The 55,941-nt window shown below is 69.8% G+C and carries 53 protein-coding genes, 2 tRNA genes and 1 pseudogene (1 of these 56 only partly in view); 32 read left to right on the top strand and 24 right to left on the bottom strand.

Annotated elements, in window-relative coordinates; translation table 11 throughout:
- The 5 genes from uvrA to trmFO all read left to right on the top strand — a co-directional run.
- Positions 1-569: the 3' portion of an excinuclease ABC subunit UvrA gene (uvrA, locus tag MPPM_RS20845; RefSeq protein ID WP_096486689.1), read on the top strand. It extends 2,563 nt beyond the left edge of the window; the window shows 569 of its 3,132 coding nt (coding positions 2,564-3,132); its start codon lies beyond the left edge, outside the window; the stop codon is at positions 567-569.
- Positions 570-1,107: 538 nt separating this feature from the next.
- The gene (locus MPPM_RS20840) at positions 1,108-2,049 is read left to right on the top strand and encodes a transporter family protein (RefSeq protein ID WP_096486688.1); all 942 of its coding nucleotides are present in this window, start codon (positions 1,108-1,110) and stop codon (positions 2,047-2,049) included.
- Between the two features lie 280 nt (positions 2,050-2,329).
- A complete protein-coding gene (locus MPPM_RS20835) occupies positions 2,330-3,304 on the top strand; it encodes a S1C family serine protease (protein ID WP_096486687.1) in 975 nt (324 codons plus the stop codon).
- Between the two features lie 469 nt (positions 3,305-3,773).
- Positions 3,774-5,924, top strand: coding sequence for a methyl-accepting chemotaxis protein (locus MPPM_RS20830; RefSeq protein ID WP_096486686.1), 2,151 nt, complete (start codon positions 3,774-3,776; stop codon positions 5,922-5,924).
- 137 nt (positions 5,925-6,061) lie between these two features.
- On the top strand, positions 6,062-7,486 hold the full coding sequence (gene trmFO / locus MPPM_RS20825; RefSeq protein WP_096486685.1) for a methylenetetrahydrofolate--tRNA-(uracil(54)-C(5))-methyltransferase (FADH(2)-oxidizing) TrmFO: 1,425 nt from the start codon (positions 6,062-6,064) through the stop codon (positions 7,484-7,486).
- Between the two features lie 366 nt (positions 7,487-7,852).
- On the opposite strand, the gene MPPM_RS28135 is transcribed toward trmFO, so the two are convergent.
- Entirely contained in the window at positions 7,853-8,044 is a 192-nt protein-coding gene (locus MPPM_RS28135; protein ID WP_157914227.1) for a hypothetical protein, read from the bottom strand.
- A 454-nt stretch (positions 8,045-8,498) separates the two neighbouring features.
- Positions 8,499-8,783 carry a hypothetical protein gene (locus MPPM_RS20815; protein ID WP_096487950.1) on the bottom strand — a complete coding sequence of 95 codons (285 nt, stop codon included), beginning with the start codon at positions 8,781-8,783 and terminating at the stop codon, positions 8,499-8,501.
- A 117-nt stretch (positions 8,784-8,900) separates the two neighbouring features.
- Between MPPM_RS20815 and MPPM_RS28420 the strand changes: the two genes are divergently transcribed.
- On the top strand, positions 8,901-9,143 hold the full coding sequence (locus tag MPPM_RS28420; RefSeq protein ID WP_162296237.1) for a hypothetical protein: 243 nt from the start codon (positions 8,901-8,903) through the stop codon (positions 9,141-9,143).
- Here the strand turns inward: MPPM_RS28420 and MPPM_RS20810 are convergent.
- From MPPM_RS20810 to MPPM_RS20795, 4 genes and pseudogenes are all read right to left on the bottom strand, one after another.
- A pseudogene (locus MPPM_RS20810) lies at positions 9,091-9,209 on the bottom strand (ATP-binding protein); the annotation flags it as partial. The gene MPPM_RS28420 and the pseudogene MPPM_RS20810 sit on opposite strands and share 53 nt — an antisense overlap.
- Positions 9,206-9,619: a site-specific integrase gene (locus MPPM_RS20805; protein WP_162296275.1), complete on the bottom strand. Its 414-nt coding sequence runs from the start codon at positions 9,617-9,619 to the stop codon at positions 9,206-9,208. The pseudogene MPPM_RS20810 and the gene MPPM_RS20805, both read right to left, overlap by 4 nt.
- 352 nt (positions 9,620-9,971) lie before the next feature.
- A tRNA-Arg gene (locus MPPM_RS20800) sits at positions 9,972-10,048 on the bottom strand.
- Between the two features lie 45 nt (positions 10,049-10,093).
- Positions 10,094-10,170, bottom strand: a tRNA-Pro gene (locus MPPM_RS20795).
- 569 nt (positions 10,171-10,739) lie between these two features.
- Between MPPM_RS20795 and MPPM_RS20790 the strand changes: the two genes are divergently transcribed.
- On the top strand, positions 10,740-11,753 hold the full coding sequence (locus MPPM_RS20790; RefSeq protein ID WP_244573374.1) for a LysR family transcriptional regulator: 1,014 nt from the start codon (positions 10,740-10,742) through the stop codon (positions 11,751-11,753).
- Between the two features lie 85 nt (positions 11,754-11,838).
- On the opposite strand, the gene MPPM_RS20785 is transcribed toward MPPM_RS20790, so the two are convergent.
- The 3 genes from MPPM_RS20785 to fdxA all read right to left on the bottom strand — a co-directional run bounded on the left by MPPM_RS20785 (position 11,839) and on the right by fdxA (position 14,426).
- Positions 11,839-12,711, bottom strand: coding sequence for an RNA polymerase factor sigma-32 (locus MPPM_RS20785; protein ID WP_096486682.1), 873 nt, complete (start codon positions 12,709-12,711; stop codon positions 11,839-11,841).
- Between the two features lie 283 nt (positions 12,712-12,994).
- Positions 12,995-13,585: a CarD family transcriptional regulator gene (locus MPPM_RS20780; RefSeq protein WP_096486681.1), complete on the bottom strand. Its 591-nt coding sequence runs from the start codon at positions 13,583-13,585 to the stop codon at positions 12,995-12,997.
- Between the two features lie 502 nt (positions 13,586-14,087).
- A complete protein-coding gene (fdxA, locus tag MPPM_RS20775) occupies positions 14,088-14,426 on the bottom strand; it encodes a ferredoxin FdxA (protein WP_017484287.1) in 339 nt (112 codons plus the stop codon).
- A 510-nt stretch (positions 14,427-14,936) separates the two neighbouring features.
- On the opposite strand from fdxA, the gene MPPM_RS20770 reads away from it, so the two are divergent.
- From MPPM_RS20770 to greA, 3 genes are all read left to right on the top strand, one after another.
- On the top strand, positions 14,937-15,560 hold the full coding sequence (locus tag MPPM_RS20770) for a hypothetical protein (RefSeq protein ID WP_096486680.1): 624 nt from the start codon (positions 14,937-14,939) through the stop codon (positions 15,558-15,560).
- A gap of 90 nt (positions 15,561-15,650) precedes the next feature.
- A complete protein-coding gene (gene acuI, locus MPPM_RS20765) occupies positions 15,651-16,637 on the top strand; it encodes an acrylyl-CoA reductase (NADPH) (protein ID WP_096487949.1) in 987 nt (328 codons plus the stop codon).
- A gap of 54 nt (positions 16,638-16,691) precedes the next feature.
- The gene (gene greA / locus MPPM_RS20760; protein WP_096486679.1) at positions 16,692-17,156 is read left to right on the top strand and encodes a transcription elongation factor GreA; all 465 of its coding nucleotides are present in this window, start codon (positions 16,692-16,694) and stop codon (positions 17,154-17,156) included.
- Positions 17,157-17,282: 126 nt separating this feature from the next.
- Here greA and MPPM_RS20755 read toward each other — a convergent pair whose 3' ends face one another.
- From MPPM_RS20755 to MPPM_RS20735, 5 genes are all read right to left on the bottom strand, one after another.
- Positions 17,283-18,227: a ribose-phosphate pyrophosphokinase gene (locus MPPM_RS20755; protein ID WP_096486678.1), complete on the bottom strand. Its 945-nt coding sequence runs from the start codon at positions 18,225-18,227 to the stop codon at positions 17,283-17,285.
- 153 nt (positions 18,228-18,380) lie between these two features.
- Positions 18,381-18,608 (bottom strand): DUF4170 domain-containing protein, encoded by a 228-nt coding sequence (locus tag MPPM_RS20750; RefSeq protein WP_063987092.1) that lies wholly within the window; start codon positions 18,606-18,608, stop codon positions 18,381-18,383.
- 150 nt (positions 18,609-18,758) lie between these two features.
- Entirely contained in the window at positions 18,759-20,327 is a 1,569-nt protein-coding gene (xseA, locus tag MPPM_RS20745; RefSeq protein ID WP_096486677.1) for an exodeoxyribonuclease VII large subunit, read from the bottom strand.
- A gap of 168 nt (positions 20,328-20,495) precedes the next feature.
- On the bottom strand, positions 20,496-20,720 hold the full coding sequence (locus MPPM_RS20740; protein WP_173807933.1) for a hypothetical protein: 225 nt from the start codon (positions 20,718-20,720) through the stop codon (positions 20,496-20,498).
- A gap of 88 nt (positions 20,721-20,808) precedes the next feature.
- Positions 20,809-21,507 carry a hypothetical protein gene (locus MPPM_RS20735; protein WP_244573373.1) on the bottom strand — a complete coding sequence of 233 codons (699 nt, stop codon included), beginning with the start codon at positions 21,505-21,507 and terminating at the stop codon, positions 20,809-20,811.
- A 166-nt stretch (positions 21,508-21,673) separates the two neighbouring features.
- Between MPPM_RS20735 and purD the strand changes: the two genes are divergently transcribed.
- The 3 genes from purD to MPPM_RS20720 all read left to right on the top strand — a co-directional run bounded on the left by purD (position 21,674) and on the right by MPPM_RS20720 (position 24,233).
- Positions 21,674-22,981: a phosphoribosylamine--glycine ligase gene (gene purD / locus MPPM_RS20730; RefSeq protein WP_096486675.1), complete on the top strand. Its 1,308-nt coding sequence runs from the start codon at positions 21,674-21,676 to the stop codon at positions 22,979-22,981.
- On the top strand, positions 22,981-23,424 hold the full coding sequence (locus MPPM_RS20725) for a nucleoside deaminase (protein WP_096486674.1): 444 nt from the start codon (positions 22,981-22,983) through the stop codon (positions 23,422-23,424). The genes purD and MPPM_RS20725 overlap by 1 nt, the downstream gene beginning before the upstream one ends.
- A gap of 107 nt (positions 23,425-23,531) precedes the next feature.
- A complete protein-coding gene (locus MPPM_RS20720; RefSeq protein WP_096486673.1) occupies positions 23,532-24,233 on the top strand; it encodes an SDR family NAD(P)-dependent oxidoreductase in 702 nt (233 codons plus the stop codon).
- A 192-nt stretch (positions 24,234-24,425) separates the two neighbouring features.
- Here MPPM_RS20720 and MPPM_RS20715 read toward each other — a convergent pair whose 3' ends face one another.
- Positions 24,426-25,343, bottom strand: a complete 918-nt coding sequence (locus MPPM_RS20715; RefSeq protein ID WP_096486672.1) for an alpha/beta fold hydrolase — start codon at positions 25,341-25,343, stop codon at positions 24,426-24,428.
- 334 nt (positions 25,344-25,677) lie between these two features.
- On the opposite strand from MPPM_RS20715, the gene MPPM_RS20710 reads away from it, so the two are divergent.
- From MPPM_RS20710 to MPPM_RS20665, 10 genes are all read left to right on the top strand, one after another.
- Positions 25,678-27,783 (top strand): putative bifunctional diguanylate cyclase/phosphodiesterase, encoded by a 2,106-nt coding sequence (locus tag MPPM_RS20710; protein WP_096486671.1) that lies wholly within the window; start codon positions 25,678-25,680, stop codon positions 27,781-27,783.
- A gap of 333 nt (positions 27,784-28,116) precedes the next feature.
- Positions 28,117-28,293, top strand: a complete 177-nt coding sequence (locus MPPM_RS20705) for a DUF1328 domain-containing protein (RefSeq protein WP_012456035.1) — start codon at positions 28,117-28,119, stop codon at positions 28,291-28,293.
- Positions 28,294-28,388: 95 nt separating this feature from the next.
- Entirely contained in the window at positions 28,389-30,269 is a 1,881-nt protein-coding gene (locus MPPM_RS20700; RefSeq protein WP_096486670.1) for a pseudouridine synthase, read from the top strand.
- A 10-nt stretch (positions 30,270-30,279) separates the two neighbouring features.
- Positions 30,280-30,834 carry a 16S rRNA (guanine(966)-N(2))-methyltransferase RsmD gene (gene rsmD / locus MPPM_RS20695; protein WP_096486669.1) on the top strand — a complete coding sequence of 185 codons (555 nt, stop codon included), beginning with the start codon at positions 30,280-30,282 and terminating at the stop codon, positions 30,832-30,834.
- Between the two features lie 72 nt (positions 30,835-30,906).
- Positions 30,907-31,839, top strand: a complete 933-nt coding sequence (locus MPPM_RS20690; RefSeq protein ID WP_244573372.1) for an aldo/keto reductase — start codon at positions 30,907-30,909, stop codon at positions 31,837-31,839.
- Positions 31,829-32,566, top strand: a complete 738-nt coding sequence (locus MPPM_RS20685; protein ID WP_096486668.1) for an NADPH-dependent F420 reductase — start codon at positions 31,829-31,831, stop codon at positions 32,564-32,566. The genes MPPM_RS20690 and MPPM_RS20685 overlap by 11 nt, the downstream gene beginning before the upstream one ends.
- Positions 32,563-33,945 (top strand): NTP/NDP exchange transporter, encoded by a 1,383-nt coding sequence (locus MPPM_RS20680; RefSeq protein WP_096486667.1) that lies wholly within the window; start codon positions 32,563-32,565, stop codon positions 33,943-33,945. The genes MPPM_RS20685 and MPPM_RS20680 overlap by 4 nt, the downstream gene beginning before the upstream one ends.
- Positions 33,946-34,241: 296 nt before the next feature.
- Positions 34,242-37,472 (top strand): efflux RND transporter permease subunit, encoded by a 3,231-nt coding sequence (locus tag MPPM_RS20675; RefSeq protein WP_096486666.1) that lies wholly within the window; start codon positions 34,242-34,244, stop codon positions 37,470-37,472.
- Between the two features lie 153 nt (positions 37,473-37,625).
- Entirely contained in the window at positions 37,626-38,909 is a 1,284-nt protein-coding gene (locus MPPM_RS20670; RefSeq protein WP_096486665.1) for an efflux RND transporter periplasmic adaptor subunit, read from the top strand.
- 257 nt (positions 38,910-39,166) lie between these two features.
- A complete protein-coding gene (locus MPPM_RS20665) occupies positions 39,167-39,766 on the top strand; it encodes a cysteine hydrolase family protein (protein WP_096486664.1) in 600 nt (199 codons plus the stop codon).
- A 5-nt stretch (positions 39,767-39,771) separates the two neighbouring features.
- On the opposite strand, the gene MPPM_RS20660 is transcribed toward MPPM_RS20665, so the two are convergent.
- Positions 39,772-40,002 (bottom strand): hypothetical protein, encoded by a 231-nt coding sequence (locus tag MPPM_RS20660; protein WP_096486663.1) that lies wholly within the window; start codon positions 40,000-40,002, stop codon positions 39,772-39,774.
- A 314-nt stretch (positions 40,003-40,316) separates the two neighbouring features.
- Here MPPM_RS20660 and MPPM_RS20655 point away from each other — a divergent pair, with 314 nt between their 5' ends.
- Positions 40,317-41,351, top strand: a complete 1,035-nt coding sequence (locus tag MPPM_RS20655; protein WP_096486662.1) for an aldo/keto reductase — start codon at positions 40,317-40,319, stop codon at positions 41,349-41,351.
- A 12-nt stretch (positions 41,352-41,363) separates the two neighbouring features.
- Here the strand turns inward: MPPM_RS20655 and MPPM_RS20650 are convergent, their stop codons facing one another.
- From MPPM_RS20650 to MPPM_RS20640, 3 genes are read right to left on the bottom strand one after another with little or no spacing between them, the layout of a single operon-like run.
- Entirely contained in the window at positions 41,364-41,582 is a 219-nt protein-coding gene (locus MPPM_RS20650) for a hypothetical protein (protein ID WP_096486661.1), read from the bottom strand.
- Complete coding sequence (locus MPPM_RS20645; protein WP_096486660.1) at positions 41,583-41,831, bottom strand: hypothetical protein; 249 nt, start codon at positions 41,829-41,831, stop codon at positions 41,583-41,585. It abuts the gene before it with no gap.
- Positions 41,832-41,849: 18 nt separating this feature from the next.
- Positions 41,850-42,137: a hypothetical protein gene (locus MPPM_RS20640; RefSeq protein WP_096486659.1), complete on the bottom strand. Its 288-nt coding sequence runs from the start codon at positions 42,135-42,137 to the stop codon at positions 41,850-41,852.
- Between the two features lie 318 nt (positions 42,138-42,455).
- Between MPPM_RS20640 and MPPM_RS20635 the strand changes: the two genes are divergently transcribed.
- The 4 genes from MPPM_RS20635 to MPPM_RS20620 are packed head-to-tail and all read left to right on the top strand — an operon-like array spanning position 42,456 to position 45,653.
- The gene (locus MPPM_RS20635; protein WP_096486658.1) at positions 42,456-43,595 is read left to right on the top strand and encodes an acyl-CoA dehydrogenase family protein; all 1,140 of its coding nucleotides are present in this window, start codon (positions 42,456-42,458) and stop codon (positions 43,593-43,595) included.
- Complete coding sequence (locus tag MPPM_RS20630) at positions 43,592-44,188, top strand: SAM-dependent methyltransferase (RefSeq protein ID WP_096486657.1); 597 nt, start codon at positions 43,592-43,594, stop codon at positions 44,186-44,188. Before MPPM_RS20635 ends, MPPM_RS20630 begins: the two co-directional genes overlap by 4 nt.
- Positions 44,185-44,901, top strand: a complete 717-nt coding sequence (locus tag MPPM_RS20625; protein ID WP_096486656.1) for a cytochrome b/b6 domain-containing protein — start codon at positions 44,185-44,187, stop codon at positions 44,899-44,901. The genes MPPM_RS20630 and MPPM_RS20625 overlap by 4 nt, the downstream gene beginning before the upstream one ends.
- Entirely contained in the window at positions 44,898-45,653 is a 756-nt protein-coding gene (locus MPPM_RS20620) for a molybdopterin-dependent oxidoreductase (protein ID WP_096486655.1), read from the top strand. Before MPPM_RS20625 ends, MPPM_RS20620 begins: the two co-directional genes overlap by 4 nt.
- Before the next feature lie 6 nt (positions 45,654-45,659).
- Here the strand turns inward: MPPM_RS20620 and MPPM_RS20615 are convergent, their stop codons facing one another.
- The 3 genes from MPPM_RS20615 to MPPM_RS20605 are packed head-to-tail and all read right to left on the bottom strand — an operon-like array spanning position 45,660 to position 48,525.
- Entirely contained in the window at positions 45,660-46,433 is a 774-nt protein-coding gene (locus MPPM_RS20615) for an ABC transporter ATP-binding protein (protein ID WP_096486654.1), read from the bottom strand.
- Positions 46,430-47,479: a FecCD family ABC transporter permease gene (locus MPPM_RS20610; protein ID WP_096486653.1), complete on the bottom strand. Its 1,050-nt coding sequence runs from the start codon at positions 47,477-47,479 to the stop codon at positions 46,430-46,432. Before MPPM_RS20610 ends, MPPM_RS20615 begins: the two co-directional genes overlap by 4 nt.
- Positions 47,476-48,525, bottom strand: coding sequence for an iron ABC transporter substrate-binding protein (locus MPPM_RS20605; protein WP_096486652.1), 1,050 nt, complete (start codon positions 48,523-48,525; stop codon positions 47,476-47,478). The genes MPPM_RS20610 and MPPM_RS20605 overlap by 4 nt, the downstream gene beginning before the upstream one ends.
- 184 nt (positions 48,526-48,709) lie before the next feature.
- Between MPPM_RS20605 and MPPM_RS20600 the strand changes: the two genes are divergently transcribed.
- A complete protein-coding gene (locus MPPM_RS20600; protein ID WP_096486651.1) occupies positions 48,710-49,576 on the top strand; it encodes an alpha/beta fold hydrolase in 867 nt (288 codons plus the stop codon).
- A gap of 88 nt (positions 49,577-49,664) precedes the next feature.
- On the opposite strand, the gene MPPM_RS20595 is transcribed toward MPPM_RS20600, so the two are convergent.
- Positions 49,665-50,801 carry a hypothetical protein gene (locus MPPM_RS20595; protein ID WP_096486650.1) on the bottom strand — a complete coding sequence of 379 codons (1,137 nt, stop codon included), beginning with the start codon at positions 50,799-50,801 and terminating at the stop codon, positions 49,665-49,667.
- A 784-nt stretch (positions 50,802-51,585) separates the two neighbouring features.
- Here MPPM_RS20595 and MPPM_RS20590 point away from each other — a divergent pair.
- The 3 genes from MPPM_RS20590 (at position 51,586) to MPPM_RS20580 (ending at position 54,690) form a co-directional block, all read left to right on the top strand.
- Entirely contained in the window at positions 51,586-52,776 is a 1,191-nt protein-coding gene (locus MPPM_RS20590; protein WP_096486649.1) for an acyltransferase family protein, read from the top strand.
- Positions 52,777-53,110: 334 nt separating this feature from the next.
- Positions 53,111-53,752 carry a response regulator transcription factor gene (locus MPPM_RS20585; RefSeq protein WP_096486648.1) on the top strand — a complete coding sequence of 214 codons (642 nt, stop codon included), beginning with the start codon at positions 53,111-53,113 and terminating at the stop codon, positions 53,750-53,752.
- A 176-nt stretch (positions 53,753-53,928) separates the two neighbouring features.
- A complete protein-coding gene (locus tag MPPM_RS20580; protein ID WP_096486647.1) occupies positions 53,929-54,690 on the top strand; it encodes a LuxR C-terminal-related transcriptional regulator in 762 nt (253 codons plus the stop codon).
- Between the two features lie 412 nt (positions 54,691-55,102).
- On the opposite strand, the gene MPPM_RS28130 is transcribed toward MPPM_RS20580, so the two are convergent.
- Entirely contained in the window at positions 55,103-55,324 is a 222-nt protein-coding gene (locus tag MPPM_RS28130; RefSeq protein ID WP_157914225.1) for a hypothetical protein, read from the bottom strand.
- Between the last annotated feature and the right edge of the window lie 617 nt (positions 55,325-55,941).

Raw genomic sequence — 55,941 nt, 5'->3', positions numbered from 1 at the left:
ACATGACGGTGGAGGAGGCGGCGGACCTGTTCAAGGCGGTGCCGTCCATCCGCGAAAAGATGGAGACGCTGGCCCGCGTCGGCCTGCACTACGTCCGCGTCGGCCAGCAGGCGACCACGCTCTCGGGCGGCGAGGCGCAACGGGTGAAGCTCTCGAAGGAGCTGTCGAAGCGGGCCACGGGGCGCACCCTCTACATCCTCGACGAGCCCACCACCGGCCTGCACTTCCACGACGTCGCCAAGCTGATGGAGGTGCTCCACGAGCTGGTCGAGCAGGGCAACACGGTCGTGGTGATCGAGCACAACCTGGAGGTGATCAAGACCGCCGACTGGGTGATCGACATGGGCCCCGAGGGCGGCGACGGCGGCGGGCGCGTCGTGGCGCAGGGCACGCCCGAAGAGATCGCCGCGAGCACGGCGAGCCATACCGGCCGCTTCCTGCGCGAGGTGCTGGCCCGGCGCCCCGCCGGAAAGCCGAAGGAGGCGGCCAAGGCGGTTGACGGCAAACCGAAAGCCGTGGGGGCCGCGCGCCGCCGCGGCGCGGCCGCGGGCCGGCAGGCGGCGGAGTAGACGGACGTCACAGCCCGATGACGGCCGGTTCCGGGGCGACCGTGGCCCCGGGGGCCGAGACGGCGATTCGGACCGCATCACCGGTCCGTTCATCGCGCCGCGAACGGCTGCGACCGCCCCGGCTGAGTGCCGATCCCGCATTCGCACTTGCGCAATCGCCCGGCCCGTCCTGCCGAAGCCTCCTAGCCGTGTTAGGCTGCCAATTGCTTGAGGAAAATGTACTATTTTACCTGAATCCATCTCGCGGCACTGCGTTGGCCGAAGATGGACAGCATTAAGGGATCGTTAAGGGCTTCGTTGCTCCGCAGCAAAAATGCGACTTTTGCGCAACGGTGAGATCCGAACTGCCGAGATTGAAGGCAATCCCCTGTCTTTCGCGGCCGGTCTGTAGAATAGTTCCCGACGTCGAGACTTGAGGTGCGGCCGTAGGGGGCACCGGCACTGGCCCGGCCATCCCGCTCTGGGGAGCGAGGGGCGCGTAAGGGGGTGCGGGCGCTACGGGGCGGACGCCTGAAATCCTTGGGAAGGAACGAGAAAAATGATGAAGAACTGGCTCGCCGCGGGCGCGATCGCGCTCACGGCCGGAATGACGGCGACCGTCGCCCAGGCGCAGACGACCACGGTTCCCGGTGAGCAGGTCGGTCTGGCCGTCGGCGCGCCGCTCCCCGAGGGCATCTACGCGATCAACACCTTCACCTATCGCAGCCCGGATGGCCCGAACGCGACCGCGGTCGACACCGCCGTCAACATTCCGATCCTGGTGTGGTCGACCCCCTACGTGCCGTTCGGCGGCCGGCTCGAGTTCGTCGTGGCCCCCCCGACCGTGTTCACCTTCAGCCGCGCCGCGGGCGGCCGTGACACCTCGATCAACGTCGGCACCTTCGTCGGCGCGATCTGGGCGTTCGACCTCGGCGGCAACATCGGCGTCAGCCTGCTCGGCGGTTCGTACCTCAACGAGCTCAACGCCGGTCGCGGCGGCGGCCTGAACATCCTGGCCTCCAACACCTACCGCGTCGGCGGCGCCATCAGCTACACCGGCGACGGCTGGAACCTGACCGCCAACCTGACCTACAACTTCTACGACTCCCCGAGCCGCTTCAACGGCCCGAACGGCATCCCGGCCTTCTTCGGCCCGGTGCAGATCTCGGACGCGTTCAACCTCGACCTGACCGCGACCAAGAAGTTCGGCAAGTTCGAGATCGGCGCGATCGGCTACGGCACGGTCAACCTCGACCCGAACCTGCTCGCCTTTGTGAACGACCCGACCAGCCGCATCGGTCGCGGTGGCCGGTTCGCCCTCGGCGGCCTCATCGGCTACGACTTCGGACCCTTCTCGGTTCAGGCCTACGTCGCCCGCGACGTCGTGACCTCGGCCGGTGTCCGCGAGAGCACCGACGGCTGGTTCCGCATCATCGCCCCGCTCTACACCCCGGTGGCGGCTGCGGCCCCGGCTCCGGCCCCGCTGGTTCGCAAGTACTGATCAATCGGGGCGGGGACGCACCACGTCCCCGATCTCCGGAATGGAAGCCGCCCGGCCGAGAGGCCGGGCGGCTTCATCCGTTTCCGGGTGATCGCGGGGTGAGGAGCCGCGAGACCCGGTCCCGATCCGGGCGCCATTCGACGCGGTGCCGGACGGGTGTCGGGGTGATGTGCGCCGCCTATCTGTGTCGGAAGCGCCGCCCGTCAGACCGAATGCGATCCGCTTCGCGGACGCCCTCCGACGGACGGCAGCAGGGCGGGGCGCAGGGAAATTGCAGAACATGTCCGCGCACGGCGAATTCAGGATCCCGGCCGCCCTGCAGCCGAAGGCCGGCGATTACGCCTACGATCTGGAGCGGGCACTGACCTCGGTCGTCTCTCTCTCGACCCGCGTGCCGGCGGACGCCTTCACGGCGGAGACCCTCGGCACCGAGCGGGCCGGCAACGGCGTGGTGATCCGCGAGGACGGGCTGGTGCTCACCATCGGCTACCTCGTGCTGGAGGCCGAGAGCGTCTGGCTCACCACCCAGGACGGGCGCTCCGTGCCGGCCTACGTGGTCGGCTACGACGGCGAGACCGGCTTCGGACTCGTCCAGGCGCTGGGCCGCCTCGATCTGCCCGCGCTGAGGATCGGGCGCTCGGAGGCGCTCCAGGTCGGCGAGCGGGCGGTGGTTGCCGGCGCGGGCGGCCGCTCGCACAGCCTCGCGGTCGAACTCGTCGCCCGGCAGGAATTCGCCGGATACTGGGAATACGTCCTCGACGAAGCCCTGTTCACCGCCCCCTCCCACCCGCATTGGGGCGGCACAGCCCTGATCGGGCCCGACGGGGCCCTGATCGGCATCGGCTCGCTGCAGCTGCAGCAGGGCGGCTCGGGGACGGGCCGTGCGATCAACATGGTCGTGCCGATCGACCTCCTGCCGCCGATCCTCACCGATCTCGAGACCCGCGGGCGGGCCGACCGCCCGCCCCGCCCCTGGCTCGGCCTCTACGCCACGGAGACCGAGGACGGCGTCGTGGTGATGGGCTCCGCCGACAAGGGCCCGGCGGAGGCCGCCGACCTGCGCGCGGGCGACGTGCTGACCGAGGTGGCGGGCGAGCCGGTGGCCGACCTCGCCGGCTTCTTCCGGCAGGTCTGGGCGCTCGGCGAGGCGGGGGTGCGGGTGCCGCTCACGATCAGCCGGGACGGGCGCCTGACGCGGCTCTCGCTGACCTCGGTCGACCGCAACCGGTTCCTGATCAGGCCGAAGCTGCACTGACGGCCGGCGGCCGCCTGCCCGACCGAGCCGCGCCCGACGGGAAACCGTGGGGCGGGGACGGTGCGAGCCTCCTGGGCCGGGATCACGACGGCCTTTTCCTGCCACTGCCGTCGGTGTCGTCGAACAGGCCGGAGGCTGCGAGAGCCGATCGCCTCCCGCACCTGCCCCAACGCGATCGCCGTCGTGGGCGGCGCCGGGCCGCTGCGGCGGAGCCGGCTCACCGCCGTCGCGAGATCCTGCACCGGGCGGTGATGGCGGCGCGGTCTCATGACGATGACAGGGAGGAGCCTATAGTATCATATGATATAAAATCGGAGCGGACGCGTTGGCGTCGGTGCCGCCGGAGTGCGGAGACTCGATCGAGAGGCCATTCATCCGTTTTGGGCGGGTAGAATGTGCAAGATTCGCGGCTCATTAACATTCGAGATATTACAAAGCTGTCGTCTCATCATTCGAGCGAAACGACGACATGCCGAACTTGCAGCGCATCAGCACCCGTTTGCCCGCGGCGACGATCGGCCTCGCGCTGCTCAGCGCCACGGCGATGGGCGCCTTGAGTTGGTCGTCGGCCAAGTCCGGCCTCGTCGAGGCCGCGGGCGAGCGCCTACAGCTCGCCGCGGAGGCGCGGCGCGACGCGATCGAACTCGTCGCGGACCGGATGCAGGCCGACTTCCTGTCGGTCGCCGGGCATCCGCAGGTTGCCTCGAACGCCCCCGACCTGATCGAGGCGCTCGATCCCGCCAAGCCCGATCACGCCGCCGTTACAGCGGCCCTGCGCGATCTGGCGACGCCCGAGGCGCGCCTCGCATTCGAGGCCCCCGGCACGATGTACGGCCGCCGCCACGGCAAGGTGCAGGAGGTGGCCCGCCGCCTCCTGGCCGACCCGGGCTACGGCGATCTCATCGTCGTCGATGAGCAGGGCCGCATCGCCTACACCACCACCAAGGGCGCGGATTTCGCCCGCTCCCTCGACGATCCGGCGCTCGCCGGCAGCGGCCTCGCCCGCCTCGTCGCGCGGCTGAAGGCGCAAGGTTCGGACGCGCCCGTGTTCGAGGATTTCGCCGCCTATCCCGTGGGTGACGGCCCCTCCGCCTTCATCGGCCGGGCGATCACCAAGCGGGCGAACGTCGCCATGGGCACCGGGCAGGCGGCGGAGCGGGTCGGCTTCATCGCGCTGCGCGTCACGCCGGACCTGTTCGACCGGACTTTGGCCAAGCGCGTGGGCCTCGGCGAGACCGGGCAGATCGTGGCGGCGGGCGCCGACGGGCGCCTGCGCTCCAATCCGCCCCTGAACCGGGACGCGCGGGCCGGCGCCCCGCTCGCCGCGATCGGCATCCCCGCCGAGCAGACCCGGTCGAGTGGGCGTTTCGCCTACGCGACGCCCGAGGGCAGCCACATGGCGGCGAGCGCCCCCGTCTCGGTGCTCGGCGCCCCCTGGGCCGTGATCGCGCAGCAGAGCGAGGCGGAGGCCGTGAGCGCGGCGAGCGCCCTGTCGCGCACGCTCGCCCTGATCGGCCTGTGCGTGCTTGCCGGCACCGGGCTCGCCGGCCTGCTGCTGACCCGCTCCCTCGTCGTTCCGCTCGGTGCGCTCACCCGCGCGCTCCAGGCGCTCGCCGCCCGCCAGCCCCTGGCCGAGGTGCCGGGCCACCGCCGCCGCGACGAGATCGGCGACATCGCCCGCGCCGTGGTGACGATCCGCGACATGTCGCTGGAGGAGGCCGCCCAGCAGCTCAAGACCACCGAGGCGGCCCGGATGCGCGAGGAGCAGGCCCGCCGCGCCCTCCTGCGCGACCTCGCCGACCGCTTCGAGCAATCCGTCGGCGCCATCGTCGCGCGGGTCTCGGAGGCGGTCGGCGGGCTCCAGGCCTCGTCGGGCCGGATGCGCCACTCGGTCGAGAGCACGGCCGCCCGGTCCACCAGCGTCGCGGGCGCCGCCCAGCAGACCGCCGGCAACGTCAACGCCGTGGCGGCGGCGGCCGAGGAACTCGGCGCCACCGTCGAGGAGATCGGCCGTCAGGTCGAGCAGGCGGCCGGCATGTCGGCGCAGGCGGTGGAGGCGGCCGGCCGCACGGAGGCGACGATGGCCGACCTCGCGGCGGCGGCCAACCGCATCGGCGACGTGGTCGGCCTCGTCTCGACCATCGCCGGCCAGACCAATCTGCTGGCGCTCAACGCGACCATCGAGGCGGCCCGCGCCGGCGAGGCGGGCCGCGGCTTCGCCGTGGTTGCGGCCGAGGTGAAGGAACTGGCCTCCCAGACCGCCCGGGCGACCGAGGAGATCGGCCAGCAGGTCGGCGCGATCCAGGCTGCGGCCGGCGGCGTCTCCCAGGCGATCCAGGACATCGCCGCGCAGATCCAGACCATGAGCGGGGTGACCACCGGCATCGCCACGGCGGTGGAGGAGCAGGGCGCCACGACCCAGGAGATCGTGCGCAGCATGGCCCAGGCTTCGGCCGGCACCGGCGAGGTGACGGCGAGCATCGCCGCGGTCGCCGCGGAGGCGGACGATGCCGGCCGCGCGGCCGGAGCTGTCGCCGCGGCGGCGGACGCGCTCGCCGAGCAGTCGGGCGCGCTGCGGGCGGAGATGGCGCAGTTCCTCTCCAACGTCCGCGCGGCCTGAGCGCCGGTCCTCCCCCGAGGCCGGCCGGCGGCCGCGCCCTCGGGAGCCTCGCGCGACGCCTCGGCCTGACGCCGGGGCCCGCGCCCCGCGCGCTCACGCGCATTGATCGCGGGCCGGCGTGGTTCTATCCCGTCGCGATGTCGAACCCGATCCATATCGTCGGCGGCGGTCTCGCCGGTTCCGAGGCCGCGTGGCAGATCGCCCAGGGCGGCCGCAGGGCCGTGCTGCACGAGATGCGGCCCCATCGCGGCACGGACGCCCACCAGAGCGACGGGCTGGCCGAGCTCGTCTGCTCCAACTCCTTCCGCTCGGACGACGCCAACGGCAACGCCGTCGGCCTGCTGCATCAGGAGATGCGCAGCCTGAACTCGCTGATCATGCGCGCGGCCGACGCCAACCAAGTGCCCGCGGGCGGGGCGCTCGCCGTCGACCGCGAGGGATTTTCGCGGGCCGTGACCGCGGCGTTGGAGGAACACCCCAACATCACGATCGTCCGCGAGGAGGTCGCCGGCCTTCCCCCCGAGGACTGGGGTTCGACCATCCTGGCCACCGGCCCCCTCACCTCCCCGGCTCTGGCCGAGGCGGTCGGGGCGCTGACGGGCCGGGACTCGCTCGCCTTCTTCGACGCCATCGCGCCGATCGTCCACCGCGACTCGATCGACATGGGCAAGGCGTGGTTCCAATCCCGCTACGACAAGGCGGGTCCCGGCGGCACGGGGGCGGACTACCTCAACTGCCCGATGGACCGGGAGCAGTACGAGGCCTTCGTCGCCGCGCTCATCGCCGGCGAGAAGACGACCTTCAAGGAGTGGGAGGCCACGACCCCCTATTTCGACGGCTGCCTGCCGATCGAGGTGATGGCCGAGCGCGGCCCCGAGACCCTGCGCCACGGGCCGATGAAGCCGGTCGGGCTCACCAACCCGCACAACCCCACGGTGAAGGCCTACGCCATCGTCCAGCTGCGCCAGGACAACGCGCTCGGCACCCTGTTCAACATGGTGGGCTTCCAGACCAAGCTGCGCCACGCCGAGCAGGTGCGCATCTTCCGCACGATTCCGGGGCTGGAGAACGCCGAGTTCGCCCGGCTCGGGGGCCTGCACCGCAACACCTATCTCGACAGCCCGCGCCTCCTCGACGCGACCCTGCGGCTAAAGGCACGGCCGCAGCTCCGCTTCGCCGGCCAGATCACCGGCTGCGAGGGCTATGTCGAGAGCGCCGCGGTCGGGCTGATGGCCGGCCGCTACGCGCTCGCCGAAGCGGAGGGGGCCGTACTGGCGCCCCTGCCCCCGACCACCGCCCTCGGCGCCCTGATCGGCCACATCACCGGCGGCCATCTCGAGGCGGATGCGGAGGCAGGGGCCAACGCGCCGCGCTCGTTCCAGCCGATGAACGTGAATTTCGGGCTGTTCCCGCCGTTGGAGCGGATGCCGCGCAACGAGACCGGCAAGCGCCTGCGCGGCCCCGAGAAGGCGGCGCTGAAGAAGCGTGCGCTGACCGACCGGGCCCGGGACGACCTCGCCGCCTGGATGACGGGCAAGGGACTTCCGCGCGCCGCGGAGTAGAGCGCGGCCTTCGCCGCTTCAGGGCTCTGCCCTGAACACCCGCCAAAGGGCCTTGAGGCCCTTTGGAAGCCCGGGATCTCAGAACGGGCCGGGCTTCGACCACACCGTGTGGTTGACCTGATCGATGTAGGACAGGACGATCCGCACCACCTTGGTCGAGACCGCGCCGCCCTGGTAGTCGGGCAACGCGCCGGCGAAGTGGTGCTACGATCAGCGTTCCCGCCTCCATGCCTTCAGGCCGCCTTGGACCTACCGCAGGGATACGCATCTGCGGCAGGATCATTCAGTGCCCGGACGATGGGCTCCCAGCGTTTGAGGCGGGGGCATCCGTGACGTCTCGATAGAGAGACCGTCCTCGGGACCGGTTCAGCTTGAGAAGGAGCCGAAACCTTCGAAGGCATTCGTCGGCGACACGTTCGCCTTCGGGTGATGCTCTTCGGTGTCTTGTTCGTCGATAATAGGTTGATCGGGCGTGTGATCGAGATTTTCTGGGTAGTTCCGGTCAGAGACAAAGGCGAGCGACGCGGCAGTGCGATCGGGCTGCTTGTCTGTGGTCATCCAAACTCCTCGGAGAATCGGCCGCCGATATGGCCGAGCTCGGGATAAGCCTTGTGCGCTCATTATGCAAAGTTCGCCCCCGGCCGCTCACATACCCCGAGCCATCCGGCCGGACGTGAGCCGAGCCAGCCTTTCCGCCAGCGAGAGGGTGAGAAGACATGTCTCGCAATGAGAGGAGATAGTTGGCGCGTCCAGCGGGACGGCTCGGCCGCCTGAAATTCGTCCGGGAGACCGGTGCGATGGCTCGGGTCGGCTACCGTGTCCGCAGCCGCTCTCCCGGAGGGGCACCCGGATCGGATATCGGGAACATGCCGGGTGACGGCCCGGTCCGGTTGGCTCAGGGATCCGCCCAGACGAGGCGTATGCCCGCGCCGGACGGCTTCCTTCCCAAGATCCCTCCGCGGCCGGAGGCAGGGCCGGCACGCCGCCGGCCGCGCCCGACCCGATACCGTCCCTATCGGCCCCCGCTCGATCCCGAGGACGAACCCGCGCCATCGCCCTTGAAGCCGGATGCGTTGGGCGAGCCCTGCATGCGCCCGTCCCGCTTCATCTCCTGACCCGGCGCGTGGCCCGAGGCACCCGGACCCGTGGTGCCCGTGGTCTCCTTCTTGTCGAAGCCGGCGGCGTTCGGTGAGCCCTGCATGCGGCTTTCACCCTTCCCCGAACTGTCGCCCGCCCCTGCAGCCGTGCCGCTGATCGCCAGCATGCCGGCAACAACGACCAACGCGATCTTTCGCATGACCATCTCCTGAAGCGTTTCCTCGCCGCCCTCGTTCGGGCGACGTCAGGAAACGTCGTGCGAATGAGCAATGTTCGATGGTCCTACTCGGCCTTCGGCATGTCGAGCAGACGGGCCATGACGGCGATCGAAGTCGGCCCAGTGCCTCGTGAACTGCTCATGGGCATTGCCACGGCAGCGCCGATCTTCCCGGCTGGCGCGCAGATTTCGCCGTTCGCCCGCGCAGCGTCAGCCGACCCCTATGCCGAGCATATCGCGGTAAGCATCACGGCGCTTCGGCATCCCGGCGGCGTGGATCAGGGCGATCAAACGGCAGGTTCGTCGTCACGATCATCGAGGTTCGCTCGTAGAGCCGACTGACCAGATGGAACAGCATCTGCCCCCGGCACGCGGGAACGGCAGGAAGCCGAGCTCGTCCAGGGTCACGCCACGTCCATCACGCGGAGCGGCGCCAGCTCGCCTTGCCGTGCGCCGGACAGGAGAGCCGTCAGCGATAGCCAGAAGGCAGCCTCCCCTCGCGCTCCGCGGGGCCGCTCGCCACTGCGATAGACCCCCGTGCTGAAAGTGGCCTTGAGGTCGGCCGCGCTGAAGGGTTGCCGCTCATCCGCCGCCCTCGCATCCACCACCAGCTTGATGCCCTTGCCGCCGAACGGGTTCTTGAAGGCCGGCACCGTGTCGAGGCTTCTGGCGGCCTCAGCGTGGCTGACGATGGCGGACAGGATGTTCAGCGTCTTGTTGATCGGGGCGGCGTGTTGCGTCGGGTAGCCCTTGAGCTCCTGCTTCAGGAGGTCCCGCATCGGCAGCCGGCGGAGATCCGCAGGGAGGCGTGTCGGCACTCGAGCAAGGGCATCCTTGAACTCCCTCGCCTTCTCCCGCGTGAGATCGCCCAGGCGGATGTCTCCGTGCCATTCCTTGAGGCGGCGAACAGAGCGTTCGGCTTCGAGCAAGGTTTGCCCGCTGGACTTGCGGCTGCCCCTTGCGCCGCTGCCTGCCTTCCAAGCCTCGCAGGCCTCTGCGAGTGTTGGGCCGCGCTGTGAGCTGGGCGGCGGAGTAGACTGCGGAAGTCGTACGTGCCCAGCCCATCACGGATGAGATACGACATCAGCACCATGGCCCGTTTGTATGGTCGGCAGTCTAAGGTGCTGATTTTAGCTGAACTTCCCAGCAAGCGATGGCTTGGGAGATGAATGGCGCGCCCGAAAGGATTCGAACCTCTGACCCCCAGATTCGTAGTCTGGTGCTCTATCCAGCTGAGCTACGGGCGCCCTTTTTTAACTCTCGGCGCCTTTCTAGGCGCTTCTCTTCTTGCTTGGTCGGAGTGGCAGGATTTGAACCTGCGACCCCCACGTCCCGAACGTGGTGCGCTACCAGACTGCGCTACACTCCGATGCCGCCCCCCGAGGGCCGGCGAGCGGGCTTATAGCCGGCACTTTTCGCGGTCGCAAGCGGGTCGCCGTCTTTCGTGACGCTTCTTTCGGGCCAGGGCAGCCATTTCGCTCTGCAAGACGAAGCTAAGCTTATGGAAAGACACGTCTTTCAAAAAATACGCGACTTCGGTTTGAGGCGCGTCAGCGGAGTGGGCCATCCGAGGGCGAGATGCACGAGGTGCCTGCCCCCGTCCGGCCGACCAGATGCGCCAATGTCTGCAGGCTCCGGCGTCGTGTCTCGCACGGGGCCCTGTCGAACGAGGGACGAGCCATGACGGACGCGGTCACGTCCCAAGACTGGCTCTGGCAGAGCCGGACCGGCCTCGTCATGGGCCGAGTGCGACCGGAGATCCTTGATCGCCGTCCTGCCGTGTTCCGTTACGGCTCCGTTTGCCGACGGCGGTCCCGCCACACGCAGGCGAAGGGTCCGCAGCGATTGTTCCATTTTGCGAAGCTATTTTTCCAAGCGAACGCTGCTATGCTCGCTGTGGTTCGAAACCCATGTGATAGACGACTAGGAGGGTTGTGCGTGGCTTCCGTTCAGCGGCCGGGCACGCAGTCACGTAATGACTGGATGGACCGCGCAAAGATGCCGCATACTCAACTGCTGCGCGACATGGCTCTCTTCGTTGAGGTTGCACGAAGAAAAAGCTTTAGTCAGGCGGCAGTGGCATTGGGGATGCCGATTTCTTCCCTGTCACGTCGAATTACCATGTTTGAATCGGTGGTGGGACTGCGGCTCCTGGATCGCACCACCCGCAAGCTGGCGTTGACCTCCTACGGCGAAGCCTACCTCGCGCAGATCTCCCGTCTGGTTGATGAGGCGCAGCGGACCTTCGACGACATGATGGCCGTGGCCAGGGGGCCGAGCGGTTTTCTCAAGATCGCCGCGCCGCCGGATTTCTGGGTGCTGCGCCATCTGTCGAGCGTGATCACGGAGTTTTCTGCCCTCCACGAGCACATCCACGTCCATGTCGATCTCAAGCCGGCGCCCGTCGATCTGGTCGGCGATAGTTACGATCTCGCCGTCGCCATCGAGGAGCCTCACGAGAAGTCGCTGATCGTGCGCAAGGTTGCCGAGGTCGAGAACGGAATCTTCGGATCTCCCGCCTACCTCGCCGAGCGCGGTACGCCCGTGGCGCCCATCGATCTCGAGAAGCATCAATTCATCCTGCCGATGCAGGGCACCTCCGCCACTTGGACGCTCAATCGCGGGGGCGAATCCGTCCCGATCACCGTGGGCGGTCCCCTATCCTGCAACTCGCTGAGCCTTGCCCGGCGCTTCGCCGTGGCGGGACAGGGGCTGACCCGGGCCAACGTCATCAACGTCGACGACGATCTCTCCGCCGGGCGCCTCCAGCGTGTCCTGCCGGATTGGAACCTGCCGGCAACGCCGGTCTACTTCGTCACGACCTCGCGCCTCATGCCGGCGAGGGCGCGCAGCTTCATCGATTTCGCCACGAAGCGCCTCGGCGCCGCGCTGGCCAGCGTCTCGGGCGATACGCGTCGGCCGGTCCGCCGAGCGGGCCACCTGTCGCCCTGAAGGCGATCGAATCTGCAGGCCAAGCCTCGGACGCGGAAAGGGCGACGCGGTGGCGTCGCCCTTCGCATTCGGCGCGGTCGGACGGTCAGGCGTAGACGCTGCTCGGGGCCTGCGGGAACTTCTCGGCGAGCGCCCGGCGCAGCTTCTCCAGGGCCCGGTTCTCGATCTGGCGGACGCGCTCCTTCGAGATGCCGAGGCGGTGGCCCAGCGCTTCGAGGGTCGCCTGATCCTCGGCCAGCCGGCGCTCCCGCAGGATGCGCAGTTCGCGCTCCGACAGCACCGTCAGCGCCTGCCGCAGCCAGACCAGACGGCGCTCGCCATCGACCAGGGCGGAGACCGTCTCGTCGGGCAGGGCGGCGTTGTCGACGAGGAAGTCCATCCGCTCGGAGGAGGCCTCGCTCTCCTCGCCCACGGGGGCATTGAGCGACATGTCCGGGCCGGACAGGCGGGCATCCATCAGCGCCACGTCCTCGCGGGAGACGCCGATGGCGCTGGCGATCCGCCCGTGGATCTCGGAGCCGACCTGCTCCTCGGTCGATTGCATCAGCCGGGCGCGCAGGCGGCGCAGATTGAAGAACAGCGCCTTCTGCGCGGAACTCGTTCCGCCGCGCACGATCGACCAGTTGCGCAGGATGTAGTCTTGGATCGAGGCGCGGATCCACCACGTGGCGTAGGTCGAGAAGCGGACCTCCCGCTCCGGCTCGAAGCGGGCCGCCGCCTCCATCAGGCCGACATGGCCCTCCTGCACGAGGTCTGCCATCGGCAGCCCGTAATGGCGGAAGCGGCCGGCGAGCGCGATCACGAGGCGCATATGCGCTGAGATCAGCCGGTGCAGGGCGCGCTCGTCGCGCGCCTCCTTCCAGGCCACCGCCAACCCGCGTTCTTCTTCCCTCGCAAGGAACGGCGCCTCCATCGCTGTTCGAATGAACTGACGCCGCATCCCCGCGATCTCTGCCATCCCCGCCTCTCTCGTTCGAGCGTTCTTGGTTCGAGCGTTCCGGATCAGCCCTCTCGCGCCTCCTGGTCGGCGAAACGCCGGGCGAGGCCGTGGGGGCAAGCCATCCGTGGCAGAGGCACAACACATCCGTGCGACGCTTGTTCCCTGCGGGCGCGTGGCGTCGGAGAGGAAATGATCAAGAGGGATGCGGGCGGCGCATGAAAAAAGGGCCCGGCGTGGCGCCGAGCCCTCTGGTTAACAAATGCGAGCCGTGCAGCGTCGCGATTCGCCGGCAGGCGCCCTCTCAGGCAGCCTCCTCCTGCACGTCGTCGTCGCCCTCGGCTTCCGCCTCGGCGTCGGCCTTGGCGCGGCGCGGCGACTTGGCGAGGCTCTGCTCGATCAGCTTGAGCGCCTCGGTCTCGGTGATCCGGTTGACCGAGGAGATCTCGCGCACGACGCGGTCGAGGGCGGCCTCGTAGAGCTGGCGCTCGCTGTAGGACTGCTCGGGCTGGGCCTCGGAGCGGTAGAGGTCGCGCACGACCTCCGTCACCGAGATCAGGTCGCCGGAATTGATCTTGGCCTCGTATTCCTGGGCGCGGCGCGACCACATCGTCCGCTTGATGCGGGCGCGGCCGGTCAGCACGTCGAGGGCCTTCTTGACGAGTTCGGGCTCGGCGAGCTTGCGCATGCCGACGCTGTTGGCCTTCGCGGTGGGCACGCGCAGGACCATCTTGTCCTTCTCGAACGAGACGACGAACAGCTCGAGCTTGTAGCCGGCGATCTCCTGCTCCTCGATCGCGGTGATCCGCCCGACGCCGTGCGCCGGATACACGACCGCCTCGCCGGTCTTGAAGCCTTGGCGGCCTGCTGCCGTCGTCTTCTTGGCTGTGGTCATGCGGAATGAGCCTCCACTGTCATCCACGCGGGGCGCGTCCACGCCCGCACGCTCGTCACCTCCGGGGCGGGACACCCGGCGCATGCCCCTGTCCGGCAGCGCGCCTTTGAGGCGCCGGCCGGTTCCCGGGCTTTCGCGTTGCTCCCACCACACGAAAGAACGCGCCGGGAGCAAAATGCTTCCGGCGGTCGATCGCAGCCAACCTCTTTTCCAGAAAGATGGAACTCGCCTTGCGGGCGATGAAAGGAGGGGCGCATCGGGCGTGAGCGACGGCGAGCCCTCATGTAACACGAACGGGCCGGCGAATCAAAGGATTGCCGGCGCGCGAACGCGTCTCCGCATGGGAGGATCGAAGGTTTTGCACGGCTCGGAAAGAGCGTCGCCGGGGCCTCCGGCGGATCTTCCGAGGGAGGACGGGGCGCGTTCGGAGATCCGAAACGGACTGCGGCCTGCGGCGAGAGGCCGCTTCACGCCGCAGGGCGTCCCCGCCTCACGGCGGCGGTCAGTCGCCGGAGCCGGGATTGGGCGAGAAATGCGCCTCCAGCTTGCCGCTCACCCCGTCCCACTGCTTGGCGTCGGCGGGGGCGTCCTTCTTCTGGGTGATGTTGGGCCAGGTCTTGGCGTAGTCGGCGTTGAGCTTCAGCCAGCTCTCGAGGTTGCCCTCGGTGTCGGGCTTGATCGCCTCGGCGGGGCATTCCGGCTCGCACACGCCGCAATCGATGCATTCGTCGGGATGGATGACGAGCATGTTCTCGCCCTCGTAGAAGCAATCCACGGGGCACACCTCGACGCAGTCCATGTACTTGCACTTGATGCAGTTGTCGGTGACGACGTAGGTCATGGGCCGTTCGGTCCTTAGATCCGCTTGTCCTCGCGGGGTCGGGCGTGCCTCTCGGCCGGCCCGCCACCCGCTGTCTCGGCGCGGATGCGATCCCCTGGTGCGGCGGTGTCATGCGATCCGGGCGCCGCCGCCGCCCGATTTGGAAGCGCTCTAGCCCCTGGCCGAGGGGCTGACAAGCACGCCCTTCCGCCCGCCCTCCCCTTCGCAGCCTCTGCGCGGCGCGGAGGGCATTTCGGCAACGCCTCCCTTGCGCCCCCGCCTGGGCTCCCCGGCGCCGCTGCGACCCGTCCGGCTTCGCCCGAGGGACGACATTCCAAGTCGATCCGACGCGTTCAGATCTGCGTAGTCTTAGTCGTTGGTTAATTTTACTGTCTTCGACAATTGAACTTGTCCGGCAGGCAACCTTGGCCGCTATCTGCACGTCGAATGGCACAGCGCGGAACGCTCCGGACGGGGCTCGCCGCGGTGCCGAGATCGCCCTGACGTCGCGTCGTGTCCCGAGGTTGTTCCATGGCCGCCCCCCTGCTCCGACCGAGCCTCTTTCCCTCCCTTGCTCTCGCGGCCGTCCCGATCTTTGCCTCGGCCGTCGTCCTTGCCGTGCCCGCGCAGGCCGGGGGGGCTTGCGTCAGCGCCGAGTGCTATCGCCGCGTCGTGACGCCGCCGGTCTACGACACCGTCTCGGAGCGGGTGCTGGTCCAGCCGCCGCGCACCGTCTACCGCACGACGCCGCCGGTCTACGACACGGTATCCGAGCGGGTGCTGGTCGCCCCCGGCGGGCGCCGCTGGGAGACCCGGTACGACGCCTACGGCCAGCTCGTCGGCTGCTGGGTCACCACGCCGCCGCGCTACGCGGTGCAGACCCGCCGCGTGCTGGTGCGCCCGCCGGAGGCGATCCCGGAGACCTTGCCGCCGGTCTACGCCACCACGCAGCGCCGCGTTCTGGTTCAGCCCGCTCGCGCCGCCTGGGTGCCGGCCGCGGCCCCCGTGGCCGGACCGGATGTCGGCGCCGCGTCCGGCTACGGCCCCCTCGGGGTCGGTTCGATCCCGGACGCCTTCGGCCTTGCCGGCGCCTCCTCCGCGGATATCGCGGTGGGCCTCGGCTTCTCGCGGGGCAGCATCTACGACGGGTATTGAGACGCGCTTGCCGCCGCCCGCGCCTGCGGCCTTGATTCGAGGCGGGGCCGCCGTAGCTCTCTCCCCGGCGCGAGAGGGATGGAGCAGGTCATGGCGGCGTTCAGAGCCTGGGTGATCGAGAAGGGCGAGGCCGGTCAGAGCCTCGCCCTGCGCGAGTTCGACGAGGCCGACCTGATGGACGGCGACGTCACCGTGCGCGTCTCCCATTCGGGCCTGAACTACAAGGACGGGCTCGCCATGACCGGCCGGATGCCGGTGGTGCGGCGCTTTCCCATGATCCCCGGCATCGACTTCGCCGGCACCGTCGAGGCTTCCGACCATCCCGATCACAAGCCCGGCGACGCGGTGGTGCTCACCGGCTGGGGGGTGGGCGAGACCCATCTCGGCGGGTTGGCCGAGCGCGCCCGCCTGCGAGGCGACTGGCTGGTGCCCCTCCCCGAGGGGCTGAGCCCGGCCGAGGCGATGGCGATCGGCACGGCCGGCTACACGGCGATGCTCTCGGTTCTCGCTCTGGAACGGCACGGGCTTACGCCCGAAGACGGGCCGGCCCTGGTGACGGGCGCCTCCGGCGGCGTCGGCTCGGTGGCGGTGGCGCTCCTCAAGCGCGCCGGCTGGCACGTGATCGCCGCGACCGGGCGCGCCGGCGAGGCCGACTACCTGAAGAGCCTCGGCGCGGCCGAGATCCTGGAGCGCGAGGCGCTCGCGGGCGAGCCGCGTCCGCTGGCCAAGGAGCGCTGGGCTGCCGGGATCGATGCGGTCGGTGGAAAGGTGCTGGCCAATGCCCTGTCGATGACCCGGGGCGGCGGGGCGATCGCCGCCTGCGGCAATGCCGGCGGCATGGATCTGCCGAGTTCCGTCGCGCCCTTCATCCTGCGCGGCGTCTCCCTCATCGGCATCAACAGCGTGACGACCCCGCAGGGGCCGCGCCGCGAGGCCTGGGCCCGCCTCTCGCGCGACCTCGACCGCGATCTCCTGCGGCGGATGACGCGGACGGTGTCCCTGGAGGAGGCCGGCGGCCTCGCTGAGACCCTGCTCGAGGGGCAGGTGCGGGGCCGCACGGTCGTCGCGATCGGCTGAGCCGGCATCCCGGCACGCGGGAACCCCGGTGCAGGCTTAGGCATTGCGTATCTTATGAGCAGAGCATTCGTCCGTGAGCCGGAAGGCGGAGAAGCCTTCGAGGATCTTCCTGACCGCCCGATTTCCTCCCACACCAACTTCGTGACGCCGGAAGGCCTCGCGCAGATCGAGGCCGAGGTGGCGCGGCTGGAGACGGAGCTGTCGGGCCTCTCGCCGCAGCAGGACAAGGCGGACCATGCCCGCCTCTCGCGCGACCTGCGCTACTGGAGCGCGCGCAAGAACTCGGCGCAGCTCGTTGAGGCGTTCGAGGGGGACGTGGTGCGCTTCGGTGCGACCGTCACCGTGCTGCGCGAGGACGACACGCGCCAGACCTTCCGCATCGTCGGCGAGGACGAGGCCGACCCGTCGGCCGGCTCGATCTCCTACGTCGCGCCGCTCGCCCGCGCGCTCACCGGCAAGGGCGTCGGCGACACCGTCACGGTGAACGACCACGAATTCGAGATCGCCGAGATCCGCTGAGCGAAAGTCAGGGGTTTCGAAAGGGCAAGCCCTTTCGCGGGTTCAGGGCGGAGCCCTGGAGGAAGACCGGGGTTCCACCCCGGCGCCCCGCCAAAGGGATGATCCCTTTGGAAACCCGGACTTCGATCAGGTGAACAGGCTCGACACGCTCGACTCCGTCGCCGTGCGCCCGATCGCCTCGCCGAGCAGCGGCGCGATCGAGATCACGCGGATGTTGCGGGCGAGCTTCACGGCCTGCGTCGGCAGGATCGAATCGGTGATGACGAGCTCCTTCATCCGCGAGGCGGCGATGCGCGAGACCGCGCCGCCCGAGAGCACCCCGTGGGTGATGTAGGCCGACACGTCCCGGGCGCCGGCGTTGAGCAGCGCCTCGGCGGCGTTCACCAGGGTGCCGCCGGAATCGACGATGTCGTCGACGAGGATGCAGGACTGGCCCTCGACGTCGCCGATGATGTTCATCACCTCCGACTCGCCCGCCCGCTCGCGGCGCTTGTCGACGATGGCCAGCGACGCGTCGATGCGCTTGGCGAGCGCGCGGGCGCGCACCACGCCGCCGACGTCCGGCGAGACCACCATGCGCTCGCCGGGCGCGAGGCGCTCCTTGATGTCGCGCACCATCACCGGGGCGGCGAACAGGTTGTCGGTGGGGATGTCGAAGAAGCCCTGGATCTGGCCGGCATGGAGGTCGAGGGTCAGAACGCGGTCGGCGCCCGCCTCGGTGATGAGGTTGGCGACCAGCTTGGCCGAGATCGGCGTGCGGCCCGAGGTGCGCCGGTCCTGCCGGGCGTAGCCGAAATAGGGGATCACCGCCGTGATGCGCCGCGCCGAGGACCGACGCGCGGCGTCGATCATGATCAGCAGCTCCATCAGGTGGTCGTTGGCCGGGAACGAGGTCGACTGGACGATGAACACGTCCTCGCCGCGCACGTTCTCCTGCAGCTCGACGAAGATCTCCATGTCGGCGAAGCGCCGGACCATGCAGTTCGCCAGCGGCAACTCGAGGTAGCCGGCGATCGCTTCGGCGAGTGGGCGGCTCGCGTTGCCGGCGATGATCTTGATGGACGACGTCATGCCGGGCGTCTCTCGGCTCACTCTTCAGTCATTCGCGGGACGCTACGCGAAACGATTACGTCCGAGACCGCACAAGCATCCGGCCGCGCGGCTCATACCAGCGACACCCTGCCGTCACAATGGTTTCATGGATCCGGCCCCGCTCAACCGCGATCACGGTTCGAGCAGGCGGTGCAGATGGACGATGAAGTAGCGGGTCTGCGCGCTGTCGACGGTCGCCTGCGCCTTGGCGCGCCACGCGGTCTGGGCCGAGGCGTAGTCGGGAAAGATGCCGACGATGTCGAGATCCTTGATGTCCCGGAAGCGCACGCCCGAGACATCCTCCAGCTCACCGCCGAACACGAGGTGGAGCTTCTGGTCCGAGTCGATCGTCGTGGTCACGCGCCTCTCCTGCGGGATGCCGGGGCCCGCCGCCGGTGAGGCAGGAGCCGTGCCGCTCGGTCGCAGAGCCGGCCGGGCCGGTCAAGCCGCCTCCGCGCAAGGAGGGGATGACCCGGAGGCGGGACGGGCAGGATCCGCGGCTTCCGCGCGTCAGAACAGCGAGCCCTGCCGCGCCGCCGGCTCGGAGGGGCCTTCCGCGGCTTTCGGCGCCGGTTCGGGCGCGGTCCGGCGGGAGGCACGCTTCGGTCGCGGCGGCGCGGGCGGGGCCTCGACCGGGACGGCAGTCGCCGGATCGCCCGGTGCGTCCTCGGGGCGCGCGAAGACGGCGCCGTCGGCGAACTGGAGCTGGAGCCGCGCGGCGGTCGCGGCGGTCGTGGCCGAGCGCACCGGCAGGCCGTCGGCGTCGCGCACCAGGGCGTAGCCGCGGGCGAGCACGGCCTTGTAGCTCAAGGCGCCGAGCAGGCCGGCCTGCGCCCCGAGCCGGTCGCGGCGGCGCTCGATGATGCGGGCGATGGCGGTGCGCGGGCGGTGGTCGATCCCGGCGAGCCGCGCCCGCGCTTCGGCGAGCGCGATGGCGGGCGAGCGCCGGGTCAGCCGGTCGGCGAGGCGGTTGAGGCGCTCGCGGGAATCGCGGGCATTGGCGGCGAGCGCGGGGCGCAGCCGCGCGTCGGCGAGGTCGAGGCGCTGGCGCTTGGCGGCGAGGAACGCGTCGGCGCCGGGGATCGCCCGCACCAGGGCGCGGAAATCCGCTCGCTCGCGCTCGATCCGCCGCAGCATCGTGCCCGCCTGCCGGGCGCCGAGATCGTGGATCTGGGCCGAGAGTTCGGCGCGCACCGGCACCGCCATCTCGGCCGCGCCCGTGGGTGTGGGGGCGCGGCGGTCGGAGGCGAAGTCGATCAGCGTGGTGTCGGTCTCGTGGCCGACCGCCGAGATCAGCGGGATCTCGGATTCGGCGGCGGCGCGCACCACCGCCTCCTCGTTGAAGGCCCAGAGATCCTCGATCGAGCCGCCGCCGCGGGCGACGATCAGCACGTCCGGCCGCGGGATCGCGCCATCGGGAGAAAGCCCGTTGAAGCCCCGGATCGCCGCGGCGATTTCTTCGGCCGCCCCCTCCCCCTGGACCCGCACCGGCCAGACCAGTACGGGGCGGGGAAAGCGGTCCTCCAGCCGGTGGAGGATGTCGCGGATCACCGCGCCGGTGGGCGAGGTGACGACGCCGACCACCCGCGGCAGGAACGGGATCGGCCGTTTCCGCTCCGCCTCGAACAAGCCTTCGGCCGCGAGCTGGCGCTTGCGCTCCTCAAGCAGAGCCATCCAGGCGCCGATGCCGGCGGGCTCCATCGAGTCGATGACGATCTGGTACGAGGATTTTCCGGCAAACGTCGTGATCTTGCCGGTGGCGACGACCTCCAGCCCTTCCTTGGGCTTCTGGCGCAGGCGCCCGAGCACGCCCTTCCACACCACCGCGTCGATCTTCGCCGTGCCGTCCTTGAGCGAGAAATAGGCGTGGCCCGAGCCGTGCGGCCCGCGATAGCCTGAGATCTCGCCGCGCAGGCGCACATGGCCGAAGGCGTCCTCCAGGGTGCGCTTGAGGGCGGCGGCGAGATCGCCCACCGACCATTCGGGGGCATTGGCCTGGAGCAGCGCCGCGGGCGCCGGCTCCCCCGGCGGCGGCACGGCGGCGGCGATCGCGGGACGTGGCGGGGGCACGAGCGGCATGGGGCCGGACGCTAGGGAACCCGCCGGGGGAGGTAAAGGCCGAGCGGCCGATCGGTTGGGGAAGGGCGTCCGGGTGTGGCGCGGCGGCCGCGTCCCTTGCCCTTCCCTATCCGGGACAGGCCTTGCTTACCAGAAGGCGCCGTCGGACGCGGGACGAGGCCTTCTGAGTCAGATCAGACGCGTGAGGATCAGCGCCGCCGTCACGGCCGGAGCCGCCGCAGCCGCCACGGCCCAGGGCCAGACCGGCGCGAGACGGGAGCGGCGGTTGTCGTTGGCGGCCCGGGGCGCCGAGCGGCGCTGGATCACGTAATCCGACAGCCGAACGATCGGGCGCTCGCGGGGCGGGCGGGAGGGGGAGGCGATCGAGTGGCGACAGATCGGCATGGCGGTCATCAACAGGCGAGCCCGGCCAACCGTTCCGTCCGGCGCGCGGGATAAGGTGATCCCGGGCGCAAGGCGGACGGGAGGCCGCACCGGCCGCTCACCACAGCGAGAACTCGGTGGCGAAATCCGTCGTCCGCAGCGGGCATTTCGGTGCGGGGCAGGGATCGGCCGGCACGGTCGCGAGCCCTCCATCCGCCCCCGCCTCGAAGCGCAGGCGCACCGGCGGGTCGTCCTCCTTGGCGTAGGCGAGCCGCACCTCGAAGCGGATGGCGTCGAAAGCCTTGCGGTCGGCGTAGACGATGACGTCGCGGGAGACGGATTCGCCCGGGTTGAGCTCGGAGGGCTCGCTCGGGAGCGAGGTCGCGCCGGAGAACAAGACGCCCTGGCGCAGGATCGGCGCGCCGGTCTCGCGCAGGTAGTCGCGGGCGGAGTCGACGCTCGCCGTGCCGGAGAGCGAGGTCCGGAAGGCGGCCTCCCGCGCCGCCACCTCCGCCTCCCCTTGCGCCCCCGGCTCAGAGAAGCGGGTGCGCAGGCCGACCACGGTGTAGGTGAGCCCGAGCACGCGCACGCCCGCCTGGCCGACATTGGTGCGGGTCACGGTCGAGCGGATCGCCACCCGGTCGCCGCGCTCGCCGACCCGGACGAGGTCGGTCTTCACCGAGACCGAGGGCGGGGCGAGCCCCGGCTTGATCCGCGCCTCGTAGACGAAGGTGTAGACGCCCCAGGCCCCCGCCCCGAGGATCGCCAGGGTCTGCACCAGGGTGTTGGCGCCCTCGAGACCGAGCCGCCGCCGCATCCGCCCCGGTCGCTCGCGAGGGTCCTGACGACGAACCTGATCACGATCTCGCGGCGCCATGCGGCGGATTCTCCCTTGGGTTACGAGGTGCGTTACTGGTTGCGTCGCCGGGGCAAACGCGAAACGCCCTTTCCCCGGCCCAAAATTTTTTGGATAGGGTCTCGTCATGACCGAGCCCTTCTCCATCCTGCTCATCGGCTCCGGCGGGCGCGAGCACGCCCTGGCCTGGGCCATCGCCAAATCGCCGCTCTGCGCGAAGCTGTTCGTCGCGCCGGGCAATCCCGGCACGGCCCGGCACGGCGAGAACCGGCCGGATCTCCCCGTCTCCGACCACGCGGCGGTCGTCGCCTTCTGCCGGGCGGAAAACGTCGGGCTGGTGGTGGTGGGGCCGGAGGCGCCGCTGGTCGCCGGGCTCGTCGACGACCTGCAGGCCGCCGGCATCCCCGCCTTCGGGCCGACCCGGGCCGCGGCGCAGCTCGAAGGTTCGAAGGGCTTCACCAAGGATCTGTGCGCCGAGCACGACATCCCGACCGCCGCCTTCGCTCGCTTCACCGAACTGGAGCCCGCGCTCGCCTATCTGCGCGAGCGCGGAGCACCGATCGTGGTCAAGGCCGATGGCCTCGCCGCCGGCAAGGGCGTGACGGTCGCCGAGTCGCTGCCCGAGGCCGAGGCGGCCGTGCGGGCGATCCTCGACGGCAGCGAAGGGGGCGCGCTCGTCATCGAGGAATGCCTGTTCGGCGAGGAGGCGAGCTTCTTCGCGCTCTGCGACGGCACCCGCGCCATCCCGATCGGCACGGCCCAGGACCACAAGCGCGTCTATGACGGCGACCGCGGCCCCAATACCGGGGGCATGGGCGCCTATTCCCCCGCCTCCATCGTCACGCCGGAGATCGCCGAGACGGTGATGACGCGGATCATCGCGCCGACCCTGGCCGGCATGGCCGCCCGGGGCACGCCGTTCGCCGGCATCCTCTATGCCGGGCTGATGCTGACGGATGAGGGCCCGAAGCTCATCGAGTACAACACCCGCTTCGGCGACCCGGAGGCGCAGGTGCTGATGCCGCGCCTGTCCGGCGACCTCGTGCCGGCGCTGCTGGCGGCGGCCAAGGGGGATCTCTCCGGCGTCTCGATCGGCTTCGACGCCTCCCGCGCCGCGCTCACCGTGGTGATGGCGGCGCGGGGCTATCCCGGCGCGGTGACCCGCGGCACCGAGATCCGCGGCGCCGAGGCGGCGGGGGGCGAGGCGGAGGACGGGACGGTCCTGGTGTTCCAGGCCGGCACCCGCCGCGACGGAGACCGGCTGCTCGCCGATGGCGGCCGGGTGCTCGCCGTCACGGCGCTCGGCGCCAGCGTGCGGGAGGCGAAGGACCGCGCCTACGCGGCGGTGCGGCGGATCGATTGGCCGGACGGGTTCTTCCGCAGCGACATCGGCGGCCGGGAGGTCGCCCGCGAGGCGGCTTCCTCCGACGCGTAATGCCCGATTTCCTCGACCTCGCCTTCGCCGCTGCCCGTGAGGCCGCGGCGCTCGGCGAGGTGCCGGTCGGTGCGGCCGTGGTGCGGGACGGGACCGTGCTCGCGGTCGCGGGCAACCGGCCGCGCACCCTGTCCGATCCCACGGCCCATGCCGAGATCCTGGCGATCCGCGCCGCCTGCGCCGCGCTGCGCGACGAACGGCTCACCGGCTGCGACCTCTACGTCACCCTGGAGCCCTGCCCGATGTGCGCGGGCGCGATTTCCTTCGCCCGCATCCGCCGGCTCTACTACGCCGCCGCCGATCCCAAGGGCGGCGGCGTCGAGCACGGGCCCCGAGTGTTCAATCAGCAGACCTGCCACCACGCCCCGGAGGTCTATTCGGGCTTTCGCGAGGGCGAGGCGGCGGACCTCCTCAGGGATTTCTTCGCGCAGCGGCGGGGATGAACCGGAGCGCCCCCGATTGCGGGGCGCGCTCCGGCTCGGTCGCCGAACCGCGGCGGTCCGCGGCGCGTTCGATCCCTCGTCCTTCCAAACCGCACCGGAGCCCTCGCATGGTCCCGACCTATCAGCGCGCCCTGATCGTCGGCGCCGGCCCAGGCTTGAGCGCCGCGCTGGCGCGTCTGTTCGCGGCGGAGGGGCTGAAGGTCGGGCTCGCCGCGCGCAACACCGAGAAACTCGCCGGCCTCGCCGCGGAGACGGGGGCCGTGCTCCATGCCTGCGACGCCACCGATCCGGGCGCGGTTGAGGCCCTGTTCCCCCGGCTCGAGCCGGCGCTCGGCGGCGCGCCGGACGTGGTGGTCTACAATGCCAGCGGCCGGCTGCGCGGGGCCACCGTCGATCTCGATCCGGAGGCGGTGGCGCGCGCGCTCGCGGTCTCGGCCTATGGCGGCTTCCTCGTGGCCCAGGCCGCCGCCCGGCGGATGCTGCCGCATCGCCACGGCGCGATCCTGTTCACCGGCGCCTCGGCGAGCGTGAAGGGGTTTGCCGGCTCCACCCCCTTCGCCATGGGCAAGTTCGCCCTGCGGGGCCTCGCCCAGAGCCTCGCCCGCGAGTTGCAGCCCCAGGGCATCCACGTCGCGCACATCGTGATCGACGGCGCGATCCGCTCTGCCGCCCGGCCCGATCCCGGGGAGCGCCCCGACGCGACCCTCGACCCGGATGCGATCGCCAAGAGCTACCTCGCCCTCCTGCGCCAGGATCGCAGCGCCTGGACCGACGAGATCGCCCTGCGGCCGTGGGTGGAGAGCTTCTGAGGGGATAGGCCTTTCCCGCTTGGTGGGTTCGGTTCAGCCCCCACCACCGTCATTCCGGGGCCAAGGCGACCCCGGAATCCACGACGGGCCTCGACGGAGCCATGTTTCCCGCATCGCGGGTGGATCCCGGGTTCCGCTGCGCGGCCCCGGGATGACGCGAGCCGGCACCGAGGCGATCGATCCGAAATCAGACTACGCCGCCAGAAAGGCCTGCAGCGCCCGCAGCGTCGGCTCCGGCGCCTCCTCGGCCATGAAGTGGCCGGAGGCGATCCGCGCGCCCTGCGCCTGCGGCGCGAAGGTCCGCCGCCACGCCGCCAGGGCCGTTTCCGGCTTGTCGTGATCGAGATAGGCCTCGCTCGCGAGGACGAGCACCGGCATCGCCAGGGTCCGGCCCGCGGCGAGGTCGTCGCGGTCGGCGGCGCGGTCCGGCCCGTCGGCGCCGCCCGCCCGGTAATCCTCGCACATCGCGTGGATGCGCTCGGGCACGTTCCAGGCCTGTCGGTACAGCGTGAGCGCGCGGGCGTCGAAGGCGGCGAGGTCGCGGCCCGCGCTCCAGCCGCGCAGCAGCCCCTCGAAATAGCCGTCCGGGTCGCGGCGGATCGCCTCCTCCGGTTCCGGGGCGGGGCGGGCCAGGAACGGCCAGTGCGGATTGGCGCCCGGCTTCGCCTCGATGCGGGTCCACTGGACGTCCGTCGGCACGATGTCGAGGATCGCGAGCCGCTCGATCCGGCCCGGCTCGTCGAGGGCGAGCCGGTAGCCGACGCGGGCGCCGCGATCGTGGCCGGCCAGCGCGAAGCGCACATGGCCGAGGCGCTCCATCACCGCGACGATCTCCGCCCCGAGCCGCCGCTTGGCGTAGGCGTGCTCCCCGCCTCGCGCGTCGGGGGCGGCCGACCAGCCGTAGCCCTTGAGGTCGAGGGCAATGACGCGGTGCGTTTCGGCCAGCGCCGGCGCCAGCCGGTGCCACATGGCGTGGCACTGCGGAAAGCCGTGCAGCAGGAGGAGCGGCGGTGCGTCCCGCGGACCCGCGGCCCGTCCGAACCATCGGCCGGCCGGCCCCTCGATCCAGAGCGGCTCGAAGCCGGGAAACAGGTCGTCGCCTTCCGCCATCCGCAATCCTTCCCGCTGCGCGGCTCCCGTGCCGCGGATAACGGCTCGGCGCGGCGAAGGCTCCGGCGACTTCGCGCCCAAGATCTGGCCCAGGACCTGGCCCAAGGCCTGGTCCAGGGCCGTCCTGGCGTCATGATCGCCATGAACTTGAGATTTATTAACACAACCTAGTAGCACGTTCGGGTGCCTGCACAATTCAGGCGGCAGTCATCGGCCTCCCCTGCACTTGGATTGGCGCAGCTCAGATAGGATTTTGAGCAGAATGTCGAAGACGTGAGCATGAGGAAATATTTACATTTCGCCTCGAAAGATCCGGTTCGCCCACGGTAGTGCCATGCCCCTGAACGACCTTGAAGAACTGGCGCGGATCGCCTTCGACTGGTTCTGGACCACCGATGCCGAGGACTGCTTCCGCTATCTCTCCCCAGGTGCGGAGCGCCTTCTGGGCTGCCCGCCGGAGAGCCTGATCGGACGCGCGCGCGAGACCCTGGCCTGCCCGGGGGAGGAGGCGAGCCTCCCGCAATATCGCGCGGCGATCGCCGCGCGCCGCCCCTTCCGCGACCTGACCTACGTCTATCGCCATCCCGACGGTATGCCGCGCTGGTTCGAGATCAGCGGCCGGCCGCTGTTCACGCCCGAGGGCGACTTCCTAGGGTACCAGGGCGTCGGCAGCGACGTCACCGAGCAGCATCGGACCCGGCGCGCCCTCGTCGAGGCGCATGCCCAGCTCAGCGAGCAGAACCGGCGCTTCGACGCCGCCCTGGAGAACATGACCCACGGGCTGTGCATGTTCGATGCGGAGCAGCGGCTCCTGGTGTGGAACCGGCGCTACCTGGAGATCTTCGGCCTGTCGGAGGACGCGGTCCATGTCGGCATGAGCCAGCGCGCCATCATCGAGACGCTGGTGGCGCTCGGGCGCTACAAGCGCGGCGCCACCGTCGATGCGATCAGCGAGGGGACCCGCACCTCGCTCACCGAGGACGGGCTGAAATCGGTCCTGCGCGAACTCGCCGATGGACGGGTCATCGCCGTGACCCACCGGCCGATGGACGGCGGCGGCTGGGTGGCGACCTTCGAGGACATCACCGAGCGGCGGCGCAACGAGGCGCGCATCATCCACATGGCCCGCCACGACGGGCTCACCGACCTGCCCAACCGCACCCGCCTGCGCGAGATCGGCGCCGAACTGATCGAGATGCCGAGCACCGGCGCGGGGGCGCGGGTCGCCGTGCTCTGTCTCGATCTCGACCGGTTCAAGCCGGTCAACGACAGCTTCGGCCACGCGGTGGGCGATTGCCTGCTGCGGGCGGTGGCCGAGCGGTTGCGGGGGCACGTGCGCGGCCACGACGTGGTCGCCCGGCTCGGGGGCGACGAATTCGCGGTGATCTCCCGCGTCGAGGATGCGGCCGGGGCGACGGGGCTGGCCGAGCGCCTGATCGCCGTGGTCGCGGCGCCCTACCTCCTCGACGGGGTCACCGTCGAGATCGGGATGAGCGCCGGCATCGCCCTGGCCGAGGCCGAGGGCGGCGTGCCGCAGGACATCGAGCGCCTCCTCAAGGAGGCCGACATGGCCCTCTACGAGGCCAAGGCCGGGGGGCGCGGCACCGCCCGCCTGTTCGAGCCGCAGATGGACGAGACCCTGCGCGAGCGGCTCGGCCTCGAACGCGAGCTGCGCGAGGCGCTCGCGCAGAACCGCTTCGAACTGCACTATCAGCCGCTCGTGGACCTGTCCGACAACCGCATCACCGGCGTGGAGGCGCTGGTCCGCTGGCGCCATCCCGAGCGCGGCCTCGTGAGCCCGGCGGTGTTCATTCCCCTGGCCGAGGAGACCGGCCTGATCGTATCGATCGGCGAGTGGGTGCTGCGCCAAGCCTGCCGGGATGCCGCCGCCTGGCACGACGGGATCAGCGTGGCGGTCAACGTCTCGCCGCTGCAGCTGCGCCACCGCGGCTTCGTTCAGAGCGTGCTCAGCGCCCTCGCGATGAGCGGCCTCAAGGCGAGCCGCCTTGAGCTGGAGATCACCGAGAGCGTGCTCCTCGACGACACCGAAATGAATCTCGAGACGCTGCACACCCTGCGCAAACTCGGGGTGCGCATCTCCATGGACGATTTCGGCACGGGCTATTCCTCGATCAGCTACCTGCGCCGCTTCCCCTTCGACAAGATCAAGATCGACCGTTCCTTCGTGCGCGACTGCGCGGCCCAGTCGGAGGCCGGAGCGATCATCCGCGCCATCGTCAGTCTGGGGGCGAGCCTCGGCATCACCACGCTCGTCGAGGGCGTCGAGACCGAGCCGCAGCTCGCCACCATCCGGGCGGAGGGCGCGCAGGAGGTGCAGGGCTACCTGTTCAGCCCGCCCCGGCCGGTCCACGAAATCGCCGTCCTGCTCGAGGCCGGTTCCGCGTCCGAGGGGCGGCCGGCACGAACGCTGGCGGCCTGACGGACGTCCGGACGAGATTTTCGCACGCTTCCGGAGCGCTCGGGGGACGTCCCCCCGGAGGCCTGCTTGCGTCGTGGCGCGCCCCGTCGCTCCGCTCTGCCGGAAAAGGGACGGGCCTGTTCCTCCGCCGTGCCCCGGCCTCCGGGACCTGTTCCCTGGCCACCGCTCCCAAGAGCCTCGCTTGCCGGCCGCCTGCTCCGGAACGCTTCGCGCCGGCAACCGTTTTCAGCGCCATCGACGGAACGATTCCGGCAGCTTGGCAATTTTCCAGGCCAGGACAGACTTTCAAGACACCGTCCAAGCACCGTCCAAGACGGACGTCAGGAGGATACCATGATCGGTTGGGCTGTTACCTTTCTCGTCGTCGCTCTGATCGCCGCTCTGCTCGGCTTCGGCGGCATCGCCGGCACCGCCATGGAGGCGGCCAAGATCGTGTTCTTCGTCGCCATCGCGCTGTTCCTGATCTCGGCGGTGATGGGCGCGGTGCGCGGTCGCTCCCCGCGGTTGTGACGACCCTGCTTCTTCGGAAGCGCGTCGAGAAGGGCGGCCCCGCGCGGGGCCGCCTTTTCCTTTTGCGCGAACCGCCGCTCTGGTAAGGGGCGCGGATGACCGACATTCCAGACCCCTCCACGGCCGCGCCTGCGGACCAGTCCGCGGACCAGTCCGCCGCACCCGAGGGCGAGCGCATCGCCAAGGCCATCGCCCGCGCCGGCATCGCCTCCCGCCGCGACGCGGAGGCGATGATCGAGGCCGGCCGCGTCAGCCTCAACGGCAAGATCCTGACCTCACCGGCGATCAACGTCACCGAATCCGACCGCATCGCGATCGACGGCGAGCCCCTCCCCGCCCGCGAGCGCACCCGGCTCTGGCTGCTGCACAAGCCCCGCGGCGTCGTCACCACCGCCCGCGACCCGGAAGGGCGCCAGACCGTGTTCGACGGGCTGCCCGACGACCTGCCGCGGGTCGTCGCCATCGGCCGGCTCGACATCAACACCGAGGGGCTCCTGCTCCTCACCAACGACGGCGGCCTCGCCAAGGTGATCGCCCACCCCGATACCGGCTGGCTGCGTCGCTACCGGGTGCGCGCCTTCGGCGACATCACCCAGGCCGACCTGGACAAGCTCAAGAAGGGCGTCACCGTCGACGGCATGGAATACGGCCCCGTCGAGGCGACCCTCGACCGGGTGCAGGGCGACAACCTCTGGCTCACCCTCGGCCTGCGCGAGGGCAAGAACCGCGAGGTCAAGCGCATCCTCGAACATCTCGGCCTCTCCGTGAACCGGCTGATCCGGCTCTCGTTCGGACCGTTCCAGCTCGGCGACCTCGAAGTCGGGCTGGTCGAGGAGATCCGCACCAAGGTGCTGAAGGAGCAGCTCGGAAAGAGCCTCGCCGAGCAGGCCGGCGTCGATTTCGAGAGCCCGGTGCGCGAGGCCATCGCCCCCTTCGGCAGCCCGAAGAAGGCGGCCCGCGCCGCGCAGGGCGCACGGACGGAGGCGCCCGCGGGGCGCGGCGGCCGTCAGGGCACCCGCGACGAGGAGCGCTCGGGGGGGCGCGGCGGTTCGGCGGGCCGTCCGCCGCGCGATCCCGCCCGTCCGGCCGCCCCGCGTGCCGGTGCGCGCCCGGCCCAGCGGGCGCCCTCGCCGACCGTGTGGCGGGCCGACGACGAGACCCGCCCCCGGGCGAGCAAGGTGCCGCGCCGCGGCACCGACCCGAAGACCGCCCGCGCGGCGGCGGCCGAGCGCGGCCGCGAGCGGGTCGGCGCGATCCAGGCGGCCGGCGAGCGCCGGGTTCTGGTCGAGCGGCTCCAGCCCACGCCGGAGACGCCCGCTCCCGAGCCGCACCGCCGGGTCCGCTTCCGCAAGGAGGAGGAGCGGCCCCAGCGCCAGGATCGGCCCGAGCGTCAGGAACGTCCACGCGACGACCGGCCGCGCCGGGACGCGCCCGCGGGCGAGGCCCGTCCCCGCCGCCGCGAGGCCGGAGAGGGCGCCGCCCCCGAGCGGCGCGGGCCGCCGCGGGAGCGCCGCTTCGAGGGCGAGGGGCGTCCGCCGCGCGAGCGCAGCGAAGGCCGTCCGCAGCGCGACCGCGGCGAGGGGGCGCCCCGCCGGGAGCGTTCCGCCGAGGCCGGGGCTCCGGAGCGTCGCGGCCCCCCGCGCGACCGTCCCCGCTCGGCCGAGGGCGAGCGCCCCGCCCGCGCCCCGCGCGGTGCCGAGGCGCCCGAGCGCGGCGGTTTCCGCAAAGGCCCTGGTGCCGGTTCGAGCGGCAAGCCCGGCTTCAAGGGCGGCGCCCGCGACGGCGCCAGAGGCGATTTCAAGGGCGGCCCGAAAGGCGGGGCGCGGGGCGACTTCAAGCCCGGTGGCGGCGGTGGCCGGCCCGGCGGGCGCCCGGGGGGACGTCCCGGCGGCAAGCCCGGCGGCGCATCCGGAGGCCGTCCCGGCGGCAAGCCGGGGCCGCGCGGGGGCGGTCGTCCGCCCCGTGGCGGCGCCTGAGACCTGACGCGTGCGGATCGTCGGCGGCGAATGGCGCGGGCGCCGGCTCGCCGGGCCGAAGGCGGAGGGCATCCGCCCGACCTCCGACCGCCTGCGCGAGGCCCTGTTCAACGTGCTCGCCCACGCCTACGACGACGCGGCCGAGGATGCGGTGGTGCTCGATCTGTTCGCGGGCACCGGTGCGCTGGGCTTCGAGGCGCTCTCCCGGGGGGCGGCCCGGGCGCTCTTCGTGGACGACGGGCGCCAGGCCGGCACGCTGATCCGCGAGGGGATCGCCGCGCTCGGCTGCGCGGCCCGCGCCCGGCTGATCCCGCGCGACGCGACCCGGCTCGGGCCGGCCCTGGATCAGGCAGCGTCCCTGGTCTTCTGCGACCCGCCCTACCGGAAGAACCTCGCTCCCGCGGCGCTCACGGCTGCGGCGTCCGGCGGCTGGCTCGCCCCCGGCGCCCTCGTCCTCGTCGAGGAGGCCGCCGAGGCTGGCCCGGTCCTGCCGCCCGGTTTTTCGGAGCTGGAGCGGCGCAGCTACGGCGAGACGACGGTGACGTTCGGTCGCTTCGAGGGGTGAGCGCGTCGCCCGTGCGGTGAGGTTGCCCTATCTCGCTCGGGCCACGTCCGTCCGCGAAGGAGGCCCGCGCCCATGCCGCCTGTCCTGCCGCCCGTTCCACCGCTCTCCCGTCGAACCCTGCTGCAGGGCGCCGCCGCCCTCGCCGGAGCCGGCCTCGTGCCGCTCGGGGCCCGCGCCGCGGAGGCCCTGATCACCCGGCCGATCCCCTCCTCCGGGGAGCGGCTGCCGGCCATGGGCATCGGCACCTCGCGCCGCTACGAGGTCGCGGTGACGCCCGAGGCCACCGCCCCCTTGCGCGAGGCGGTGGAGCGCTTCGTGGCGCTCGGCGGGCAGGTGATCGACACCGCCCCGAGCTACGGCACCGCCGAGGACGTCCTCGGCCTGATCCTCCAGGGCCTGCGCGAAAAGATCTTTCTCGCCACCAAGGTCGCCGCCCGCGGCCGGGAGGCGTCGGAGGCCGAGACCGAGCGCTCGTTCCAGCGCCTGCGCACGGACACGATCGACCTCATCGCCGTGCACAACCTGATCGACACGGAGGTGAACCTCGCCGTCCTGCGCGCACTCAAGGAGAAGGGCCGCATCCGCTATGTCGGCGTCACGGTCTGGCGCGACGAGCAGTTCCCCGAGCTCGAGGCGGTGATGAAGCGCGAACGGCTCGATTTCGTGCAGGTGAACTACGCCCTCGACAGCCGGCTCGCGGCCGAGCGCGTCCTGCCGCTCGCCGCCGAGCGCGGCGTGGCGGTGATGGTCAACGTGCCCTTCGGCCGCGACCGCCTGTTCAAGGCGGTGAAGGACAAGCCCCTGCCCGATTTCGCGACTGAGTTCGGCTGCAAGAGCTGGGCGCAGTTCTTCCTGAAATACGTGCTCGCCAACGAGGCCGTGACCGGCCCGATCCCGGGCATGGCCAAGGCGAGCTACGTCGAGGACAACCTCGCCGCCGCGACCGGGCGGCTGCCGGACGCCGCCGAGCGGCGCAAGATGGAGGCCTTCATCGATGCGGTCTGATTTTTTTGGGATTTCTCTGAGTCGGCGCGCGGCTCTGGCGCTCCTCGCCGGCTCGTTCCTGCTCCCCGCGCTGCCCGCTTTCGCGCAGTCCGAAACGACCAAAAAAATCGGGATCGTCGGGGCCGGTAATATCGGCGGGACGCTGGGCCGGCTCTGGATCAAGGCGGGCTACGAGGTGTTCTTCGCCTCCCGCCATCCGGAGCAGTTGAAGGCGCTGATCGAGGAGCTCGGGCCCAAGGCGCGGGCGGGCACGCCGGCCGAAGCCATCGCCTTCGGCAATGCCGTGCTGATCGCGGTGCCCTACAAGGCCTATCCGGAGCTGGGGCGTGAGAACGCCGCCGGCTTGAAGAACAAGGTGGTGATCGATGCCGGCAACGCGGTGAAGGCCCGCGACGGCGCGGTCTACGACGAGGTCGAGCGCGACGGCATCGGCGCGACCTCCGCCAAGTATCTCGCCGGAGCGCGGGTGGTGCGCGCCTTCAACGCGGCGAACTATAAGATCTTTCAGAAGAATGCCGGCCGGCCCGAGCCGCGCATGGCGGTGCCGATCGCCGGCAACGACCCGAAGGCGCTGGAGACCGCCCGCACCCTGGTCTCGGATGCCGGCTTCGATCCCGTGGTGGTCGGCGAGCTGAAGGCCGCCGACACCTTCGCCATGGGCTCGCCCGGCTTCGGCCACGACCTCTCGGCGCCGGAACTGAAGGAGAAGCTCGGGGTGAAGCCTTGAGCGACGCTCAAGGCTCTTCCCTCCCGGACCGCCTCGCCGGCCTCATCGACGTGAGGCCGGGCGAGGGCCCGGCGCTCGCATGGTCCTGGGCCTACATCTTCGCGTTGCTGGCGAGCTACTACGTGCTGCGCCCGATCCGCGACCAGATGGGCGTGGCGGGCGGGCTCGAGAACCTGCCCTGGCTGTTCCTGGCCACCCTCATCGGCATGCTGGCGCTCAACCTGCCCTTCGCCTGGCTGGTCAAGCGCCTGCCGCGGGCGCGCTTCGTGCCCCTCACCTACCGCTTCTTCATCCTCAACATCCTGGTCTTCGCCGGCCTCATCGCCGTCGCGGAGGGTGAAACCGCTCTCTGGGTCGGCCGGGCCTTCTTCGTCTGGCTCTCGATCTTCAACCTGTTCGTGGTCTCGATCTTCTGGGCCACGGTGGTGGACGTGTTCTCGACCGAGCAGGGCAAGCGCCTGTTCGGCTTCATCGCCGCCGGCGCGACGCTCGGCGCGATCTGCGGCTCGGCGGTGACGGCGACGCTGGCGCGCGACGTGCCGACCTGGGCGCTGCTGCTGGCGGCCGCCGTCCTGCTGGAGGCGGCGGTCTTCGCCATGCGGGGGCTCGCCCGACTGATCGGGCGGCTGCACGAAGTGCCCGAGGCGTCCCGCGCGGGCGAGACCATCGGCGGCGACGTGCTCGCCGGCATCCGGCGCACTCTCGCCTCGCCCTATCTCCTCAATATCGCGCTGTTTCTTGCGCTGTTCTCGGTCACCGCGACCTTCCTGTATTTCGAGCAGGCGGGGATCGCCAAGCGCAGCTTCCCCGACCGCGGCGCGCAGACCGCCTTCTTCGCCAGCGTCGATCTCGCCGTGAACGTGCTGACGCTTGGCGTGCAGCTCTTCCTCACCGGGCGCATCACCCGCTGGCTCGGCGTCGGCGTGACCCTGGCGCTGTTGCCGGCGGCGAGCATCGTCGGATTCGCCGCGCTGGCGCTGTCGCCGAGCGTCGCCTCGGTGGTGGTGATCTACGTGCTGCGCCGCGCGGGCAATTTCGCCGTCGCCCGGCCGGTGCGCGAGGTGCTGTTCACGGTGGTGCCGCGGGAGGACCGCTACAAGGCCAAAAGCTTCATCGACACGGTGGTCTACCGCCTCGGCGATCAGGTCGGCGCGTGGTCCTATACGGGGCTCTCCGCCCTCGGCTTCGGCGGCCACGCCGCGGCCGTGGTGGCGGTGCCGCTCTCGGCGGCGTGGCTCCTCAACGCGCTCTGGCTCGGCCGGGCGCAGGCGCGGCGGCAAGAGGCGATCGAACAAGAGGCGATCCAGCAGCAAGCGGCGAAGCAAGGGACGGCGCGCGCGGACGGCAATCCGGCGCCGATGCCATCGCGGACGGCCTGAACCGTATCATTGCAAAGGTTATTTTCAGTCTAACCGTATCTCCGTCGGGCGGAGGGTGCGGGCCTGAACAGCGGGGACAGGCGCCGATGCGGCATCGCGGCACGCCTGTGTTTCCGGCAGTAATCGGACATAGAACAGAAACAGTGGCCGTGCGGTATCCGTAAGGTCACCCCCGTCGCTTCTCCGGCAGGCGCGTGTCTCTCACGAAACGCCCGCCGCACGGGTCCGGCCCGGACGGGGCCGTCGGCGACCGGGCGCTTCGTGAGGCACGCCGACCGGACATCCACCGGAGACCCATGGGACTCGTCCAGTACGCCCTCAAGTTCCGCGTCACGACCTACGTGCTCGCCGTGCTGATGATGCTCGGCGGCGCGGGCGCGATCGTCGTGACGCCGAAGGACGTGCTGCCCGCCGTCGACATCCCCGTCGTCGTCGTGGTCTGGACCTATACGGGTCTCTCCGCGCCGGAGATGGAGAAGCGGATCACGACCTATTCCGAGTTCGGAATCTCCAACAACGTCAACAACATCGCCCGGATGGAATCGACCAGCCTCCAGGGCACGTCGGTGATGAAGATCTATTTCGACCAGAGCGTCAGCATCGATCTCGCCATCGCCCAGGTCGTCTCCTCCACCAACTCGATCCGCGCGCTGATGCCGCCCGGCGTGCAGCCGCCGGTGATCGTGCGCTTCTCCGCCTCCTCGGTGCCGGTGATCCAGCTCGCGCTGACCTCGGCCAAGGACAGCCTCAACAAGGTCTACGACTACGCCCAGTACCGCATCCGCCAGCGCCTGACCCAGGTGCCGGGCTCGACCCTGCCCTCCCCCTTCGGCGGCGCGCCGCGCCAAGTCATGGTCGATCTCGACCTGCACGCGCTCCAGGCGCTCGGGATGACGCCGCTCGAAGTCACCAATGCGGTGACCTCGCAGAACCTGACCATCCCCTCGGGCCTGACCAAGATCGGCGAGCAGCAATATCCGGTGCAGATGAACGCGACGCCGGACGCGATCGCGGCCTTGAACGAGATCCCGATTAAGGTGGTCAACGGCCAGCCGGTGCTGGTGCGCGACGTGGCTTATGTCCGCGACGGCGGCCCGCCGCAGGTCAACGTGGTGCGCGCCGACGGGCAGGCCTCGGTGCTGATGCGCGTGCTCAAGAACGGCACCGCCTCGACGCTGGACGTCGTCAACAACGTCAAGGCGGCGTTGCCCGACATCCGCGCGGCCGCCCCCGAGGGCATGGAGATCAAGCCGCTCTTCGACCAGTCGGTCTTCGTCTCGAACGCGATCGAGGGCGTGTGGCACGAGGCCGTCATCGCCGCCTGCCTCACCGGCCTCACCATCCTGCTGTTCCTCGGCTCGTGGCGCTCGACCCTGATCGTGCTCGTCTCGATCCCGCTCTGCCTGATGACCTCGCTGGCGCTGCTCGCCGCGCTCGGCCACACCATCAACGTGATGACGCTGGGCGGTCTCGCGCTCGCGGTCGGCATCCTCGTCGACGACGTGACGGTGGCGATCGAGAACACCTACCGCCTGTTCGAGGAGGGCAAGCCGTTCCGCAACGCCGTGGTCGAGGGCGCGGCCGGCATCGCCAAGCCGGCGCTGATCTCGACGCTGTCGATCTGCGCCGCCTTCGTCTCGGTCTTCGCGCTCACCGACACCCCGAAATACCTGTTCACGCCGCAGGCGCTCGCGGTCGTGTTCGCGATGCTGACCTCGTACCTCCTCACCCGCACCCTGGTGCCGGTGCTGATCGACGTGCTGGTGGCCCGCGAATACCTCCAGCACCATGGCGGCGAGGCGGACGCCCCGCGCCGCGGTCGGATCGAGCGGGCGCTCGGCTGGCTGCTTTCCCCCGTCTTCCGGCTCGCCGGCGCCTTCCGCCGCGGGTTCGAGGCGCGGTTCGAGCGGTTCCACCGCGGCTATGTCGGGCTGCTCCACGCGGTCCTGCGCCACCGGATCGCGACGATCACGAGCGTCGTCCTGCTGTTTGCCGGCACCGGCGGACTCTTCGTCTTCACGGGGCAGGACTACTTCCCGCAGGTCGAATCGAGCCAGATGACGCTCCACCTGCGCACCCGCCCCGGCATGCGCATCGAGACCGCCGAGCAGACCTTCGCCGCGGTCGAGAAGGTGGTGCGCGAGGTGATCCCCGAGGGTGAGATCGACCAGATCCTCGACAACATCGGCATCCCGTCGAACAACTACAACTTCGCCTTCTCCGACGGCTCGTTCGTCTCCTACAACGACGGGCAGATGCTGATCGACCTGAAGGACGAGCACGGCCCGGTGGCGGAGTATCAGCGGCGCCTGCGCGAGACCCTGCGCGAGCGCTTCCCCGACATGATCGTCTATTTCCAGCCCTCCGACATCATCACCCAGATCCTCAATTTCGGGGTGATCGCGCAGATCGACGTGCAGGTCTCGGGGCGCAACACCGTCAAGGATCTGGAGGTCGCCCGGCGGATCGAGGCGCGGCTGAAGGAGACGCCCGGCCTCGTCGACGTGCACCTGCACCAGATCGTCGACACGCCGCAATTCTTCGTCGATGTCGACCGGCGGCTCGCCTCCGAACTCGGCCTGACGCAGCAGCAGGTGGCCCAGAGCCTCAACGTGTCGCTGTCGGGCTCCTTCCAGGTGAACCCGAACTTCTGGACCGACCCGAAGACCGGCATCCCCTACCAGCTCTGGGTCCAGACGCCGGAATACCGCAACGACTCGCTGACCGCCCTGCAGAACACCCCGCTCTTCGCCCGCGCCAATGCCGGCAACGGCCCGGGGGCGCTGACGCTGCTCTCCAGCATCGCGACGATCACCCGCCAGCCGACGCAGACGGTGATCAACCACGTCAACACGCAGCCGACCTTCAACGTCTACGCCGCGGTGCAGGACCGCGACCTCGGCGCGGTCGCCCGCGATATCGACCGGATCGTCGACGAGGAGCAGAAGGCCCTGCCGGCGCCGGACAAGATCACCGTGCGCGGGCAGATCGAGAACATGCGGGCCGCCTTCTTCCGCCTCGGCATTGGCCTCGGCATCGCGATCGTCGCGGTCTACCTCCTGATGGCGGTGAACTATCAGAGCTGGGGCGATCCCTTCGTGGTGCTGGCGGCCCTGCCCGTCGCCTTCTGCGGCATCGTCGCGAGCCTGTTCATCACCGGCACCACCTTCTCGATCCCCTCGCTGTTCGGGGCGATCATGTCGGTGGGCATCGCCTCGGCCAACTCGATCCTGCTCGTCACGTTTGCCAAGGAGCACCGGGAGGCGACCGGCTGCTCGGCGCACGAGGCGGCGATCGTCGCGGGCGAGACGCGGCTGCGGCCGGTGCTGATGACCGCGAGCGCGATGTTTCTGGGCCTCGTGCCGATGGCGCTCGGCACCGGCGAGGGCGGCGAGCAGAACGCGGCGCTCGCCCGCGCCGTGATGGGCGGCATCGCGCTCGGCACGCCCTCGACGCTGCTGTTCGTGCCGTTCCTCTACAGCCTGCTGCGGCGCGGCGAGGCCAAGCCGCTCGAGGATTATGTATGATGCGGGCCTATGTTGATGACGCCCGTCATCCGCCCATCCCCTCTCCCCGCAGGCGGGGAGAGGGGGAATTCAGCCGAACCCAATAGAATCATTCGGTATCGGGACCCTCTAGGTTTCCGACGACCACGCCCACAGCGATCACAGGACGAACCGGTGAGCGAGAGAGACGGTAAGCCGGCGGCCGACATTCCGCCGCCACCCAGGAAGCGCGGCTTTGTGCTGGCCGGGCTGATCGCGGTGGGCCTGCTGACTTACGGCGGCTACGGCCACTGGCAGCGGGCGGCCCGGGCCGAGGCGACGCGGACGAAGCAGATCGAGTTCGTGCCCAAGGTCCGCACCGAGGAGGCCAAGCGCCTCGACGGGCCGATCGACCTGACCCTGCCGGGCCAGACCGAGCCCTTCGCCACCGCGCGGATCTATGCCCGCGCCACCGGCTACATCGCCGAGCGGCACGTCGATATCGGCTCGCGGGTGAAGAAGGGCGACGTGCTCCTGCGCATCGCCGCCCCCGACCTCGACCAGCAACTCGCCCAGGCCGAGGCGCAGCTCGGCCAGTTGGAGGCGCAGCTCCTGCGGGCGAAGGCCATGGTCGATCAGGCGCGTGCCAACGTGAACCTCGCCCAGGTCACGAATTCGCGCACCTCGACGCTCGCCGGCCAGGGCTGGGCCTCGAAGCAGACCGCCGACAACACCCAGGCCGGCGTGCTCTCGCAGGCGGCCAACCTCGCCTCGGCGCAAGCCGACGTGAAGGTGGCGGAGGCCAACATCAAGGCGCAGCAGGCCACCGTCGGCCGCCTCAAGGCGCTGACCGGCTTCGAGATCGTCACCGCGCCCTTCGACGGGGTCGTCACCACCCGCAACGTCGATGTCGGCGACCTCGTCCAGGCCGATGCCGGCTCCGGCACGCCGCTCCTGTCGATGGACCGGGACGACGTGCTGCGCATCTCGGTCAACGTGCCCCAGAACGCGGCGGTGGGCGTGCAGCCCGGCATCAAGGCCCAAATCAAGGTGCCGCAGATGCCCGACCGCAGCTTCTCCGGCGAGGTCGAGCGCAGCTCGGTAGCGCTCCTCGCCTCCTCGCGCACGCTCACGACGCAGGTCGACGTGCCGAACCCCGAGCGGACGCTGCGGCCGGGCCTGTTCGTCTACGTGACGCTGTCGATCCCGCGCACCGGCAGCGCCACGGTGGCGGTGCCGGCGGAAGCCCTGGTGTTCAACCAGTCCGGCACCCGCGTCGCGGTGGCCCGCGAGGACGACCGCGTGACCTGGGCCGAGGTCCACATCGCCCGTGACAAGGGCACGGTGGTGGAGGTGGACAAAGGGCTCTCGGGCGGCGAGCGCCTCGTGCTCAGCCCGCCCGCCGATCTCAAGGAGGGCGGCCGCATCGCTCCGCAGCAGCCGAAATCGGACAAGCCGATGCAGGCCGCGCAGCGGTAGCGGCTTTCGCGCGGCGCTGATCCAATCCTTGCCATCATCCTGAGGTGCCAGAGCGAAGCGGAGGCCTCGAAGGATCCTCCAGATCCCGCGCGCGAACAGGAGGATCCTTCGAGGCCCGCTGGCGCGGGCACCTCAGGATGAGGGTGGCGGGTGGGATCGCTGTCCGCTCGCCCGTTGGTCCAATCGGCGGGTTGCGCGGGCGGCCCCGCTCGGCTCACATCCCGCCCGGAAACGCATCCCGCGAGAAGGCGACGCCCATGACCGACCTCAAGACCCTCCGCAGCCTGTCCGGCCTGCCGCCGGAGCCCGCCGCGCTGACCGGCTCGGCGCTGGTGATGATCGATCTGCAGAACACCTACCGCGAGGGCGTGATGCGCCTGGAGGGCGTTGAGCCGGCGATCCGCGAGGCGAAGGCCCTGCTGGAGCGGGCGCGCGAGGCCGGCATCCCGGTCTTTCACGTGCGCCACGATGCCGGGCCGGGCTCGCCCTACGACGTCACCGCGCCCATCGGCCAGATCAGCGACGAGGTCGCCCCGCGGGAGGGCGAGGCGGTCATCACCAAGGCCTATCCGAGCTCCTTCGTCGGCACCGACCTTCAGGCGCAGCTGGAGGCGGCGGGCGTCAAGGACGTGATCCTGGCGGGTTTCATGACCCACATGTGCGTGAACTCGACCGCGCGGGGCGCCTTCAACCTCGGCTTCCGCCCGACCGTGGTGGCCGCGGCCACCGCCACCCGCGCCCTGCCGGGACCGGACGGCGCGACCGTCCCGGTCGCGGCGGTCCAGGCCGCGAGCCTCGCCGCTCTGGGCGATCTGTTCGCGGTGGTCGCGCCGGACGCGGCGGCGATCCGCGGCTAGGGACGTCAGGCCGCGCGGGCGCGGGGCTGCGCGGCCTCTTCCGCCGGCTGCGCGCCGCCGAACATCCGCTGATAGAGCGCGGCCGGGCTGTGGCTGCGGCCTTCCGAATCGACGATGCGCACGTCGCTCAGGCCGGAGGTGATCAGCGACAGGCCCTGCTCCAGGGCGCTCAGCAGCGAGCCGTGCTGCCAGGAATAGTTCCGCGACGCGGTGCCGGCGCTGACGGTGAAACTCACGGACAACTTCCCAATGTTGAGGCCGGCTGGCGACGGTGCCGCCGGGTGCGTTGAACAAGAATCGTCCCGTGTCCGGGTTCCGTAAAACTTGAGCTTTAATAGTGGCTCTTGGTTGACGAAGTCTTTGCGGAACCTGTTCCTTTCGGTGGCGGAACCGCGGGCGTCCGATGGCGGTATGATGGCAGCGGCGCCATTCGCGCCCCGCAGGGCGGCCGCCCGGTCCCTCGCGTTGCCGGACCGCGCCGGTCCCCTCAAGACGAGGCGGGCGGCGCGTCTCGGAGGCCGCCGCCCGACAGCCACAGCGGAGTGATTCCATGGAATACCGGCAGTTCGGACGCTCGGGCCTCAAGGTGCCGGTGCTCAGCCTCGGCACCGCCACCTTCGGCGGCACCGACGCGTTCTTCCAGAACTGGGGCAGCACCGGCGTCGCCGAGGCGAGCCGCCTGATCGACCTCTGCCTCGATGCGGGCGTCAACTTCCTCGACACCGCCGACCTCTATTCGAGTGGCGATTCCGAAAAAATCCTCGGCGAGGCGATCAAGGGCCGCCGCGACCGGCTGCTGATCTCGACCAAGGCGACCTTCCGGGTCGGTGAGGACGTCAACGCGGTCGGCTCGTCGCGCCATCACCTGATTCGCGCCTGCGAAGCCAGCCTGAAACGGCTCCAGACCGACCATATCGACGTCTACTTCATGCACGGCTTCGACGCGCTGACCCCGGTCGAGGAGACCCTGCGGGCGCTCGACGACCTCACCCGCTCGGGCAAGATCGGCTATATCGGCGCCTCGAACTTCTCCGGCTGGCAATTGATGAAGGCGCTGGCGACCTCGGAGCGCTACGGGCTCGCCCGCTACGTCGTCTATCAGGGCTACTACTCGCTGATCGGCCGCCACTACGAGTGGGAGCTGATGCCGCTCGGCCTCGACCAGGGCGTCGGCCTGATGGTGTGGAGCCCGCTCGGCTGGGGCCGGCTCACCGGCAAGATCCGGCGGGGGCAGGCAGCCTCGGGCGGGCGCCTCTCGACGGCGGCCGGCGCGGAGGGCGGGCCCACCGTCTCCGACGACTACCTCTACGACGTCGTGGACGCCCTCGACGCGGTCGCCGCCGAGACTGGCAAGACCGTGCCGCAGGTGGCGCTGAACTGGCTGCTCAGCCGCCCGACCGTGTGCAACATCGTCATCGGCGCCCGCAACGAGGAGCAGTTGAAGCAGAATCTCGGCGCGGTCGGCTGGTCGCTGACCGAGGACCAGATCGCCCGCCTCGACGCGGCGAGCCGAGAAAACCCGATCTACCCCTACTGGCACCAGATCGGCTTCGACGAGCGCAACCCCAAGCCGACGGCGTGGTGAGGCGGCGGCGCGCTACATGCTGAACTCGGGGCCGTGCTTGTCGCCGTCGTCCGGCACGGGCCCGGCCTCGCCCGCCCAGGGCAGGCTCTGCCAGGGCGGCTGGCCGGCGCGGGCCTCGTACTCCTCCAGCGGCAGGGTGGTCTCGCCGCCCTCCGCGTCCTGCACCCGGACATGGGTCGGGCGCGGCTGCTTCGGCGGGCAGAGATGGAGGCCCTTGAACGATGTCGCCATTCACAGCCCCTCCGGCATCTCGCCCTGGGGCGAGCGGTGTTCGTGGGCGGGCCGCCTCCGCAGATAGCCCTTGAAGCGCAGATACTCGGCGACGATCTCGCAGATCGCCCGGTCCCGCGGCAGGCGCTCGACGGCGCAATGCTCGTCCAAAGCCGCCACGACCTCCGGCGGGAAGGTCAGGATGCCGGCGAGCTTCGGTTCGCCCGATGCCTCGCTGTCGGACCCGGTCTCGTGTTCGGTATCGCTCACCCTGTCGTCCTCCGCCCCCTACACGCCCGACCCGACCGGCGGCAGGCCCTGTTCCGGCGTCGGTACGACGCCGAGCCCGTCCGCGTCCCCAGGATGCGTCGCACCGAGGCGCCGCAGCAGCGCCTCGTAGGTCTGCACCGCCGGGGAATCCGCCTGAAGCTCGCGGGTATCGGCTAGCAGCCGCCGCACGTCCTCCACGAACCGGTCGCGCGCCTGCCCGCCTTCCGGGCTCGCCTCGAACAGGCGGGTGAGCGCCAGCTCGAACACGCCCATCAGGAGGCCGAGCCGATCGGTGTCGTCCGCCATCGTCGTCTCCGGGTCTTCTCCGGGGCCTCTTCGGGTGCCGTCCCGGCCATGGCCCGGCCATGGAGGGCCCGGCTGAAGGCTTGAACGCCGGGGGGGCGCCCCGCGGTTCCGCCGCCCGCGCGGCCGATGACGAATCCGGCCGGCCGCAACCGGGTCGCACAGGAAGTCGCATAGGAAGTTGCCGTCGATGTTCTAATCTATGTTGCCGCACCTCCCTCGCGGGACGTGCGGCCCCCGCCCGCGGACCGACGCTCCCCGCCCGGGCGCCGGGGCCGCCGGACGGACTTTCGTCGTTCCGTCTCGAACCCCGAGCCGCTCTTGTCCCCCTCCTCGCTCCTTCCCCTCGCACGGTCTCCGGCACCCGGGGACGGGCTGTGCGACGCGGCGGAGGATGCGCATGGCGGCTTTCCCATCCGGGCCATCGCACGGCTGCGCCGGACCGGGCTGCTGGCCGCTCCCCTGCCGGAGGCGCTCGGCGGACGCGGCCTGTGCGAGCCGGGCCGGGTGGACGCGCTACGGGCGCTGCTGACCGAGGTCGGCCGCGACGACCTTGCGGTCGGGCGGCTCTACGAGGGGCACGTCAACGCGCTGGCGCTGGTTCTGCGCTACGCCGATGCCGCGATCGCCGGGCGGCTCGCCCGCGACGCGGCCGAGGGGCACCTCTTCGGCGTGTGGAACACCGAGCCGGCCGAGGGCGGCCTCGTCCTCGACGGCGCGGGCGGCCTTCGCGGCGCCAAGAGCTACGCCTCGGGGGCGGGCTTCGTCACCCGACCGCTCGTGACCGCGCGGCTCGCCGACGGGCGTCGGCTGATGCTGGTGATGCGCCTCGAACCCGGCGCGCGGGCCGATCTGTCGGCATGGCGCGCCCACGGCATGCGCGCCTCCGCCACCGGCACGGTCGACTTCTCGGGCCTCAGCCTTCGCGACGGCGAGGCGGTCGGCGCGCCGGACGATTACGGGCGCCAGCCCTTCTTCTTCGCCGGGGCGTGGCGTTTCCTGGCGGTCCAGCTCGGCGGGATCGAGGCGGTGATCGAGACGCACCGCGCGCATCTTGCGGCCACCGGCCGGGCCGAGGATCCGCACCAGCAGGTGCGGTTCGGGCAGGCCATGGTCGCCGCGGAGACGAGCCGCCTGCTCGTCGCCCGCGCCGCCCGGATCGCCGCCGCCGAAGCCGGCTCCCCCGAGCGGGTCATCGCCTACGTCAATCTCGCCCGCGCCGCGGTCGAGCAGGCGGGTCTCGACGTGATCGCCCTGGCCCAGCGCTCCGTCGGGCTCGCGGGCTTCCTCGAGAGCCATCCCCTGGAGCGCCTGATGCGCGACCTCGCCACCTATCTGCGCCAGCCGGCTCCGGATTTCGCCCTGACCGGCATGGCCGCGCACGCGCTGGCGGCGGGTGAACCGCTCCACGACCTGTGGTCCGACGCGATGGCCCCGGCCGCCCCGGAGGCGATCGGATGAGCGGCCGGCGGACGCAGACGCTGCCGGAACGCTACTTCGCGGAGATCTACGCCTCCGATCCCGATCCCTGGCGCTTCACCTCCAGCGCCTACGAGGCCGGCAAGTACGACGCGACGCTCCGTGCCCTGCCGCGGGCGCGCTATGCCCGCGCCCTTGAGGTCGGCTGCTCCATCGGCGTCTTCACCCGGGCGCTCGCCCCCCGCTGCGGGGTTCTGATCGCCCTCGACATCGCGGGGGCGGCCCTGGACGCCGCGCAGGCGCGCTGCGCGGATTGCCCGCAGGTGCGCTTTGTCCGCGGCGCGGTGCCGGAGGTCTGGCCCGAGGGCCGGTTCGACCTCATCGTCCTCGGCGAGATGCTCTACTTCCTGAGCCCGGCGGATCTGGCGCGGCTCGTCGCGCGGGTGGAGGCGAGTTTGGCGCCGGGGGGCGACTGCCTCCTCGTGCACTGGCTCGGCGAGACGGATTACCCCCTGTCCGGCGACGCGGCGGCGGAGGGCTTCATCGCGGGCACGGCTCCGTTCTGCCGCCTGCTGCCCGGCGCACGCACGGATGCCTACCGCCTCGACGTATTGCGGCGGGCGGACCCGGGATGACGGTGCGTGCGGAAAAGACCGCCCGGCGCCACCCGCTCTGGGTGCGCCTGACCCACTGGGTGAATGCCGGCGCCTTCGCCGCGCTCGCGGTCAGCGGCTTCGCTATCCTGCTCGCCCTGCCGCGGCTGTTCTGGGGCGAGACCGGGGCCAACGACGCCCCGGCCTGGATCGTCCTGCCGCTGCCGGTCAACCTCGAACAGACCGGCTGGGGCCGCAACCTCCACTTCCTCGCCGCCTGGATCTTCGTACTCAACGGCGCGCTGTATCTGCTGGTCGCGCTGGCGAGCGGGCACCTCCTGCGCCGCCTGGCCCCCGACCGCGACCAGCTCCACCCCCGGCACATCGCGGCCGACATCCGCGCGCATCTGCGGCTCACCGGTTCGGGTGCTGCGGGAGCGCGCCGCTACAACGTCCTGCAAAAGCTTGCCTATCTCGCCGTTATCCTCGTGCTGGCGCCGGTGATGCTGCTCTCGGGGCTGACCATGGCGCCCGGCGTCACGGCGGCCTATCCGGAGCTGTTCACCCTGTTCGGCGGCCGGCAATCGGCGCGCACGATCCACTTCCTGTCGGCGGCGCTCTTCGTCGGCTTCCTCCTCATCCACGTCTGGCAGGTGCTCGCCAACGGGCCGCTCGACCTGATGCGGGGCATGATCACCGGGCGCTCCGCCCGAATCGGAACGGACCGAACGACGTCAGGGGAGGATCCGCGATGAGCGATCTCACGCGCCGCAGGCTGGTCCTGGGCTCCTCGACGCTGGGGCTCGGCAGTGCGCTCGGCGGCCTTCTCGGCGGCTGCGAGCTGATCGAGAACGGCCCGCGCCGGCCGGGCCTCTACGGCTTGAGCGACACCCTGACGCTCGCCACCCAGCGCTTCCTGCTGCGCGACCAGCCGCTGGTGCGGGAGTTCGGGCCGGAGGCGATCTCGGCGGTGTTTCCCACCATCAACACCACCGACCCGGACGATCCCGCCTACCGCCGCTCGAAGGCGGTCGGGTTCGCCGATTGGCGCCTGCCGGTGAGCGGCCTCGTGGAGCGGCCCGCCGCCTTCACGCTGGCCGAGCTGAGGGCGATGCCGGCCCGCACGCAGATCACGCTGCACGCCTGCGAGCAGGGCTGGTCGGCGATCGGCGGCTGGACCGGGGTGCCGCTCTCGCACGTGTTGGCGAGCGTCGGCCTCAAGCCGGAGGCGCGCTTCATCGTGATCCGCACCGTGGACGGCTGGTGGGACAGCTACGACCTGTTCGACGCCCTCCACCCCCAGACGATCCTGGCCTACGGCATGAACGGCCGCGACCTGCCGGTGGCCCACGGCGCGCCCGTCCGCCTGCGGGTGGAGCGCCAGCTCGGCTACAAGTCGCTGAAATACCTCGCCAGCATCGAGGCCACCGACCGGGTCAACGGGCTCGGCCGGGGCCGGGGCAGCATGGTCTCTGAGCTGGGATTTTCCTGGTACGCCGGAATCTGAGAGGCTTCACCCGATCAGCGGCGTGCAGACCGCCCGGCCCTGCCCCGGCAGCGGCACCACCGCGACCTCGACCCCGTAGAGGAGCCGCAGGGTCTCCGGCGTCACCGTTTCAGCCGGCGGGCCCAGCCCGACGAGGCGCCCGCCATGCAGCAGCGCGACCCGGTCGGCGCAGAGGAAGGCGTGGCCGGGATCGTGGGTCGAGAGAACCACGGCGATCCCGGTTTCCGAGAGGCGCCGCACCTGGCTCAGCACCCGGGCCTGGTTGCCGAAATCGAGGCTCGCGGTCGGCTCGTCCATCACGAGGAGGTGCGGCTCGCCCGCGAGCGCCCGGGCGATCAGCGCGAGCTGGCGCTCGCCGCCGCTGATCTCGGTGTAGATCCGCTCCGCCAGATGGCCGATGCCCAGCGTCGCCAGCGCCCGCTCGGCCGCCGCCCGGTCGGCCGGGCCGGGGCTGGCGAAGGCGGACAGCCGGCTGGCGCGGCCCATCAAGACGACGTCGCGCACGCTGAAGGGAAAGAAGGCGGCGTGCGCCTGCGGCACGTAGGCGATTTTTTTTGCGATGTCTCGGCGCGGCAGCTCCGAGAGGTCGGTGCCGTCCAGGAGCACTCGGCCGGCCAGCGGGCGCAGCAGCCCGAGCAGGGTCTTGAACAGCGTGGTCTTGCCGCCGCCGTTCGGCCCGAGCAGGCACAGCGCCTCGCCCTCCCCCACGGTGAGACTGACCCCGGAGCCCACCGCGCGGGCGCCGTAGCCGAAGGCGAGGTCGCGGGCCTCCAGGATCACGCCCAGCCCCTTTTGCCCGCGGCCAGCAGCCAGAGGAAGAACGGCGCCCCGACAAGCGCGGTGAGGATGCCGAGCGGCACCTCGATCGCCGCGACCGTGCGGGCCAGGAGATCGACGGCGGTGAGATAGCCCGCCCCGAGCAGCATCGAGGCCGGCAGCAGGCGCCGGAAATCCGGCCCGACCAGCAGGCGGGCGACGTGCGGCACGATCAGCCCGATCCACCCGATCACCCCCGTCACCGAGACCGCGGCGGCGGTCACCAGGGTTGCGCCCGCCACCAAGACCGGGCGGAGCCGGCGCGTCTCCACCCCGAGCGCCCGCGCCTCCTCGTCGCCGAGGCTCATCAGGTTCACGCGCCAGCGCAGCAGCACCAGAGGCATGAGCCCGAGCCCCATCGCCGGCAGGATCGCGGCGATGTCGCCGGCGCTGACGGAGGCGAGGCTGCCGAGCAGCCAGAAGGTGATGGCGGGAAGCTGGTTGTAGGGATCGGCGAGCACCTTGAGCAGCGAGATGCCGGCCCCCAACAGCGCGCCGACGGCGACGCCCGCGAGCACCAGGGTCAGAACCGGATCGTGCCGCCGCACGGCGAGGCCGACGGCGTAGACGGCGCCGACCGCGGCGAGCCCCCCGGCGAAGGCGAGGCCCTGGATCGCCGCCACCGGCAGGGCGAGCACGATGCCGAGCACCGCGCCGAGGCTCGCCCCCGCCGAAACCCCCAGAATGTCCGGCGAGACGAGGGGATTGCGGAACAGCCCCTGATAGGTCGCCCCCGCCGCCGCGAGCCCCGCCCCGACCACGAGCGCGCCGAACACCCGCGGCAGGCGCACCTGCAGCACCACGGTCTGCACCGCGGGGTCGAGGGACGAGGCTTGGCCGAAAAGCTTGGCGACGAGGACGGCGACGACGTCGGCCGCCGGCACGGGGTAGCGGCCGATGCCGAGCGAGACCAGGACGAGGAGGAGCAGCGCCGCCGGCGCCAGGACCGCCAGGGAGAGGCTGCGCCCCCGCGCGGGTCGGGCTTGCGCGGCGCTCGCGGCCTCGCTCACCGGGTCGGCCCCGGTCCGGCGGCGTCGCGCAGGAGGCGGTCGAGCTGCGCGGGCGTGAGGTCGACCCGGTAGAAGCGCCGGTAGAAGTCGCGCACGGCGTCGCCGAGCGTCTGCGGGAACTGCTCGGGGAAGAACAGGCCGGCGAGCCAGCGCAGGCCGATCAGGCGGTTGACCCCCGGCGGGGCGTCGACCCAGCCGAAGGGCAGCGTCGGGATGGCGTGGATGCGCCCCTCGCGCACCGCCTTCAGCCCATTCCAGAGCGGATCGGTGGCGGCAAGCTTCGGAAAGTCGGGATCGAGGGCGATGATCACGTCCGGGTTCCAGACCAGCACCTGCTCGGGCGAGACCGCCGCGAGACCGCCCGCGCCGGCGCCCGCCACGTTGCGCCCGCCCGCCGCCTCGATGATCTCGGTGTTGATCGAACCGGACAGACCGGTCTCCAGCCCGCGGGGCCCACGGCCGTAATAGACGCGCGGGCGCTTCTCCTCCGGCACCGCGGCCACCGCCTCGGCCACCGATTTCAGAATCTTTTCCGCCTCCGCGGCGAGGGCCTCGCCCTCCTCCGGCGTGCCGATGAGCCGGCCCAGCGTCCGGTAGGTCTCGGGCGTCGCCTTGAAGCTTCCGTCGAGCAGCAGGTAGGGAATCCCGGTCTGCGCCTGAACCCGGTCGGCGAGGGAGGCGTAGGTCGCCGCCGTGCTGCCGACATCGACGATGAGGTCGGGCTTGAGCGCCAGCACCGTCTCGACATTGGCGCTGCCGCCCCGCCCCGTCAGCCGCCCGGTGGCGGGCAGGTCGCGGAGCGCGGGGGCGAGGAAGTCCCGCTCCTCCGGGCTCGGCACGCGCGGCCAGCCGATCATCTTGTCGGGCGCCAGGGTGGAGAGCAGGACCGCCGCGGGCGGCCCGGCGGCGAGCACCCGGAGCACCCGCTCCGGCACCTCGACCCGGCGCCCGGCGGCATCGGTGAAGGGCCGGGCCGCCGCGAGGCAGGACCACAGCAGGGCGGGCCACAGGCAGGCGAGCGCGAGAAGGCAGCGGAGCAGCGGCATCGGGGAAGGGCGTCTCCCGTGATCGGACGTTACCTATAGAGCATCGTCCCGAAAGGTGGCCGCCGGCTTTCGGAGAAAGACGATGCATACAGGAAGCCGCGTCCGCAACCGAACCGCGCCGGTCGTCTCGGGTTGGCCAAGCACCCACATCCCGAACGATCATCCGAAGAGTCTGCCCCGAACGATGCCCGAACCGGCCGTCAGCCACCGCCACATCGACCTCCGGGGCCTGCGCCTGCACGTCGCCGAGGCGGGGCCGGCCGACGGGGCGCCGACGATCCTGCTGCACGGGTTTCCCGAATTCTGGTTCGGGTGGCGGCACCAGATCGAGCCGCTCGCGGGCAGCGGCCTGCGCCTCCTCATCCCCGACCAGCGCGGCTACGGCCTGAGCGACCGGCCCAAGGGCATCGCCGCCTACCATCTCGACCGACTCGCCAGCGACGTAATCGCCTTGGCCGATGCCTGCGGGCTGGCGCGCGTCAACCTCGTCGGGCACGATTGGGGCGGGCTCGTCGCGTTCTGGGCGGCGAGCTTCCACCCCGAGCGGGTCGAGCGGCTCGCCGTGCTGAACGCCTGCCATCCGGGCGTGTTCGGCCCCTATCTCCGGCGCCATCCGGGGCAGGCGCTGCGCAGCGCCTATGCCGGCTTCTTCCAGCTCCCTCTGGTGCCCGAACGGCTGCTGACGGCGCGCCGGGGCCACCTCCTGCGGGCGCTGATGCGCGGCTCGAGCCGGTCCGGGACCTTCACCGAGGCCGACCTCGACACCTACGCGCGGGAATGGCAGCGCCCCGGCGCGGTCACCGCGATGCTGAACTGGTACCGGGCGCTCGCCCGGCTGCCCCGCGAGCGGCACCCGCCGAAGGTCGCGGCGCCGACGCTGATCCTGTGGGGCGAGCGCGATCGGGCGCTCCAGACGGGCCTTGCCGAGGCGAGCCTGGGCTGGTGCGAGCGGGGCCGCCTGCAGCGTTTTCCGCAGGCGACCCACTGGGTGCAGCACGACGTGCCGGAAGCCGTCAACGCGGCGCTGATCGAGTTCCTGCGGCCGTCTTGAACGGCTCGAACGGAAAGGGTGCCGGGGCTCTGCCCCGGCACCCCGTCAAAGGGATGATCCCTCCGGCTTCCCGCGATGGGAGAGGCCGTCAGCGGCCGCTCATGCCGGCGCCGCCCTCGGCGCCGCCGCGCGAACCGGACTCCATCCCGCCGCGCTGCGCGCCGCCGCGGTTGCCGCCGGTGTTGCCCATGCCGCCGCCCTGCTCGGAGGCGTTGCGCACGCCCCCGCGCTCGTTGCCCTCGCCGCGCATGCCGGCATTGCGCATGCCCTCGCCGCCGCGGCCCTGGTCCATCGAGCGGCTGCCGCGCTCGGCTCCGCGGGTCTGGTCGGAGGCGCGCATGTTGTTGCGCATCTCGTTGCGCTCGCCGCCGCGCGTCTCGCTGGTGCGGCTGCGCAGGTCGGTGCGGGTCTCCGATCCACGAACCTCGTTGCGCTCGCGGAAGCCCGCATTGACCGTGCCGCCGCGCCGCTCGGTGGTCGAGACGGTGGTGGAGAGGCGGCGGTACTCGGGCGAGCCGTAGACGACGCGCTGGCCGCGGATCGTCACGTAGCGGCGGGTCTCACCGACGCTGACGAGGCGGCGATATTCCGGCGAACCGTAGATCACCCGCTGGCCGCGGATGGTGACGTAGCGGCGCGGGCCGGTGCTGCGGCGCTCGGTGACGATCAGGCGGCGGTATTCGGGCGAGCCGTAGACGACGCGCCGGCCGCCGATGAAGACGTAGCGTCCCTCGCGACGATAGCCGCCATCCACCGTGGTGGAGCGCACATCGGTGCGGCTGCTGACATGCGTGCGGTCGTGGCTGTGGTCATGGCTGCGGTCATGGATCCGGTCGGTCCGCTCGGCGCGGGCGCTGTTGCGGACCCTGTCGCCGCGCTCACCGCGCTCGGCGCTGTCGCGGCCGGCCCGGCCTTCCATGCCGCGCTCCGAACCGCGCTCGCCGCGCGCCATGTCACCGCGATTCGCGTCACCCCGGTCGCCGCGCGCGGCGCTGCGCTCGGCGCCCATGGCACCGCCGGCACCGCGGCCTTCGCCGCTCCTTGCGCCCGTATCGCCCCGGGCCTCCATGCCGCCGCGCGCGCTGCCCGACATCCCCGATTGTCCGCCGGACTGCTCGGTGCCGCCCCGCATACCGCCGCGCTCAGCCCCGCCGGTTGCCGCACTTTGAGCGTAGACCGAGGTGCTCATCAGCAGGGCGGCAAGACCCATCGCAATCGTCTTCATGGCGTTACCTCCGAAATCTGAGACGCCTCAAAACGTCACAAATGTCGAAAGGGTTCTGCGAAAAATGCACGAAGGGGAAAACTCTCTGCCAGCCAATATCAAATCACTTATGTGAACAAGCTTGGCTTTAAAGAGCGGGTCGCGGTGCAGCTTACTCGGTTTGACTTGCGTCGCGGGAGGACGGCTCGCTCCGTTGCTGCGGGCGAGCGGCCAGGGCGGCCGCCGCTTCACTCCGGTTGTTGCCGTGTGAGCCGGATCTGCTGTGGTGTCCGCGGGATCGAAGCGGAGGGTGTCGGCTGGGTCGGGCCGGGATCGAAATCCGTCATCGGGCCTCCCGACTCGGCCATTCCGTGTCGTGGGGGCTTGTGGGTGAAGAGCGGCCATTTCGGCGGCTCTCATCGAAGGTCCGGACGTGGCGCCAAGCCGAACGGCCGGGGGCATGGAAGATCGCATAGCCCGTCGTCGTTGATCACCGGATGGACGAAGATTACCCGTCATTCAAGGGCGATCGCCCCGTGGGACGAGGGCGGGACGCGGTCCGGCGCAGCTCGCCCTACGGCTGCGGGCAAGACTCAGCGCCTATCCTCGCCACCGGATCGGCATGACCTGGGTCCGGGACAGGGAGACGAGCGACGGCGAGCGCGCTCACACCGTGCAACCGTCGAGCCCCCTGGAAAAACCACGCAGACGCGAGAACCCTGACTGCAATCACGGCCTTTCTGACAATTCTCAATTTCCTGTTTGAGCTCAATGGCAGGGTCACCGGAGATCGCAGGCTAGGATCATGCTTCGTTCCGGAGAATTGGATGTGCCCTACAGACCGTTCGGGATTTTCAGGACGTTTTTAGCGTTTCTTGTGCTCCTGCAGCACATCGGACATGTTGGCCCCGCCGATATGACGCTTGGTAGCTACGCAACCGGCTCCATTGCCGTCCTCGTATTTTTTACTCTGTCAGGATTTGTTATCACCGAAGCAGCCGATCGGTTCTATCACGGGCGACCGTGGGCGTTCCTAGCGAACCGTGCGATCCGGATCCTGCCGCAATATCTGGCCGCCATTATCGCGTCATCTGCAATAATCAGTTTTGTATGCCTGTCTGCGCACGACCCGCTGCCCAGCAAATTAATTCCATATACGTGCAGCGCCCTCCTCAGCCCACTGAATATTGTCCAAAATATCCTGATGATATTTCCAGGTGTTGGCAAAAATGCTCCCCCGCTAATCCCGTATGTTTGGGCGTTGCGCGTCGAAGTGCTATTCTATCTTCTTCTTTCCATCTGTTTAATTGTAAAAATTCATGAAAAGAAACTCTACGGACCGCTACTGACGTTGGTGCCACTAGCAATTTTTGCTCTTTCTCTCATCCAGCTGGCTCCTTACAGCTTCCAGTACACGCCGTATTTTTTGCTGGGTGTCCTATCCTATCTCACCGTGTCGAAGCGGGCCGTCGGAGCGCCGTGGCTGCTGCCGACGGTGTTCGCGATCTGTCTATGGACCTGCATCACCCACAGCATGCCGGATTTCATTCCGACGTATCGCGTGACGTCGCAGGAGGGCGCTCTTGGCATTGTTCTTTACTGCTTCTTGAACGGCGCGTTTTTGCTCCTGATCAATTGCAAGATCAGTCTTCGCTGGAGAAAGATCGACTCTGCGATTGGAGAATTATCCTTTCCATTATATCTACAACAATATGCCGCCCTTGTTTTTGTGGCAGCCGTGCTTCCGCGGTCCTACGTGGCCGTCATAGCCGCTGGCATACTGGCATGCGTGTTCGCCACCCTCGCAGCTCTTGCGGTGGAGAGGCCGATCCGCAGTCTCCGCGATCGCGTACGAGGCAGCCGTATTCACCTCGCGGCACATCGTCCTGATGCCGTCCAGCCCCGCCCGGATGCAGCGCAGATCGACACCATGCAACTGTTAACCGGCGGTCTACCCTCGTCCACGCCTTCACCTCAAGCGAGGACGATGTCGTGATCCTGGCCACTGTCTCGCGGGACTGTACGTTCTGGCCGAAGGCAAACTCTGGAGACTAACCGTGAATGACCGAGCGACCCTCTGCGCCGTATGGTTCCGCCTCCAAGGCCAAAGTTTCACATGACACGCGCTTGGTTGTGACGGTAATTGAACATTGATCGAGTGGGGTTGCCTGGTTTTGGCAGAAAAAGTGGAGATATAAAATTGAGACCTTCGTCCTGTTCCTGCTGTACTGAGGTTGTGTAAATCTAGCATTGGGTTTATAATCTGTTTATCATCACGCGGTGTGCCATGTAGGAAGCCCGATCTGCAACACTGGAGCTGATGCCGAGTTATGCCGCGGATCATCATCGCAGATGACGAGAGATTTTTCCGCACCCATCTGCGGCGCAACCTAGAGGAACGCCTCAAGGGAAGTGCTGTCACTGGAATTTCAAATTCTTCCAAGCTCATTAAAAGCTTGCAGTCTCCCCCTAAGACAGATCTTGCGATTATCGGGTCACGTCTCCTGCCGGCAGATGACCCGACCTATTTGGGCGCGCTGAAGCGAGCAGCCGGTGCCGCGCGGCTTATGCTCGTCGTGTCGCAAGCCTCAGCCGACCTGTTTCAGGATGTGTTGAGCTTGGGCTTTCACGGTTTGATTGTGCGCCATCAGAGCCAAGAGGAGGTGCTGGTCGCGGTCAGGACGATACTCGACGGCCGTCTCTACGCGCCCAGTGCCATCTTGTCAGGGAACCTGTCCGTCTCCGCTCCTCCGATGCAACAGCCGGAGCTCGGAGAGCGCCCATTCGGCTTGACCGTGCGTCAACTCGAAGTCCTGGCGCTCATCGGCAAAGGTTTGTCCAATCGAGAAATTGCTGATGCGCTGCGGATCGCCGAGGCAACCGTCAAAATCCATGTTTCAGCCGTGTTCCGGGCGCTTGGTGTCAGAAATCGAACGGAAGCGGCTCTGATTCTTCCTACAGTTATTAAATAAAAATTGTTTATTTAAATTGGAATCGTAATATATGTTGTGCATAATTCGTATTTTACATTACATTAAATTTCGCGTTGTGTTTCTTCCTGCAGCATGCGCTATATTTTTATGTTTTGCAGTAAAAATCCCAAAAAATTTTGCATGGATAGATTTTATACATCAGGGAGGCAGCTTCGATGGACCGCATTGATACGCTCATTGTCAGCGATAACTGTATGATCAGGGAGAGCCTCGTCGCGCTCCTTACCGGCACGCGCTTCACAGCACGCCCAGTGGCGTCCAGTGCGGCTCTGCAACTTTGCGACTTCCAGAACGTGCGCATGGCGCTCGTTGTCATCGACGAGGAGGCGGCGAGCATCATCAAGCAGCTCGCTGAGGCTCTGCCTCACGTCAAGATCGTCGCGTTAGCGCTCCGCGACACTAAGGGGCTGATGATGTGCTGCCTACAGCTCGGTGCGTCCGCCTATCTGACGGAGGACGTCTTTCCGGCCAACTTGCTCAAGATCCTCGACGTTGTCATCGCTGATTGGGCGGTGCTTCCGATGAGCTTCTTGGGGCGATCGTGCCTCGGGGTCGATCAGGTGCACACGTCCGAGCCGGCCACCGCGCTGGTGAGGCTTCGGAGAGCGGATGGCACCACACTCACCAGCCTGTCGAGTCGTGAGGTCAGCCTCCTGGAACGACTCGCGCTCGGCGAGTCTAACAAGGCCATCGCGCGCAACCTCGACCTCGCCGAGGCCACGGTTAAAGTCTTGGTCAAGGCAGTTCTGCGCAAGGCGCGGGTGAAGAACCGAACCCAGGCCGCAGTATGGGCGATGAGCCGAGGAATCGTGCGCCACGGATCTGTGCCCACCGAGCGGCTCTCCGAACTCGTGCATTTCCCTCCCAAAGTCGCGGAAAAGGTACGTTTCGCCCCCGGAGAGATAGCGCTCGTATGAAACCAACGCCTTCGAAAGCCTGCTGTTTCGGGCCTGCAGGCTGCCTCTATGCGGCCGCAGCCCAGGGCAACCGGTGACCGGATCTGCGCCTCGTCACGGCGCGGGCGGACAAAGATGTTCAAAGAGGGACGGGACCGTGCTCCTCCGGCTGCCCAGATGAGGCTTGTGAGCGTTCCCGAAGACGTGCACGCACATCCGTGCCGGCCTACGCTTTCATGGCGATGAATTGCGCCGATTTTCTCAAAGATCCTGTGTAGTTCGGGTCAGGCGGCCATGCCCTTGACCTTGGCCAGGAGACAACAGCGCGCGCCGGACTTGGCGGGAGGTGTGTTGCCGATCGGTTCGAGCGACCGACTGTGGCCAAACCAATCGGTCCATACGAGTGTGGAGTACTCGATCGCCTTGAAGGGCATCACGGGTTGGGTCGGTGGATCGCTCTGGCCTGCAGCAGGCCAGCGACACGCTTCGTAACTGCGTTGTCGCATGAACCGCCGAAGCTGCCGACATACAGTTCAATGAAGACCTCGGCGCGGCGTTCGGTGTGGTTAGTATTGACGTGCTGCAATCCGCGGTCGGTATGGCGGGTGCGGCCGCTGCCAGCCAAGGTGCAGCACTCGCTCTGCGCCTGCTCCAAGGCGTCACGCGTGAATTCCGCCCAGGCCGATGGACAAAGCTCTCAATCCCGAGGGCCGTACAGGCGTATCTGCCCGGAGTTGTTGTTATAAACCGCGCTAATACTTCGTTACATAGTCGTTCGACCAATTGTAGCCGTGCGTATCTCGGGCCATCTGGCAGCATGCAGCTGGATCCACTGCAGGGGGCGCAAATTAGCGCCGGAATACTGCGTCGGCCAAGCCCTTGCCTGAGCGACCGTGTCGCGAGCAGCCATGTCCTCGCGCGTCCACGCTGACGCCAGCCTAGAGCCCGCATCCCCGTGATTGATGGGTCGAGCGGCGCGGCAGCCCTCTCAATCCGTCAAGTTCACCTCGGTCGACAACGCCGATGCCGACCGGACCAGGCATTGAACTGAAATGCACAAAATCCAAAAGGACACATTCTGGCCACATCGCCCCTTAAAGAGCCTAATCGCCAAGCTACGCAAATATAGGAGTGAAGCAAGAATGTATTCATGAAAATCAATACAGCATTCCTAGGACAATATTGCTCATTCTTCGGAATCTGTCCGGACCAAGCCCGACAGAGCATCTAGATTGTGCGCAAACAAACCTATGCATATAAACAATGTATAGG

This window comes from Methylorubrum populi (assembly GCF_002355515.1).
In the GTDB taxonomy this organism is placed as follows: Bacteria; Pseudomonadota; Alphaproteobacteria; order Rhizobiales; family Beijerinckiaceae; genus Methylobacterium; species Methylobacterium populi_A.
Note: the sequence above shows the minus strand (reverse complement) of the source record. Positions and strands in the feature narration are given on the sequence as shown.

Excerpts from the sequence above, each read along its gene's own strand:
- MPPM_RS20710 (WP_096486671.1), top strand. The coding sequence starts at position 25,678 with ATGCCCCTGAACGACCTTGAAGAACTGGCGCGGATCGCCTTCGACTGG.
- MPPM_RS20835 (WP_096486687.1), top strand. The coding sequence starts at position 2,330 with ATGTCCGCGCACGGCGAATTCAGGATCCCGGCCGCCCTGCAGCCGAAG.
- acuI (WP_096487949.1), top strand. The coding sequence starts at position 15,651 with ATGGCGGCGTTCAGAGCCTGGGTGATCGAGAAGGGCGAGGCCGGTCAG.
- MPPM_RS20755 (WP_096486678.1), bottom strand. The coding sequence starts at position 18,227 with ATGACGTCGTCCATCAAGATCATCGCCGGCAACGCGAGCCGCCCACTC.
- MPPM_RS20830 (WP_096486686.1), top strand. The coding sequence starts at position 3,774 with ATGCCGAACTTGCAGCGCATCAGCACCCGTTTGCCCGCGGCGACGATC.
- MPPM_RS20735 (WP_244573373.1), bottom strand. The coding sequence starts at position 21,507 with ATGCGGCGGCGGCTCGGTCTCGAGGGCGCCAACACCCTGGTGCAGACC.
- MPPM_RS20580 (WP_096486647.1), top strand. The coding sequence starts at position 53,929 with ATGGACCGCATTGATACGCTCATTGTCAGCGATAACTGTATGATCAGG.
- MPPM_RS20625 (WP_096486656.1), top strand. The coding sequence starts at position 44,185 with ATGACGGTGCGTGCGGAAAAGACCGCCCGGCGCCACCCGCTCTGGGTG.
- MPPM_RS20725 (WP_096486674.1), top strand. The coding sequence starts at position 22,981 with ATGCCCGATTTCCTCGACCTCGCCTTCGCCGCTGCCCGTGAGGCCGCG.
- MPPM_RS20630 (WP_096486657.1), top strand. The coding sequence starts at position 43,592 with ATGAGCGGCCGGCGGACGCAGACGCTGCCGGAACGCTACTTCGCGGAG.
- MPPM_RS20640 (WP_096486659.1), bottom strand. The coding sequence starts at position 42,137 with ATGGCGGACGACACCGATCGGCTCGGCCTCCTGATGGGCGTGTTCGAG.
- greA (WP_096486679.1), top strand. The coding sequence starts at position 16,692 with ATGAGCAGAGCATTCGTCCGTGAGCCGGAAGGCGGAGAAGCCTTCGAG.
- MPPM_RS20815 (WP_096487950.1), bottom strand. The coding sequence starts at position 8,783 with ATGCGAAAGATCGCGTTGGTCGTTGTTGCCGGCATGCTGGCGATCAGC.
- MPPM_RS20690 (WP_244573372.1), top strand. The coding sequence starts at position 30,907 with ATGCCGCCTGTCCTGCCGCCCGTTCCACCGCTCTCCCGTCGAACCCTG.
- trmFO (WP_096486685.1), top strand. The coding sequence starts at position 6,062 with ATGTCGAACCCGATCCATATCGTCGGCGGCGGTCTCGCCGGTTCCGAG.
- MPPM_RS20675 (WP_096486666.1), top strand. The coding sequence starts at position 34,242 with ATGGGACTCGTCCAGTACGCCCTCAAGTTCCGCGTCACGACCTACGTG.
- MPPM_RS20650 (WP_096486661.1), bottom strand. The coding sequence starts at position 41,582 with ATGGCGACATCGTTCAAGGGCCTCCATCTCTGCCCGCCGAAGCAGCCG.
- MPPM_RS20665 (WP_096486664.1), top strand. The coding sequence starts at position 39,167 with ATGACCGACCTCAAGACCCTCCGCAGCCTGTCCGGCCTGCCGCCGGAG.
- MPPM_RS20740 (WP_173807933.1), bottom strand. The coding sequence starts at position 20,720 with ATGACCGCCATGCCGATCTGTCGCCACTCGATCGCCTCCCCCTCCCGC.
- MPPM_RS20655 (WP_096486662.1), top strand. The coding sequence starts at position 40,317 with ATGGAATACCGGCAGTTCGGACGCTCGGGCCTCAAGGTGCCGGTGCTC.
- MPPM_RS20715 (WP_096486672.1), bottom strand. The coding sequence starts at position 25,343 with ATGGCGGAAGGCGACGACCTGTTTCCCGGCTTCGAGCCGCTCTGGATC.
- MPPM_RS20770 (WP_096486680.1), top strand. The coding sequence starts at position 14,937 with ATGGCCGCCCCCCTGCTCCGACCGAGCCTCTTTCCCTCCCTTGCTCTC.
- MPPM_RS20685 (WP_096486668.1), top strand. The coding sequence starts at position 31,829 with ATGCGGTCTGATTTTTTTGGGATTTCTCTGAGTCGGCGCGCGGCTCTG.
- purD (WP_096486675.1), top strand. The coding sequence starts at position 21,674 with ATGACCGAGCCCTTCTCCATCCTGCTCATCGGCTCCGGCGGGCGCGAG.
- MPPM_RS20840 (WP_096486688.1), top strand. The coding sequence starts at position 1,108 with ATGATGAAGAACTGGCTCGCCGCGGGCGCGATCGCGCTCACGGCCGGA.
- MPPM_RS20620 (WP_096486655.1), top strand. The coding sequence starts at position 44,898 with ATGAGCGATCTCACGCGCCGCAGGCTGGTCCTGGGCTCCTCGACGCTG.
- fdxA (WP_017484287.1), bottom strand. The coding sequence starts at position 14,426 with ATGACCTACGTCGTCACCGACAACTGCATCAAGTGCAAGTACATGGAC.
- xseA (WP_096486677.1), bottom strand. The coding sequence starts at position 20,327 with ATGCCGCTCGTGCCCCCGCCACGTCCCGCGATCGCCGCCGCCGTGCCG.
- MPPM_RS20605 (WP_096486652.1), bottom strand. The coding sequence starts at position 48,525 with ATGCCGCTGCTCCGCTGCCTTCTCGCGCTCGCCTGCCTGTGGCCCGCC.
- MPPM_RS28420 (WP_162296237.1), top strand. The coding sequence starts at position 8,901 with ATGACGGCGATCGAAGTCGGCCCAGTGCCTCGTGAACTGCTCATGGGC.
- MPPM_RS20595 (WP_096486650.1), bottom strand. The coding sequence starts at position 50,801 with ATGAAGACGATTGCGATGGGTCTTGCCGCCCTGCTGATGAGCACCTCG.
- MPPM_RS20600 (WP_096486651.1), top strand. The coding sequence starts at position 48,710 with ATGCCCGAACCGGCCGTCAGCCACCGCCACATCGACCTCCGGGGCCTG.
- MPPM_RS20720 (WP_096486673.1), top strand. The coding sequence starts at position 23,532 with ATGGTCCCGACCTATCAGCGCGCCCTGATCGTCGGCGCCGGCCCAGGC.
- MPPM_RS20700 (WP_096486670.1), top strand. The coding sequence starts at position 28,389 with ATGACCGACATTCCAGACCCCTCCACGGCCGCGCCTGCGGACCAGTCC.
- MPPM_RS20780 (WP_096486681.1), bottom strand. The coding sequence starts at position 13,585 with ATGACCACAGCCAAGAAGACGACGGCAGCAGGCCGCCAAGGCTTCAAG.
- MPPM_RS20585 (WP_096486648.1), top strand. The coding sequence starts at position 53,111 with ATGCCGCGGATCATCATCGCAGATGACGAGAGATTTTTCCGCACCCAT.
- MPPM_RS20705 (WP_012456035.1), top strand. The coding sequence starts at position 28,117 with ATGATCGGTTGGGCTGTTACCTTTCTCGTCGTCGCTCTGATCGCCGCT.
- MPPM_RS20590 (WP_096486649.1), top strand. The coding sequence starts at position 51,586 with ATGCTTCGTTCCGGAGAATTGGATGTGCCCTACAGACCGTTCGGGATT.
- MPPM_RS20785 (WP_096486682.1), bottom strand. The coding sequence starts at position 12,711 with ATGGCAGAGATCGCGGGGATGCGGCGTCAGTTCATTCGAACAGCGATG.
- MPPM_RS28135 (WP_157914227.1), bottom strand. The coding sequence starts at position 8,044 with ATGACCACAGACAAGCAGCCCGATCGCACTGCCGCGTCGCTCGCCTTT.